The following is a 57,671-nucleotide window of genomic DNA, read 5'->3' as shown; positions in this document are numbered from 1 at the left end:
CCCGGCGCCAGCACCTGCGTTGCCTGCCCTGCCCGACATGCCGCCACTCACCGGCAAGCCCCCGTGGTCGTGCTGCCCGCTCCGTCCCGTGTGCCCGGAGTGCCCGGTGTGCTCCCGCGCCATCTTCGCAGCACCGCCGCCGCCATCGGGGGCGTCGGGCTCGCCGCTTTCCTCCAGCAGGTAACGGGGCAGGTGCGGCAGGTCCACGTGGGTGTCCTGGCACACGTTGACGCAGTACTCCACGATATTTCGCAATTCCCGCACGTTACCGGGGTAGGCATGCTGCAACAGTACCTGTTCGGCCGCCGGAGTGAACCCGGTCAGCCGCTTGCCGAACATGCCCGCGTACACTTTCAGGTAGTGCGCCAGAAACAGGGCAACGTCGTCGCCACGCTCGCGCAGGGGCGGCAAATGAAAGCGCACCACGTTCAGGCGGTACAACAGGTCCTCGCGAAAGCGCCCCTCGCGCACCATGCGGCGCAGGTCGCGATGGGTGGCGGCCATGATGCGCACGTCCACGTGCACCCCACGCGTGGAACCCAGCGGGTGGATGATCTTGTCGTCCAGGAAGGTCAGCAGCTTGACCTGCAACGGCAGGGGCAGGTCGCCCACTTCCGTGAGGAACAGCGTGCCGTTGTGGGCCAACCGGAAGCGACCCGGCTTGTTTTCCGACGCACCGGTAAAGGCGCCCTTCTGGTGGCCGAACAGCTCCGATTCCAGCAGGCTTTCCGGCAGGGCGCCGCAGTTCACCTTGATGAACGGCCCCTTGGCCCGGTTGGAGGCATTGTGCAGCGCCTCGGCCAACAGGTCCTTGCCGGTGCCCGTTTCTCCGGTGACCAGCACCGAGGAATCCGTCTGGGCGATGCCCGGCAGCAGCCGGAACACCCGCTCCATCTCGGGGCTGTGCCCCAGCATGTCGCCAAAGCCCTGCGGCCACTCGGGCCGGGCCTCTGCCGGGCGGAACAGGCGCAGGTCTTCCAGTGTCTCGAAATACCCCACCCTGCCGCCATCGGGGGCGGTCAGGGCACCGCAGGTCACCCGCACGGGAATGCGCGCCCGGTCGGCGTTGACGATATCCGCCTCGCGCGCCACCGGGGCCACGCTGGCCGCTGGCGACTTGTCCACCACGTCCAGCGGGCAGCCCCCGGTGCACAGGCTGCATCGGAACACGTAGCGGCACGGCAGGTTCAGTGCCCGCTCGCGCGACATGGCCGTAAGGGCGCAAGCCGCCTGGTTCAGGAAAACCACCCGCCGTTCGGCGGAAACAAGCGCCAGCGGCAGGGGGATGCGGTCCAGCAGGGTGCGCGCCGCCACCGGCTGGTCAAACAGCCCTTGCAGCAGCGGCCCCAGCGATGCGGCCATGTCCTGTGTCGTCCCTCCGGCCATTCCCCCTCCCCTGCCCTGCCCGTTCACGGCTCGCCCGTCGCACCGTGCAACGGCCTGCACTACGTACGGTGCAAAACGTTGCAAAACTTTTCACAGCGCTATCCCATTCCCCTGCGCGAAGCAAGAAAGACCTTGCGCAGGCAGCACAACAACCTGAAATAAAAACAAAATATTTGCATGTGAATTATGGAACGAAGCTTGCTGCTTCCCTGACCCTGAACCGACGTTACGCGTGCGCACACCGCAGGGGACCGTGTCGCCGCCGTCGCCGTTTCCTAAAGAGGAGCACCTTCATGGGGATCAAGACCAGGCTGTATCTGCTGCTCGCTTCCGTTCTCGTAGCCCTGGCCGCCATCGTGACCGCCAGTTGGGTAGGCTCCGCCAGGGTCGAACGGGCCCTTGCGCTGCGCGCCCTGGCCGTGGACGCCAACACAGAGCTGTTGCAGGCCCGCCGCCAGGAAAAGAACTTTCTCATGCGCAAGGAAATGCAGTGGGCCGACAAGACCCGCAAGCACATCGGCACCGCAGATTCGCTGCTGCAACGCATCGCGACAACGGACCCCGGCAACGCCGCCATGTGCGACAAGGGCCGCTCCACCCTTTCCCGCTACAACGCCTCGCTGGACGAGGTGTTCCGCACGGTGGCCGAAACCGACGCCATGATCCAGGCCGGGCGGGCCGTGGAACCGGCGCTGGCCGACATTCGCAAGGCGTACGAAGACAAGGCCGACGAAATCGGGAACCTGGTCAAGACGGTGAACACGGTCATCGAGGTGGGCATGGGCGTGCTCATCACCCTGTTCGTGCTGGCCGTGATCACGGGCATCACCCGTTCGCTGGCCGCGTTGCAGGCCTTCTCGCGCGAGGTGGCGGCAGGCAGGCTGGACGCCACGGCCAGTGGCAGCATGGCGGGCGAGTTCGGACTGCTGCGTGACGACCTGACGGCCATGGTCGGCAGGCTGAAGGAAACCCTGAACGACTGCTCTGCCAAGGGCGACGAGGCCCGCCACCAGGCCGAGCAGGCCCACGCCGCCATGCAGGCGGCCACTGCGCGTGAGCAGGAAGTGAATGCACTGGTGGATACCATGCGCCGCGTGGCCGCAGAGGCCGCCGCCATCGTGGGCGACCTTACCGACGCCTCGCAGGAACTGGCCGCCCAGACCCAGCAGGTATCCGCCGGGGCCGAGGTGCAGCGCGCCCGCATGGCCGAGACGGCCACCGCCATGGACCAGATGAACGCCACGGTCATGGAGATCGCCCGCAACGCCACCCTGGCCGCGGACGCCTCCAGGTCCACCCGCGAAGAAGCCCAGAAGGGCGAGCAGGTGGTGGAAAACGCCGGGCGGTCCATATCGCGCGTGCACGAAATCGCCACCCGCCTGCGCACCGACATGCAGTCGCTGGGACGCGATGCCGAATCCATCGGCGAGGTCATCAACGTCATCAACGAAATAGCCGACCAGACCAACCTGCTGGCGCTGAACGCCGCCATCGAGGCGGCCCGCGCCGGTGACGCCGGACGCGGCTTTGCCGTTGTCGCCGACGAGGTGCGCAAGCTGGCCGAAAAGACCACCAACGCCACCAAGGAAGTGGAAACTCGCATCTCGGCCATCCAGACGGCGGCCCAGCGCAACGTGAACAACATGGATACGGCCACCCAGGCCGTGGCCGACGCCACCGGGCTGGCCGACGAATCCGGCGGGGCGCTGCGGCGCATCGTGGAATTCGCGGACAACACCGCCGGACAGGTGCAGTCCATCGCCGCCGCCAGCGAAGAGCAGTCCGCCGCGTCGGACCAGATCAGCCGGGCCGTCACCGAGGTCAACGACGTGGCCAGCGAATCGGCACGGGGCATGGAGGCGGCCAGCGAGGCCGTTCGCGCCCTGGCGCAGATGGCCCAGCGGCTGCGGTCGATCATCCAGCAGATGGACGGCGGCAAGCGCTAGCCCTCCACCTTGCGTCTTTGCATGCACACGGGGCATGGCCGGCAACTCCCGGCCATGCCCCGTTCATCTTGCGAAGGATGTTCCGCACAGCACACCCCGTCAGGGCCTGTCTGGGCCTGCCTGGGCCTGCTTGGGCCTGCCTGGGCCTGCCTGGGCGTGTCTGGCGTGTCCGAGCGTGTCTGGCGTGTCCGGTCGCCCCCCTACCCCACGGGCAGGGCCGCATACGGGGCGGGCAGCCAGGAATAGCCGCCATCCCTTGCCCGCACGCGGCCGATGCCCGGAAACGGCAGATGAGCCCCGGCCACCCAGTGCCGCTCGCGGGCAGCGCGAGCCAGGACCTTCTGGCGTGCGGGAAAGGCCTTGGCCTGGTCCGCGTCGAAGTCGATGGTCACCGCCGGGCGGGGAAACTGCACATCCATGCAGTGCACCACGTCGCCCCAGCACAGCAGGCTGGCCCCGCCCGATCCGATGCGGAACCCGTAGTGTCCCGGCGTATGGCCAAGGATGGGTTCCGCCGCCACTCCGGGCACCGTTGGTTCGCCAGCCTTGAAGGGGCGCAGCGACCCGGCGGCGCGGTACGGCTCGACTGCGGCGCGCAGCGCGGGCAACACCACGCGCTGCCCTTCGGTGACGCGATTTTCCGCGCCGGGGCTGAGCCAGTAGGCCACTTCCGCCTCGTGCACGCGCACCTCGGCCCCGGTGAACAGCGGCTTGCCCGCCCCATCCACCAACCCCAGGGCATGGTCGGAATGCAGATGGGTGAGCAGCACGGTGTCCACCTGTTCGGGACGGTACCCGGCCTCGACCAGACTCTGCGGCAGCAGCCCGGCCTTGTCGCCGAAGTAGGTCCCCACCCCGGTATCCACAAGGATCAGGTTGCGCCCGGTGTTGACGAGAAACGCATTGATGGACGCGGGGATACCTGCCTGCGGATCAATATACGCGTCGTCCAGCAGCCTGTTCACCTCGGACTCCGTCGCGCCATGCAGCAGCTTGGAAGAAATGCCCACGCCGCCATCGTACAGTGCGGTAACCTCCACATCGCCCAGCAGCATGCGAAAATAGCCGGGGGCCTGCCGCCCCACCCTGGGCACGGGTGCCGCCACGGCCGGGGGCACCACCTTGCCCAGCACCGTACCCGCCACAGCCAGCATCGCCCCCTGCATGAACCTGCGTCTGCCTATCATTTCGCTGTCTCCTGTTCGCCACGCCACGCCATGCCCGGAACGGGCGTTGCCGGGCCGCCGCGTGGCGACTGTTCGGTCCGGATGGCATGTACATGACGAAATAGCAGCTGACGCGCTTGACACAAGTACGCACCATTCTGTTCCATTGTACCCATAAGGATACCTTGGCACCTGATGCATACCACTACGCATCGCACTGCGACCAGGCAGAAAGGCAGGGCGGGACGAGATGCGGCGGCACGCGGGCCGAATGAAACAGGATACAGGCGGATGGAGACACAGCCCGAAGTCCGGGGAAAAACCGGAGGGGGCGGAAAAGGCAACAGGCCCGGTGCACGGGGCACCGGGCCTGTCCTGCGTCGTCTCGCCTGTTCCGCCGGGGCGGAACCGGGAAGCGGCGGACGCGCACCGCCTGTCGCGTATCGATCCGGGACTGCCGACTCACCGGACCGTGCAAGGGCGGATTCGCCATGTGGAGGCAGGCGATATGGAAATTCGCGCCGTTCACCAAAGGTCACGGCAGGGAGGAGAGGGTGGGGCCAGGGGTGTGGGCGTCCCTGGCCCCGCAGGGCAAGAGGGAGAACCGAACAGGCATGATCGGCGGGGCCGGGAGCATTGGCCCCGTTGTTCTCGTCTCTCAAATCGCCCCCGGCAGGGCGGCGGCCCGCCGTTGGGGGCGTGGGTACTCTCGTCTCTCCATGCATGGGCACCGCCATGACCGTGCCCATGTCGCGGTCGCCTTGACACCACCCGCCCCGGCCCGAAGCCGGACACGGCAGTTGCTGCGGCGCGGGTCCGGCTGGCACACAGACTGTGCAACCAACCAGACACAATTCCTGCTTAGTCGAGTTCCCGGCAGGAGTCCAGCATTTCGCCGCAGGTTTTTGTGATTTTTTTAGCGAATGAAAGCGGCATATTAGAGCATACAATCCACTATCCTTCACGGCAGTGGACACATGCTTTTGCGGCAATTCCTACTCCGCAAGGCGGATGACCACTTCCGCCCCTGGCGAATAGCCCTTCAGTTCCGCAAGCATACCCTTCAGCGCACCGGAGACGATGCGGGCCACGAAGGGGTTCAGCCCCAGTTGATGCCCGTTCACCGTCACCGACAGGGGACCGTCCACGGAACAGCAGTCGCCCGCCACGGCCTGATGGGCCACCACCATGCGGGCAAACCCGGCACAGTCCTGCTGCCCGCAGGCCCCGCAGTCCAGCCCCGGCAGCACGAAGCCCCGCTCCGCCACCAGTTCCGCCAGCGCCTCCACGCTGGCCGCGTCGAACCGGGGCAGCCCTTCCGCGCCCACCCCGCCAAAAGTGGCCAGCGCCAGCCCCCTGTCCAGGGCCTGGGCCTCGCCCGCCTCGCGCAGGCACAGCACGCGCGGCAGCCAGCCAAGGCTCTTGCCCCCCTCCACCAGCAACACGTCGGCACACACCAGCGGCAGCAGGTCGGCCAGATGCCGCCGGGTGGACCAGAACACCGCGCACTCGCCCTCGGCAATGCCGATGACCGTGCGCCCCGGCTTCATCAGCCGGGCGGTGTCGGTTTCCGCCTTGTCCAGGCTGTGGTGGGTATGCTTGGCCACGGCCACGGTCAGGCCGCGCGCCTCCAGCGCGTCGGCCAGCAGCGCGGTGCAGGTGGTCTTGCCCGAATTCTTGAACCCGATGATGCTCACTGCCTTCACGGCGTCCTCCGTATGGCTGCTGCGGTACGCGGACATGCTCCCGCGCGCTGGCCCGCGTGTGGTTCTTTTGGCTTCCATCCTAGCGTTGCCCCGGTTCCGGCACAAGTCGTGCGAAAAAAAGGAGCGCCGTCCGCACGCCCCTTTCCCGGCAGGGGAACGCGGGCGCACGGACGGCGCGGGATGCCACCTTGCGCGCTGCCGCCACCATGCACTTGGCCGTTCGCCACATGCATTGCCGCAGGCACCGCCCGGCGCGAAGCAGGCGGGAAACCGCTCCGCGCCCAAGGAGGCAGGGATGATGGAGAAAACACCGGCCCGCCGCGCGTTGTCGAAAACGCGGTGCGGCGGGCCGGCTTGCATTTCAGTTCTAGGTTACGCGCGCGCCCGGAACAGCCTGGCGAACAGCTGCTTGCGGGTGAGCGGGCCGGATTCCAGTTCCGCCACCGCGTGCTCGAAGTAGCTCTTGGGGTCGCGCTGGAACAGGTACACCACGCGCACGTCGTTGGGGTCGCCCAGGACGGCCTTGGGGTGCTTCTTCTTCACTTCGGCCAGACGCTTGTTGGCCAGTTCCGTCATGTCCGCCTCGTCGCCGAAGTTCATGCACCCGGTGGGGCAGGTCTTCACGCAGGCGGGCAGCAGGCCGTTCTGCACCCGGTCATTGCACATGTCGCACTTGGACAGCAGGCCGGTGGCCGCGTCGCGGCGCGGGATGTCGTAGGGGCAGGCGGAACGCACCATCTCGCCGTCCACCTTGGCGGTGAGTTCGGTGAAGATGACGGCCCCGGTCGCCTCGTCCTTCAGCACGGCGCCTTCCAGGTCCACGTCCGCCTGGCCCTTGCAGGGGGGCTCGACGCAATGGCGGCACTGTTCGGGAAAGAACAGCCAGTCCATCTTCTTGTCGAACACGCCTTCCTCGAAGCGCACCGTCTTCAGGGTGACGTACGAGAGGTCCGGCGGATTCTGGTGCGAACCGGTATTACGGGTTTCCTCGGCGGGCAGGTTCTTCCACTGCTTGCAGGCTATCTGGCAGCCGCGGCAGCCGGTGCAGCGGGTAAGGTCGATGAAGAACATCTTTCCCATGACTACTTACCTCCCACCTTGCGGATATCGACCATGAACGCCTTGGTCTCGGGGATGCCGGTGTTCGGGTCGCCCGCCGACGGCGTGAGCAGGTTGGCCGTATCGCCGCCGTTTCTGGGCACCATCCAGCCGTAGTGCCAGGGCAGGCCCACCATGTGGATTTCCGCGCCCATGACCTTGTAGGGCTTGATGCGCTCGGTGACGATGGCCACCGCTTCCAGCGAACCGCGCAGGCTCGAGACCTTGACGCGGTCGCCGTTCTTGATGCCGCGCAGCTTGGCCAGTTCCTTGCTGATTTCAGCGAAGATCTCGGGTTCCGCTTCCACCAGCCAGGCGCAACGGCGGGTCATCAGGCCGGTCTGCCAGTGTTCGGTGACGCGGTAGGTGGTGCCGATGAAGGGGAACTTCGGATCGCACACCGCCGACTTTTCACCCTCGATCTTGAAGGCCACCGGGTTGTGCAGCTGTTTCGAGAACGGGTTCTTGGAAACCGGGCACTCCAGCGGCTCGTAGTGCTCGGGCAGGGGGCCTTCCTCGCGCCCCGGACCGTACAGCGCGCCGAAGCCGTGCGTCTGCATGATGAACGGGTGCTTGGTGCCGGGGTCGCCGCCGCCGTCCACCACGTCGCCCACCCACTTGCCGTCCTTCCATTCGATGACGGCCTTGTCCGGGTTCCAGGGCTTGCCGGTCTTGTCCACCGAGGCGCGGTTGTAGATGATGCGCCGGTTCACAGGCCAGCAGAACGACCAGTTGGGGAACAGGCCGATGCGCGCCTGCTCCGGCGTCTGCGCGGTGTCGCGGCGGGCCATCATGTTGCCCGCATCGGTGAACGACCCGGCATGCAGCCAGTTGCCGGAACAGGTGGAGCCGTCCGCCGTCAGGAAGGCGAACGAGGGCACCTGCTGCCCGGCCTTGAACTGCTTGCCGCCCACTTCCGTGTCCTTCAGGAAGTAGCCGTTCATCAGCTTGGCCGTCTTGGCCGGGGAGAACTCGTTGTGTTCTTCCCAGTCCTTGATGTTCAGCTTCAGGATGGGGTCGGCGTGCACCCCGCCTTCCTTGGCGTAGATGTCGCGAATCTTGTGCATCATTTCCAGCATGATATCGCCGTCGGGCTTGGTTGCGCCCCAGGGCTTCGGACCGCGATAGCGCCACTGCATCCAGCGGCCGGAGTTGGCAACGGAGCCTTCCTTCTCGATGGACACGGCGCACGGCAGGAAGAACACTTCCGTGCCGATTTCCTCGGGCTTCATGCCCGGTCCCTTCCAGAACGACGAGGTTTCGTTCTCGAAGATGTTGACGTTGACCAGCCAGTCCAGCTTGCCCAGCGCGCGCCGGTTCTTGTTGGCGTTGGCGCCGCCGCAGGCGGGGTTCATGCCCCACGCGAAGCAGCCCTTCACGTCGCCCTTGTCCATCTTGTCGAAGATGTTCAGCCAGAAGTAGTAGGTGGCGGGCTTGGACGCATCAAGCTTGGGCATGATGTCGTAGGCATCCGCCGGGGCCAGGTCGGGATACAGGGCCTTCAGGTAGCTGGCCACGTACTTGGGCCGGTTCTGCCACCAGTTCACGCTCATGGGGTCCTTGGACTGCGGCGTGATGGTGTTGTACAGGTCCAGCGTGGCCTGCTTGGTGGTGGGGGTGGGGTTGTACCCCGGCCAGATGTGGGCCAGCAGGCCCTGGTCGGTGGAACCCTGCACGTTGGATTCGCCGCGCAGCGCGTTGACGCCGCCGCCCGCCACGCCGATGTTGCCCAGCAGAAGCTGGATCATGCACATGGTACGGATGTTCTGCACGCCCACGGAATGCTGCGTCCAGCCCATGGCGTACATGATGGTGCCCGCCTTGTCCGGCTTGCCCGTGGCCGCGTAGGCCTTGTAGACCTTCAGGATGAGGTCCTTGGGCGTGCCGGTGATGTCGGCCACCTTGTCCACGGTGTAACGCTCGTAGTGCTTCTTCAGCAGGTTGAGCACGCACCGGGGGTGCTTCAGCGAGGGGTCGCGCCTGGGCACGCCGTTCTCGTCCAGTTCGAAGGCCCACTGCGACTTGTCGTACTTGCGCTTGTCCGCGTCGTAGCCGCTGAACAGGCCGTCCTTGAACGAGAATTTTTCACCGACAATGAGCGAGGCGTTGGTGTATTCACGCACGTACTCGTCAAAGTACAGCTTGTTTTCGAGGATGTACTTGATGAGGCCGCCAAGGAAGGGAATGTCCGCGCCCGAACGGATGGGGGCGTAGATGTCGCACTTGGCGGACGTGCGCGTGAAGCGCGGGTCCACGTGAATCAGCGTGGCGCCCCTGTCCTGCGCGCGCAGCACCCACTTGAAGGAAATGGGATGGTTTTCGGCAGCGTTGCTGCCCATGATCAACACACAATCACTGTTCGCAAGATCGTTCCAGTGATTCGTCATCGCACCTCGACCGAACGACTCTGCCAGAGCCGGTACAGTGGGGCTGTGTCAGATCCGCGCCTGGTGTTCGATGAACACCAGGCCGAGGCTTCTGAGGATGACCTGGTAGGCCCAGCATTCCTCGTTATCCATGGCGGCGGAGCCGAACGAGGCGATGGCCTCCGTCCGGTTCACCGTTTCACCGGCCGCGTTGGCCAGCTGGAAGGATTCGTCGCGGGTCTTCTTGACGCGCCTGGCGATTTCGGTGAGCGCCCAGTCCCATTCCACTTCCTTCCACTCGCCGCTGTTCGGCGCGCGGTACAGGGGCTTGGGCGGACGGGCGTCGTTTTCGCCCAGCTGGAAGATGGACGCGCCCTTGGGGCACAGGGAACCTTCGTTGATCGGATGGTCCGGGTCGCCTTCCACGTTGACGGCACGGCCCTCGCCGTTCTTGGCGGTGTGAACGATGAGCCCGCAGCCCACCGCACAGTAACAGCAGACCGAGGTGGTCTGCTTTGCCCACTGGAGTTTCTGGAGTTCGGCCCGCGCCACCGAGGGCGCAAGGCTGATCCCCAGCCCGCCGAACGCGCTCGCCAGGGTGGCGCCCGCGCTCAGCTTGAGAAATTGCCTGCGATTGACAGTCATCATGCCTCCTTGCGTACCGGTTGCACCGTTGCCGCAGGGTGCCTGGATGCGCATGCGCCGGTGGCGCCGCGCATTCAGCGCCCCCTGGTTTCCCGTCCCAGTTCCACCAGCAGCGCGTAGCCCGCGCGGCGGGGCGCATGCCCCGCGTGGCGACGCCACACCGCATGTGGCCGGGCATCGCGCATCCGCCGCACGGGAATCCATGCCAGCAGGCGGACGTGCGATGCCACGGGCGCCAGGTCGTGTCCCAGGCCCGAGAACGGCAGCGGGGTTTTCCCCGGCACCTCATGTGTTGCAGGGTATGCGAACATGGTGTCCCCTTTCCCTGTAGAGGCCCGGCGGCATGCCGGTCCCCTGCCCCCTCCGCACCGTTCCCGGCGGCGCAAACGAGGCTTCTTTCCTGTTACAGCAAGGTGTTAGGCGTGACTGTGCGGCGCATCAATGCTCCGTTTCCTGCGCACGGTCCTGCACTGATGCCGGGTTTTTTGTGCCATCATTCGCGCCCGTTACATGATGTCAAAAAACATATAATTGCACTTTGGCACCAAGCCACACCGCCCCCCGAGGCGACACGAATGACGCAACACACCGGAATGCAAAGAATAAGGCCCGCAACCGGAAAACCGGGCACGGGCCAAATAAACACGAGTCAGGTGTAAAACAGTGACGAATTATCCCGCGGGAGGGGGTGTCAGCCTTATGGGGAGAGGGGGGCGGTCATCCTCAGCGAATGCCCCTCAGCACGCGCGTTGCGCACGAAGCCAACGGACAAAAAGACAATCCAGAAACACCCCCTACGGGCGGGATTCATCCAGCTCCGGCACGTCGGGCACCATGTCGCACAGGTAGCGCACCAGCGTGGCGAACAGGTTCTCGCGCCGATGGTTGAAGCGGAATTCCAGTTCCTTGAGGTACAGGGGAAAACGCTGGGGCGACACGCCCTTGAAGGCGCGCAGCCGCCCCCCGGCGAACTTCCAGAACTCGCTCTTCGGTTCCGCCTGGCCGTCGGCCCGCCGCCGGATGTACTCGTAGGGCAGCGAATCGTCACCGCACAGCACCAGCGCGTCGTAATGGCGATAGGGCGCGGTATGCACCAGATTGCCCGAACGTTCGATGCGCAGGTGGAAATTGTGGTTGAAGTGGAACACCGTCTCGGCGGACAGGCCGGAAACAAGGTCGATGAACACCCATCCATTGCGCTCCAGAATGCCGAACACGGGAATGGGCACCTGCCCTCCCTCGCCCTTGGGCTCTCCGGTCAGCTTCTTGCCCTTCAGGTAGCCGCCAAGGCCGGTTTCCGGCCCCAGCAGTTGGCGGGCGTCGGGCGCATGGGCCAGGATGGCGAAGCGCGCCGTGGTCACGGCCTTGTAGGCGGCGTTGTACGAAAGGCCCAGTTCGGCGGCCAGGGTGTGCACGGTGGCCTCGCCCGCGTACAGGTGCAGCAGGCGCAGCCAGGTCAGCGGCGTGAGGTTGCCGTTGTTGATCCAGCGGCCGGAAAAGGGGTGAAAGGTGTACTTGCAGCCCGCACAGCGCCAGCGCCCCGCCGACAGCTCGTACAGCCGCCCCCCGCCGCAGCGGGGGCAGAAACTGCGCCCGCCGGGCCAGCAGTGTTCCATAAGGTGGGCAAGGGCCGCCTCTTCCGAGGCAAGGCACGGCTCTTCGGGCAACGATTCCATATCGTTCTGGTAGCCCAAATCACCCTTGGCGCGCAATGCGTCCCCGTGTCCCCGCCGGACGCACCGCGTCCCAGCGTCCCAAAGGACGCACCGCGTCCCGGACGCCGCCCCGGCCTCCATCCTTGTTTCGGTCGCTGCTCCGGCTCCTGCTCCGGCTTTCGCTTCCCCCGCCGCTCAGTGCAGCGGCCCCGCCGCCGCCAGCACGCGGTCCAGAAACTCCGCCGGAGTGCCGGAAAGCGCCCCGGCATGGGTGAACAGCACCCGAAACCCGTCGGCCTCGCGCCGCAGCACCCAGGTGTACGGCACCGGCAGACCGCCCAGTTGGCCATGCACGGCCAGTTCCGGGTCGGCAAACAGGGGAAAGGCCAGCCCGTGCCGCTGGCGAAAGGCCTGCACCAGATTCCAGTCATCACCGGCGGCAATGCCCACCAGCCGCACCCGCCCGGCCAGTTCGCCGTGGCTGGCGGTCGATATCCGCGCATGCAGGGCGCGCAGGGTCGGGGCTTCTTCCTGGCAGGGCGCGCAGAACCAGCTGTACATGTTCACGATGAACACCTGCCCGCGCAGATCGGAAAGGCGGCCGGGCAGCCCTTCTGGATCGGCGGCCCCGGCAGGACCAGCGGCCCCGGCAGGCCCCGCCACGGGGGCGGGCATGGCCACGTCCGGGCCGCCACTCCAGCCGGTATCCGGCGAGGGGGCGCCAAGGGCGATGTCCGGAAAGCGCACGCCGGACGGCCAGACCGCAGCCGCATCGCCCGCGCCGGGCTGTTCCATCGGCGCGGCGCCCTGCCCCGCCCGAACCACGGGGGGCGGAGATACGGCAATCGCCAGCAGGCACGCCACCGCCAGCACGCCGCACCGGAACAGCCGAAGCAGCGGGGCCAGCCCAGCCATGGGCACGGCGCACCGCCCCGTCACCCCGTGCGGGTGCAGCCCATGCATCCACATGACCCTACGCAGGAAAAACGATGCCATCCGGACTCCCATGTGCCGACGCGGCAGGTGTGCGTGGTGCCGGGCCGCGCCTCGTGGCACCATCAAAAAGTGTAGCCGCGCTCCGCAGTTCTGACAACGGGGTATCGCCCGCCAACCGGCCCTCCGCGCCGTTTTTCAGCCATTCCCGGCGGTTCCGCACCGCATGGGGATACCGCGCGCATTTCTTTCCGGGCCTCGCGCACCCTTGAACTTTCCGCCGTCGTCGGGCTACAGTCCGCACGGCGCGCACCCTTGGCGTGCATCCGCCCCCCGGATTTCACCGGGCAACGCCCCAAGAGCAGGGAGAGCAAGTGTGACCACGCGCACCGCCGCATCGCGCGCCGCCGCCCGGCATCAGGCTCCCTTGGGCCGAGCCGGGGGGATTTGCCGATCCGCTCCGGCACCCGCTCCGGCATCCGCCCCGGCACGCCCCGCCCAACGCCATGCCGCCCGGCACCGCCTGCTGTCCCTGTTTCCCCTGTTTCCCCTGTTGCCCCTGTTGCCATTGTTGCCGCTGTTGCTCCTGCTGGCGTTGCCCCCCCTGCTGGCCGCCTGCAACGCCGACAGCCCGCGCCAGCAGGAAGACGCAACCGCGCCGGGCGTCACCGACGACGCCATCCACCTCGCCTCTTCCCTGGCCCTGACCGGGCATGCCAGCTACCTTGGCGTGCAGACCCTGCGCGGCGCGCTGTCGTACATCCACCACATCAACGACACCGGCGGGGTGCACGGGCGGCGCATCATGGTCACCGCCGCCGACGATGGCTACGACCCGCCCCGCTGCCTGGCCAACACCCAGCGTTTTCTTATCGACGGCGACGTGTTCGCCCTGTTCAGCTACGTGGGCACGCCCACCACCATGCGCGTGCTGCCGCTGGTGGAAGAGGCGCGCATCCCGCTGGTGGGCATGTTCACCGGGGCCAACGGCCTGCGCGAACCGTTCAACCGCTACGTGTTCAACGTGCGCGCCTCGTACTACCAGGAAACCAAGGCCGCCGTGCGCCATCTGGTGCGCGACCTTGGGCTGACGCGCATCGCCGTGTTCTACCAGTACGACGCCTACGGCTTCGACGGGCTGACCGGCACGGAAATAGCCCTGCGCGAACTGGGCCTGGCCCCGGTGACGCGCGGCTCATACGTGCGCGGCACCACCAAGGTGGAGGAAGGGCTGCGCCGCATCCTGGCCGCCGACGCCCAGGCCGTGGTCATGGTGGGCACCTACGAGCCCTCGGCCCGGTTCATCCGCCTGGCGGAACAGGCGGGCCTGCGCGCGGTGTTCCACTGCCTGTCGTTCACCGGGGCGGAAGAACTGGCCCGGCTGCTGGGCAACGCGCCGGTGAACCCGGTGACCATGTCGCAGGTGGTGCCGCCCCCGCGCGCCAAGGAAACCCCCGACCTGCTGGCCGCCGCCGCCGACTACGTGCAACTGCTGCGCCGCTACTTTCCCGACGAGACGCCCAACACCATCGGCCTTGAAGGCTACGTCAACGCGCGCATCCTGGTGGAAGGGCTGCGCCGCGCCGGTCGCAACCTGACCCGCGAAGGCTTCGTGCAGGCCCTGGAATCGTTGCGCGACTACCCGCTGGGCGGCAGCACCTACGTGTCCTTTTCGCCCGAAAGCAGGCAGGGCATGAACCAGGTGTACTTCACCCGGCTGCACGACGGGCAGTTCGATCTGATCCGCGATTTTGGCGAAGTGCGCCCCCTGCCCGCACCGACTCCCGACGAGGCGTCCGGGCAGGCTCCCGATCAGGCTCCCGATCAAGCCCCCGCACTCTCCGGGGCGGAACAGGCCCCCCGGCCCGACGCGCCCCCCGGCACCGCGCCCTCCTCCCCGGTCGGCGACATCACGGTCCGGCCCGGCACTGCGGAGGTCCGGCCCGGCACTGCGGAGGTCCGGCCATGATCCTGCGTCGCTTCCAGCGCCTGGGGCTGCAACAGAAGTTCTTCATCACCATCCTGGTGGTGATCATGGCCATCAGCGGCACCATCGCCCTGCTGGCCCGGTGGATCCTGGTTTCCGGCCTGACGGCGGAACTGGAACTGCGCGGCGCGGCCATCGCCCACAGCGTGGCGGCACGCGGGGCGGGGTACATCCTGGACAACGACGTGCCGCAACTGGTGGGGCTGATCTTCGACGAGGCCCAACTGCGCGAGCGGCACCAGTTCATCGCGTACATCTTCGTCACCGACCCGCAGGGCACCGTGCTGGCCCACACCTTCATCAAGCCATTCCCCGAATACCTGCGCATGGCCAACCCCCTGCCCGACGGGGTGGCCAAAAGCGTGGAGCTGGTGGACGTGCTGGGCATGTCGGCCTACGACATCGCCGTGCCGGTGAAGGAGGGGCTGTACCGCATCGGCGACGTGCACGTGGGCCTCAGCAAGGACCACATGGACAGCCTGGTGGGCAAGCTGCGGGTGACCTTTCTGGGGTTCATCACGGCGGTGGTGGTGATCACCTTCTTCATCAGCCACTACCTCGCCCGGTACATCACCGCGCCGGTAACGCGCCTGACGCGCATTTCCGACGATCTTTCGCGCGGCAACTTCAACACCGCCGTGGACCTCGACGTGCCCGACGCGGGCTGGGACATCCACGACTGCCCCGCCTACAGCAACACCGACCTGCCCTGCTGGCACTTTGACGAGCAGCGCCGTGGCCCGCGCCAGTCGCCGGAGCGGCTGCACAGCTGCCCCACCTGCGTGTTCTACCGCAAGCGCGGCGGCGACGAGGTGATCCAGCTGGCCGACTCGTTCCGCAACATGGTGTGGTCCATCCGGCTGTACCGCAAGCGGTTGCAGGAATCGGAGGGCAAGTACCGCTCGCTGTTCGACAGCGGGCCGGACCCCATCTTCGTGGTGGACTGCACCGACCTTGGCATTCTGGACGCCAACCCGCGCGCCGTGGAAATGTACGGCTATACCCGCGAGGAGATGAAGGGCCTGTCGCTCACCGTGCTGGGCGGCGACACCGTGCGCGAGTGCAGCGCCGTGTTCGACACCGTGTTCGATGGCGGCGACGCGGCTGGCGGCTGTCTGAACATCCCCAAGGCCATGCAGGTACGCAAGGACGGCAGCGTGTTCCACGTCAACCTGCACGCCTGCCCCATCAGCTATCGCGGGCGGCCCGCCATCATCGTGTCCACCACCGACATCACCGAAATGATGGACAAGGACGCCCAGATCATCCAGGCGGCCAAGATGAAGTCGCTGGGTGAAATGTCCGCCGGGGTGGCACACGAACTGAACCAGCCGCTCAACGCCATCCGCATGGGCAGCGACTTTCTGTCGCTGGTCATCGAGCAGGGGCTGCCGGTGCCGCAGTCGCGCCTGCACGAGGTGGCGCGCGACATCTGCACCCAGGTGGACCGCGCCACGGAAATCATCAACACCCTGCGTTCGTTCGGCCGCAAGGCCGATACGGTCATCGAGCCGCTGGATATCAACCGGCCCACCCGCGCCGTGCTGCCGCTGGTGGAGCGCCAGTTCCTGCTCCAGAACGTGGAGGTGAAGCTGGACCTGGCCGAGGGCCTGCCCCCTGTGCGCGCCCACGAAAACCGGTTGCAGCAGGTGTTCTTCAACCTGGTGACCAACGCCCGCGACGCCATCCTGGACCGCGCCCGCACCGACGGCGGCCTGCGCGGGGTCATCACCATCTCCACGCGGGCCGAGGCCGAGGGCGACACCGTGGTGGCCACCGTGGCCGACAACGGCGCGGGCATTCCCGAGGCGCTGCGCGAGCAGATCTTCCAGCCGTTCTTCACCACCAAGGTCACGGGCCAGGGCATGGGCCTTGGGCTGTCCATCGTGTACGGCATCGTGCGCGACTACGGCGGCGACATCCGCATCGAAAGCACGGAGGGCAAGGGCACCGCGTTCCACGTGCGCCTGCCCGCCCACCGCGATACCCCGCCCCACGGCGGACGAAAGGACGACAGTCATGCGCATCCTGGTGATTGACGACGAGGTGCCCACCCTGAAGATGTTCGGCCTGCTGCTGGAGGCGCTGGGGCACGTGCCGCTGGCGGCGGAATCTGGCGAGGAGGGGTTGATCAGCTTTGACCGCGAACGCCCTGACGTGGTGCTGACCGACATCAAGATGCCCGGCATCGACGGCATGGACGTACTGCGCGCCCTGAAGGAGGCCGACCCGCGCAGCGAGGTCATCGTCATCACCGGCCACGGCGACACGGAACTGGCCATCGAGGCGCTGCACCTGGACGCCACCGACTTCATCAACAAGCCGGTGCGGCGCGAGGCGCTGGAACACGCGCTTGCGCGCGCCGCAGAGCGCATCCGTCTGAAGCGCGCCAAGGAAGAGGAAATCCGCCTGGTGGCCGGACCGGGGGTGGCGGATACGGGCGCTGCACGGGACGGCGGGGACGCAGGCGCTGCGGTTCGAGACGACACCGCCGTGGTGCGCATACGCGGCACGGTGAACAGCCCGGCGGAACCGGTGCTGCGCCACGTGTTCGAAGAGGCCCTGCTGACCGGCGCCCCCACCGTGGTACTGGACTTCGAGCCATCCGTTTCGGTGAACGGCGCGGGCATTGCCGTGCTGGCGGAACTGGTGCGCCACGCCCGCACGCTGGGGCGCGCGGTGCGCGTCACCGGGGTGTCGCCCAACCTTTCCACCGTGTTCGACGTGGTGGGCATTGCCCACAACGCCACGGTGGAGGTGGCGGCGACGGCGGAATAGCCAGGCGGTGCGATACCGGCGACGGCGCTGGGTGCGGCGTGGACGCAAGAAAGGGCTGCATGCACACCGCATGCAGCCCTTTCGGCATACCGTTCAGGCCGATTATGATCGTGCGGCACAGCGCGGAAATTCCTTCAGCGCCGCCTCGACCACATCTCCGCTGACATCACCCGCGACGATGGACACGGAAAGCATGACCAGCCCTTCCACGAGACCCGGCGCAGGCCGCTCGACATTCTTGATCCACAACACGGTGCCATGCTGCGCGTCGATCAGGCGTGCCGCCACGGCCCGCACGTCGAAATATTCCTTGCCCTGATTGTAGCCCCGGTAAATGGACGTGGCCTCGATGACGAACATGGCCTGCACGTTCAGCAATTCCGCCAGCTTGACCCGGAAGTCCTTTTCCATGAGCTGATTGTATTGCAGTTTCTGCTCCCGCAAGATCATGTCGATGTCCGATCGGCTGGCCAGCAGGTAGCCCTTGCGCGTGAGATCCTCCAGCGCCATGTTTTCCGCCCGTACCGAATTGAACCCCTTGTCGGGGATGACGATCACCGCCACCCGCTGCAAGGACGCTCCACTGGAGGTCACGATGGGTGGGGGCGGAGGCGGCGGCGCGCCGTTTGGCCCCTGCGCGGAATTGGTCGATTTTGGCGTGCATGCCGCCGCCAGCAGCATGCACACCATGGCCAGCGCCACCGCCCCGCCAGCCACCCCACTACCGAATCTGTTTGAACGCGGATTCAAGAGCATCCGAAAGCGCCTCCTTCTTCATTTGGTCCATGGGTGATTCCTGTCCTTGAAACGCCACCGACCGGCCAATAGCGTTAACCTTGTGCAGAATCCGGTTCGAGTTCGGGGCATATGCGACGATGCTCACCTTGGCGTGAGCACCCGTTGAAGACAGGTCTCCCTTGCCCGGCGCACGCTCGTCCCGCGAGAATAACGATTCGACATCCACTTCGACGAACACATCATGCAGGTAGTGCTGGGTTCCTACCTCGCGCTTCACTATCCGTTCGACATCCTGCCGTAGAGCGGCGTCCATTTTCCGATCACTGACAATGACATCCACGCCCCCACCAGGCCGCGCAGGGCTGACAGGCTTCGGCGCTGATACGCGCTTGGACGTGGGCGTCGGAGCCGGCGTGGGCGTGGGCGTCGGAGTCGGGATCGATGTTGTCGTACGGAAAGGCGTGGGAGCGGGGGCCGACGGGGGAGTGGGGATCGGAGTTGGCGTGGGTTCGCCATTGGAATAGAGCGCCTTAACGGCATCAAGATTCCCGAGTCCCCAAAGCAAAAAAATACCCAGCAGCACATACGGCAACACGGGCCGGAACGGCACGCCCCAACGGTGATGCCACACCACGGCCAATACAATGTAAGCGCCCCCAACCATGCACAACAATTGGAGCATCGGAACTCTCAAGGGAACGAACGAAAATGCCGCAGTACCGGCAACCCCTACCAAGGCGACCAGAAGCATGACCATCGTCACTGGTGAGAACAGGTGGTCGCCAAAGCCGCCCTGCACTCCGTTGGTATTATCCACGCAGCCCCCTCGCCTGAACCGTCCGTGCGCGTCTTGCCCCGCCCTGTGGGCATCCGGGGCGGACTTCTCTAACCGGACGATACGGGATATACGAAAAACGCCGCTCCGGTGTCGGACCAGCCCCCTTGCCGCAGCATGCAAACCCGGCGCACGGTTCGGCCATGGCAGTATATAGCGAAAACAGATATCTGTTTTGCTATATAAAAGTCGGCAGAATGTAAATCGCCAAAGGCTCCGCACTTCCTTTCCGGAAAGGCACGTCCATGACCATCCGCGCCCTCATCGTCGATGACGAACGCCCCGCCAGGGACGAACTGGCCTACCTGCTCTCGGCCTATCCGGACGTGGAGGCCGCAGAGGCGGCATCGGCCAGCGAGGCGTTGCGCAAGCTGGCGGAAGAAAAGTTCGACCTGGTCTTCCAGGACATCCAGATGCCGGGGCACGACGGCTTCCACGTCCTGCGCGAGGCGCAAGCCCAGTCGCAGCCGGGCGAGGCCGCGCCGCTCTTCGTCTTCGTCACCGCCTTTGACGAGCACGCCATCCACGCCTTCGAGGAAAACGCCCTCGACTACCTGCTCAAACCCGTGGCCCCGGCCCGGCTGGCCCGCTGCCTGGACCGGGTGCGCGGGCGACTGGCCACCGACGGTGCACAGCCGCTGCAGAACGCCGTGGCCACCCTGCTGGGCGCGCTGGGCCATTCCAAGCCGGTGGAGCGCCTTGCCGTCGAACACGGTGGGCGCATCAGCCTCATCCCCACGCGCGACGTGGTGATGATAGAGGCCGAGGAAAAGCGCATCGTGGCCGTTACCGACGAAGGGCGCCTGCCCTGCCACAACATGAACACCCTGGCCCGGGCGGAAGAACGCCTGGCCGGGCTGCCGTTCTTTCGGGTGAACCGCGCCGTGCTGGTGAACCTGGAGCGCATTGCCGAATTTTCGCCGTGGATCAACGGCAAGTACCACCTGGTCATGAACGACGCGGACCGCACCGAGGTCACCGTCAGCCGCAACCGCGCGCGCGACTTCCGCGCCCGGCTGGGCGTCTAGCAAGAGGGCCGCATGGACCCGATACTTTCCCCCCACGTTCCGGAACTGTTCATCACCCTTACCCAGCGTTTCGGCCTGCTGCTGGCCGGGGGCTTTGCCATCATGACCTTTGCCCCGCTGGACAAGGTGGGGCCGGGCCGCTCGCGCCCGCTGTGGGCCACGGCGCTTCTGGTGGTCATGTTCGGGATGTTCGGCATTCTCGGCACCTACACCGGCAACTTCGTGTTCCAGTCCTTCGCCAACCTGCGGGCCATGGGCGTGATCACCGCCGGGCTGTTCGGCGGGCCGGTGGTAGGCGCGGGGGCGGGCATCATAGCTGCCGGGCACCGCTACCTCATCGACGTGGGCGGGTTCAGCGCGCTGCCGTGCGGCCTTGCCACGCTAAGCGAGGGGATACTGGCCGGGCTGGTGGCCTGGCGCTTTCCGGAACGGCGGCTGGACTGGGCCACGGCCCTGACCCTGGGGCTGGTGGGCGAAACCTACCACATGGGCCTTGTGCTGTGGCTGGCCGAACCCTTTACCGAGGCCGTGGAACTGGTGCGGGTGATCAGCCTGCCCATGATCCTCATCAACGCCATGGGGGCTGCGCTGTTCGTGCAGGCCTTGCGCCTGCAACTGCACTTCCGCGACCTGCGCGACTCCACCCAGGCCCGGCAGATCCTGTCCATCGCCAACCAGAGCCTGACCCACCTGCGCTCCGGCCTGACCCGCTCGTCCGCCCAAGCCACGGCGGAAATCATCCTGGACGAAACCCATGTGGCCGCCGTGGCCCTGACCGGGGGCGACATGGTGCTGGCCCATGTGGGCGCAGGGGCCGACCACCACCTGGCCGGGTTCCATGTGCGCACGCTGGCCACCCGGCGGGTGGCGGAAACGGGCGAGGCGCTGTTCGTGCGCGACCGTGATTCCATCGGCTGCCGCCAGCCCGGCTGCCCGCTGACCGACGCCATCATCGTGCCGCTGCGCAAGGGCGGCCACATCCTGGGCTGCCTGAAACTGTACGGCACCAAGAACCGCCCGCTGGACCAGACCCGCTTCGAACTGGCCAAGGGGCTGGCGGACCTGTTCTCCACCCAGATCGAGCTGGAAGAGATAGGCATCAAGAACCAGCTCATCGCGCGCGCCGAAATCCGCCGCCTGCAGGCCCAGATCAACCCGCATTTCCTGTTCAACTCGCTGAACACGGTGGCCTCGTTCTGCCGCACAGCGCCCGGCCAGGCCCGCGACCTGATCCTGGACCTTGCCCGGTACATGCGCCGCAACCTCGATTCCAGCCGGGGGGCCATCCGCCTGTCCGAGGAACTGGAGCAGGTGCGCTCGTACCTGGTCATCGAGCAGGCCCGCTTCGGCGACCGCATCCGCGCCGACATCGACCTGGCCCCCGGCACCGCCGACTGGCTGATTCCCCCGCTACTCATCCAGCCGCTGGTGGAAAACAGCGTGCGCCACGGCATTCTGGCCCGCGAGGAAGGCGGGCTGGTGCGCCTTTCGGCCCATGCCGACGGCGACCACCTGCTGGTGACCGTGGAGGACGACGGCGCGGGCATGGACGACGACACCCGCAACGCCATCCTGGCCCCGGACGCCAGCGACCTTTCGCCCCACGTGTACGCAGGCATTCAGGACGAGGTGCAGGCCAGCCACCAGACAGGCGGCGCCCAATCCGGCCCCCGGCCGGGCACGCAGCCGGGCACGGCCTGCATCGGCCCCCCGGGCGAAAGCCTGCACGACGGTATCGGCGCGCGGAACTGCAACCAGCGGCTGATGCAGATGTACGGCCCGTCGTACGCCATGCGCATAGACAGCGAGCCGGGCAAGGGCACGCGCGTCTCGTTCCGCATTCCGCGCCAGCAGTTGCAGTAGCGTCGGCCAGAGGGTGCGGTAGCGCCGGACCAAACGTCCCCGCAACGTTGCCGTCGCGGTCTACGCGTGCCGTACGTCCCCCGGCATTGCGGCCACCGCGCGCGGCATGGCCGTGGCCGGTCGCCGCCCCCCGATACGCGCCGCCCTTTTTGCCGCGCCCGCACTACGCGCCGCCCCACGCCGCGTTGCCATGCGCGACGGTTGCGGGTATTTTCCCCCGGTCGCCGGTCACCACGCCGTCTGCGTCATCCTTCTCAAGGAGCACCCATGCCGCCTGGGGCATACCTTGCCATAAGCCTTGCCGCGCTTGTCTGCGGCTACCTTCTCTACGGCCGCCTGATGGTGCGCCTGATGCGCCCGGACAACGCCCGGCCCACCCCCGCCTGCACCATGGCCGACGGGGTGGACTACGTGAAGATGCCCGCCAAGAGCGTCTTTCTCATCCAGTTGCTGAACATCGCGGGCATCGGGCCGGTGTATGGCCCCATCCTGGGCGCGCTGTACGGGCCGTGGGCGCTGGTGTGGATAGTGCTGGGGTCCATCTTCGCCGGGGGGGTGCACGATTATTTCTCGGGCATGCTTTCCGTGCGGCGGGGCGGCCTTTCGCTGCCCGACGTGGTGGGCGACCATCTGGGCACCTCCATGCGCCGCTTCATGCAGGTCTTCTCGCTGGTGGTGGTGGTGCTGGTGGGGGTGGTGTTCGTCACCGGCCCGGCGCGCCTGCTGTCGGACATGACCACCATACCCGTGATGACGTGGGTGGTGGTCATCTTCGCCTACTACTTCCTGGCCACCATCCTGCCCATCGACGTGGTCATCGGGCGGGTCTATCCCATCTTCGCGGGCTCGCTGCTGGTCATGGCCGTGGGGCTTACCGCCGCGCTGTTCGTGGAAGGGTACGCCACCCGCGCCCCCCTGGCCTGGACGACACCACCAGCGGACCTGCCCATGTGGCCGCTGCTGTTCATCACCATCGCCTGCGGGGCCATTTCCGGCTTCCACGCCACCCAGTCGCCCCTGATGGCCCGCTGCCTGCCCGACGAACGCAGCGGGCTGCCCGTGTTCTACGGGGCCATGATCGCCGAAGGCGCGCTGGCGCTGATCTGGGCCACCCTGGGCATGGCCCTGTACCCCGACCCCGCGACGTTGCAGGCCGCCATAGCCGCCGGGGGGCCCGGCAAGGTGGTCAACGACGTGTCCATGGAACTGATGGGCCCTGCGGGGGGCATCCTGGCCATCCTGGGGGTCATCGTGCTGCCCATCACCTCCGGCGACACGGCCTTCCGTTCCGCCCGCCTGACCATCGCCGACGTGCTCGGCATCGCGCAGCGGGAACGCGGCCGCCGCCTGCTCATCGCGGTGCCGCTGTTCGCGCTGGGGGCCACCCTGTCGCAGGTCAACTTCGAGGTGATCTGGCGCTACTTCGGCTGGGCCAACCAGGTGCTGGCAACGCTGGTGCTGTGGACCGTCGCGGCCTTTCTGGCGCGGGGAGGCATGTTCCACTGGCCCGCCAGCCTGCCCGCCAGCTTCATGACCGCCGTGTGCGCCACCTACATCTGCCACGCCCGCATCGGCCTGAACCTGCCGCTGAGCGTCTCTTCGTGGATGGGTGGTGTTGCCGCCGCGCTGGCGCTGGCCCTGTTCCTGTCCCGCTGCCGCCGCAAGGCCTGATTCCCCTTTCCGCGCGTCTGGCGCGTCTGGCGTACTGTAACAAGGACGGGGCCAAGTATTTTCGGGCGTCCTTCCTGCCTCAGTGCGGTATCTTCCGCCCCCCTCCCCCGCCGTTCCCTGTCCTGCTGATCTGGCAAGGGCTGATCTGACAAGGCCGGGCATGTCCACTCATGCCCGGCCCTGCTCCTTGCAGACGAGGACACTATCAATATCCCACTGACATTATTCCCTATTCCCTCCAGAACCTCACAAAGTACACGCCACCACCACGCACATTTCCATGCCTGAAAAGCGACTCGCCGCACACAGCGGCATTTCAGGAGTGTTTTCCGACATTCCGCACGTGAAAAAGTGCACATCGCAACAGGGTACGTTGCCATGATGCATGCTTTCCTCCGATTATCGGCCCAAGAGCTGGAAACTGCATACAGGGCATCCGCCAGTCTTTCATGAAGACTGGCAAACCGACAGCATCAACGGAGGAACACGATGAACGCATTGACGCTTGTCTTCGCTGCACTATGCGTCTTCGCCATCGCCTATCGCTTCTACGGGCTTTTCCTGACCCGCACGGTTCTGGGGGTAAAACCCGGCAGACCGACCCCGGCGGTACGCATGGCCGATGGCCACGACTACGTGGAAACCAACAAGTACGTGCTCTTCGGACACCATTTCGCCGCCATCGCGGCGGCAGGCCCGCTGCTTGGCCCGGTGCTGGCCGCACAGTTCGGCTATCTGCCGGGCACCCTTTGGATCCTGATCGGCTGCGTGGTGGCGGGCGCGGTGCATGACACCGTGGTGCTGTTCGCCTCCATCCGCCACAAGGGGCAAAGCCTTGCCTACATCGCTGGCAAGGAAATCGACAAGTTCACCGGCTCAGTGGCCTCGTTCGCGGTGCTGTTCATCCTCATCCTGACCCTGGCGGGCCTGTCCATCGCCGTGGTCAACGCCATGCACGACAGCGCGTGGGGCACCTTCACCGTGTTCGCCACCATTCCCATCGCGCTGCTGATGGGCGTGTACCTGCACGTGTGGCGTGACGGCGACGTGAAGGGCGCTTCCATCATCGGCGTGGTGCTGCTGGCCCTGGCCATTCTGGCTGGCCCGTACGTTGTGGAGCACCCGGTGCTGTCCTCGTGGTTCAACATGTCGCGCCACACCATCGCGCTGTCCATCCCGGTGTACGGCTTTGCCGCGTCGGTACTGCCGGTGTGGCTGCTGCTGTGCCCGCGCGACTACCTGTCCACCTACCTGAAGATCGGCACCATCGCGGCGCTGGCCATCGGCATCTTCTGGGTGCATCCCACCTTGCAGATGGAAGCCCTTACCCCGTTCGTGAACGGCGGCGGCCCCATCATCCCCGGTGCGGTGTTCCCGTTCCTGTTCATCACCATCGCCTGCGGAGCGCTGTCAGGCTTCCACGCCATCATCGCCACCGGCACCACCCCCAAGATGATCGGCAGCGAACGTGACCTGCTGTTCGTGGGCTACGGCGCCATGCTTACCGAAGGCTTCGTGGCCATCATGGCCCTGATTGCCGCCTGCGTGCTGGCGCCTGCCGACTACTTTGCCATCAACGCCGCCCCCGCCGTGTTTGCCAAGCTGGGCATGACCACCGTGGACCTGCCGCAGCTTGCCGCCGCCGTGGGCGAAAACATCCAGGGCCGTCCCGGCGGCGCGGTGTCGCTGGCCGTGGGCATGGCGCACATCTTCTCGTCCATCCCGTTCATGGAACACCTGATGTCGTACTGGTACCACTTTGCCATCATGTTCGAAGCGGTGTTCATCCTCACCGCCGTGGACACCGGCACCCGCGTGGGCCGCTTCTTCCTGCAGGAAATGATCGGCACGGTGATTCCCAAGTTCGCCGAAAAGCGCTGGATGCCCGGCATCCTGATCACCAGCGCCCTGTTTACCGCATCGTGGGGGTACCTGGTGTACACTGGCGACATCTCGACCATCTGGCCTCTGTTCGGCATGTCCAACCAATTGCTGGCCGCCGTGGGCCTGCTGATCGGCACCACCATGATCATCCGCATGAACAAGGCCAAGTATGCGTGGATGACCGCCATTCCCGGCCTGTCCATGGTGGGCATCACCTTCTGGGCTGGCTACCTGAACGTGATGAACAACTACCTGCCCAAGGGCCTGTACCTGCTCTCCACGCTGGCCATCATCGTCATGTGCCTGATGGCGGTGGTCATCGTGGGCACGGTGAAGCGCTGGATGCAACTGCTGGCCATCCAGAAGACCGTCACCGACGAGGACGGCGACGACGTGCTGGAAGTAGTGACGGAGTAATTGCACAAACGGAGCGGCGCGCGGGGCCACCCGCGCGCCGTGCCCCGCCCCGGTCCGCACCCGCCGGGACGAAAAGGGACCGGAGACGGTCCGACGACGCAAAGAGGCCGGAACCCTTTCGGGTTCCGGCCTCGCCCATTGTGCGGTCCACGATCATGCCAGGAAAAGACAGGCTCCGCCCCTTCGCCGATCAGGCAGGGGACAAAATGGCCGCGATGGAAACAGACCCTACCCGCCGATGGCGCTCATGCGGCGATTGGCCACGGCGGTGCCGCCCTCGCACGGGGCGTTGGGCAGTTCTTGCCCCGTTCCCCGCAATTCGGCCAGTTGGCCCGCACGCACCCTGGCCAGCAACTGGTACCCCAGCGGCTTGCGGCGGTTGGCTAGGCGCAGCACCCTGCGCACCGCGTCCGGCCCCAGCTTTGGATGGCGCAACAACGGGCGCAGCCGGTATTCGCGGTCGGAGAACAGGCAGGTGCGCAGCCGCCCGTCGGGGGTCACGCGCAGGCGGTTGCAATCGCCGCAGAAATGGTCGGACAGGGGCGTGATGAGCCCGAAGCGGCCCAGCCCCCCGGCGATGCCCCACAGCTTGGCCGGTCCCTTGCGCCGCTCGCCGGGGGCCAGGGGGACAAGGTCCGCCAGCCGCCCCGCCGCCGACAGGATGTCCGGGGCGCCCCAGAACTGGTCTTCCGTCCAACTGGTGCCGCCGCCCATGGGCATGAATTCGATGAAGCGCACGTCAACAGGATGGCGGCGCGCAAAGTCGAGGAAGGCGGCCAGTTCGTCGTCGTTGACGCCCTTCAGGGCCACGGCGTTGATCTTCACGGCCAGCCCCGCGTCCAGCGCGGCGTGGATGCCTTCCAGCACCTGGGCCAGCATGTCGCGCCCGGTGGTGGCGGCAAATCGGTCGCGCCGGAAGGTATCCAGCGAGATGTTCACCGTGCTCACACCAAGGCCGCGCAGCACGCCAGCGTGCGGGGCCAGCAGGGTGCCGTTGGTGGTGATGCGGATGTCCAGCGCCGGATGACGCTGGTGCAGCATGTCCAGAAAGCCGGTCAGCCCCTTGCGCACGAAGGGTTCGCCCCCGGTCAGGCGCACCTTTTCCACGCCCTCTTCCACGGCCACGTCCACGATGCGCACCATTTCCTCGTAGCGCAGCACATCGTCGTGGGGGATGAAGCGCATTTCCGTGCAACCCCAACAGTACGAGCAGCGCAGGTTGCAGCGGTCGGTGACCGACAGGCGCAGGTAACGCACCTTGCGGCCATGCGTGTCGGTCAGGGTGGCGCCGTCGGGCACGGTGCCCGCTGCCATGCCGGGCACCGCACGGGTTTCGGCATCCCCTTCCGGGGCGGCTCCATCTCTGGCAAGGACGACGTTTCTAGTCATGGCATTTCGGGTCATGGCATTTCTGGTCATGGCATTTCCGGTCATGGCGTTTCCGCGAAGCCGATGCGGGGGCTTCTGCCCGTGCGGCGCGCCTGCTACAGCGCGCCGATGATCCGCCGGGCCATCTCGAGGTCGGCGGGGTAGTTGATGTTGAAGAACGGCAGGGCTTCGCTCACCGAGTAGGGAATGTGCTCGCGCAGGTCCGGCGGCACCACCCGGCTCAGCTTGCGTTCTCCGTCCTCCAGTGCCTGCCGGAACAGCGGCAGGGCCTCGAATTCGTATATGGCCACCAGCGATTCGATGAAGCCGGTCTCCACCTGCCGAAAGGTGGTCATCAGCGCTCCCGGTCGCCGCGCTGCCCGCCGGGCCAGCAACCGTTCCAGCACGGCGCGCTCCATGAACGGCAAATCGCACGAGAGTACCAGCACCGGCCCCTGTGCCACGCGCAGGGCGGTGATCACCCCGCCGAACGGCCCCATGCCCTCCACCTCGTCGTTCAGGCGGTAGTAGGGGCCATCGACGCCGGATTCGGACACCGGGCAGGGCCGGTTGCCCCGGCAGGAAATCCACACCTCGCCGGTGACCGCGTGCAGCAGCTCTGCCGTACGGGCCAGCATGCCCGGCGCGGATTCGCCATGCAGGCGCAGCCGGGTCTTGTCCTGCCCGAGCCGGGTGGACAACCCGCCCGCCAGCACCACGCCGACGATGCCGTGCGCTGCGTCCTCAGATGGCGGCGGGGCATCCCTGTCCGGGGTGTCATCCCTGTCCGGCGAATCGTCACGGGGCTGGGCCAAGGCGATGCCGTGGGCGGCGTCCACCCCGTCCCCAGGCGTATTTTCCGCGTGCTCCGTGCCCCGGCGTCTCATTCCTGCACCCTGCCCCCGGCATCGGCAAACACGGTAAAGCGCTCCTCGCGGTCCCGCGCAAAGCCCACCAGGGTCACGCCCTGTTCCGTGGCCATGTCCACCGAGCCGGTGGTCACGGCGGAACGGCTGACGATGAACGAAAAACCCGCCCTGCGCGCCTTGGCGAACAGACTGGCCGTCACCCGCGCGGAAACCAGCAGCAGCCGGGGGGCCAGGTCCACGCCTTCGCGCGCGGCCCATCCGGCCAGGCGGTCGATGCAGTTGTGGCGACCGATGTCCTCGGCCCGGCGCAGCAGGCGGCCCTGCACGGGATCGTACACGCCCGCGCGGTGAAAGCAGCCGGTGCCGTCCCACAGTCCTTCCTCGCCCATGAAGGCGCGCATGGCGTCCAGCAGCACGGCGGCCCGCATGGGCACGGGCGGTTGCGGCGCCGTGACGCGCGGTGCGGCACGCAGGCTTACGGCAAAGCCAAGGCTGCCGCCCTCGCTCACCTCGGCCACCGTGCCCGCGTGGCGGATGCCCCACGCCCCCGGTTCCTGCCCGGTCACGGCGGGGTGCACCCGGTCCAGCAGCACGTGCCCAAGGGCCAGGTCGGCCAGGCCGTGCGGCCAGGCCCACAGCCGGGTGGCTCCGGCGGCGATGCCCGCCTCGCCCGGTTCCGGGCTCCATTCCACGCGCACCGGCACCTCGCGGCTCAGCACGTCGTCCACGTCGCCCCAGGCCGCATCCTTGTAGCGGCGCACGGAAACCGGGCGCGGCATGGCCCCGGCGACCCCGTTTGCACCATCCGGCAGTCGCGTCGCGTCGCCCCCGGTCATCAGAACCCCCAGGCAGACGCCGTGGGCCGCGCGTAGCCCTGCTGGCGCGCCACGATGTCCAGCGCCAGCGACTCCAGGTCGTCCAGCACCGGAATGGACACGCGGTCGAACTCGCGGAAATCCGCCACCTTGATGTACCCCTTGCACGACGTGCAGACATGCACCTGAAAGCCGGGCTCGCCATCGGCGGTGAAGTATTCGAGGTTCTTCGATTCGTTCTCCAGGCAGAACGGACACTGCAACCGCTTGGCGCGGTATTCGTGGCGGCAGAACGAGCAGGTGTGGTGCAACGCCCCTTCCTTGCCCACCAGGCGGCCCACCAGCGGCGCACTGCCGCACACCGGGCAGTGGCCGTGCTGCCAGACCACCGGGGTTGCGCCCGGCTGGTCCGCGCCGGTACGGCGGGCGTGTTCCGCCGCCACTGCCTGAGCCAGCACCTCCACCGAGGGCACCACGCTGCCCATGGCCAGAAAGCGCACCAGGCTGGGGGCGTCGTTCAGGCGCAAGGCCCAGGCGTCGAACCAGGCCACGTCGTCGCGCAGGGCCGCGTCGCAGGCGTCCTCCACGGCAAGTTCGCCCTTTTCCATGGCCTCGCGCACCACTTCTGCGGCGGTGCCAAGGCTGCCCCCGGCGGCGCGCATCATGGCCAGCAGGCGACCGAAGGTGGCCGCCGTGCGCACCCTGTCGTAGGTAAATGCATCGCGCGGGAGCAGCGGCGCGCCCTGGGCGTGGGCCTCCGGCGTGGCCAGTCCGGCAATCAACTCGGGGGACAGCCCGGAGGCTGATCCAGCGGGCTGGTCCGCCTGCGCGGCGGCGCGCGCCTCCAACTGGATGGCGGCGGTGCGCGCCACGATCTCCAGCAGGGCGTCGGGGATGTATTCCTTGCTGCGCAGGGCTTTCAGCTTGCCTTCAAGGCGTTGCAACTCGCGATCGAAATCGAAGGTCATGCGTTCTCCTGAGTGGAACGTGGTTGGAGCGCGACCCCGGCAGGCAGCGTCAGGCGTGCGGCACCCCTGAAGGGTACCCTACAGCCCTTGACGGCTCCGTTCAATGGCAGGGGCTCCTGCGCAAGGTCTTGCACCGGACAGGCTCCGCATCGGGCGGTCCGTCTCCGGTCCGGGATGTTACGGTAACCATGTTCCGCGCTTCTGTGAACCATCCCGGTGCATTTCCCGTCCGGCCCGCCCTGATCCGCCCTGATCCGCCCCGATCCGCCGCCCGTTCTGCCCGCCGGCAGCGCGCCCGCCTTGACACTGCCCCCACAGGCTCTACCTGTGTAGAAGCGGCCAGCCCCGCCGGAAATGCCCCGGCACAACGCACGAGACTACGCATTAAACCGGACAGGGGCCAAGGCAAGGCGGTGCAAGAACGCCGCCGGGAGGCATCCATGTTCGCTGCATACGCCACGCTACGTTCCACCCGCCGCTCCCCAGGCGCCAAGCCGCGCCTGCTCTCGCGCGTTGCCGCCCGCCTGATGCGCACCCCCCGCCATCGCCCCGGCCAGGATGCGGCAGACGCCGCCGCATCTCGCCCCGCCCACCGCCGCATCCGCACGCGCGAAGGCCTGCCCGACCTGCTCTGGCTGTTGCTGGCCGTACTGCTGTTCGCCCTGCTGGCCGGGCAACCGGGCATGGCGGCGCCGCAGTCCCCATCGGCGGCCGGCGCACCCACATCCGGCGCGGCACCATCCGATGCCGCCCCCCTTCCGACACACACCCCGAACGCCGCGCATGGCACATCCGGGGACAAGGGAGACATTCCCATGACCGCATCCGCACCATGGCAAGGCTTTTCCAAACCAACCGACAAGGAACTGCGCGACCGCCTCACGCCCCAGCAATACGAGGTCACCCAGAAGGAAGGCACCGAACGTGCCTTCCACAACGAATACTGGGACGAGAAGCGACAGGGCATATACGTGGACGTGGTATCGGGCGAACCGCTGTTCCTTTCGTCCGACAAGTACGATTCGGGCACCGGCTGGCCCAGCTTCACCCGGCCCGTGACACCCGAGGCGGTGACCGAGCACGTGGACCGCACCCTGTGGATGGTGCGCACGGAGGTGCGCAGCCGCCTTGCCGGGTCGCACCTGGGGCACGTGTTTCCCGACGGACCGGCCCCCACGGGCCTGCGCTATTGCATGAACTCGGCCGCGATGCGCTTCGTCCCGCGAGAGGCCATGCAGGCCGAGGGGTACGGGGAATTCCTCAAGATGCTGCCGTAACCACCCGGTAGAATACGCACTTGCCGCACCGTTCCGGCTCTGCTAAACGGGCCGGATGAAGCACACCATCCGCCCGCTCGTCCGCCCGTTCGCCTTGGCCGCGCTGCTGTCCCTGACCCTGCCCTGCGCCGCCATGGCGTGGGACGGCTTTGACACCGAATCGGGCCATCTCGTGGAAGTCGATGTGGATGCCGTGCCCATGCGCGGCGAGATCGTCGACGTGTTCGACTGCGACACCAAGGAGACGGCCACACTGATGGTGGACGCCGTGAAGAACAACGCCCGCACCGTGGAACTCACCGTGCGCGAGTCCGACACCGGGCGCACGCGCATCCTGGTGATGGAAGCCCGCTAGGGCACGCCATCCCGACGGGGCGTTTCCGCGTAACGCACCGCCGGGGGCCTGCAACCACGGCCAACCGCAAACGCCAAAAGGGCCGGGCATTTCCATGCCCGGCCCTTTTCTTGCCTTGCTTCCGCCGCTTGCGGCTACTGCCCCGGCAGTTTCAGGCCGGGCGGCAGGCCCATGCCTTCCAGCGCCTTCATGTCCTTCATGCTTGGCATATCCGGCATATCCTTCATATCCGGCATTCCCGTCATATCGGGCATGCCGGGCATGCCCTTGCTGCGGGTGTACCCCGTGGGCACCTCGAACAGTGCGGCGGGCTGCGCCCCCACCCTGATGTTGCGGAACTCCTCGGTTTCACCGGTTTCATCGCGCTCCCGCAGGGGCACGTCGAACTCGTCGGCCGTCCACACCGTGGATACCGTGGTCTGGGCCTGCCCCATGATCCTGGAGGTGACGGTGACCCGCTTCTTCTGCGTGGCGTAGCCGTTCACCTTTTCCATGCCCAGCGGCTCTTCCTTCACGGCATGTTCGCCCATGGGCATGACAGGTCCACCGCCCCGGCTCATGTCGGCGATGGCCTTCTCGTCCAGCGGCTGCTCGAACCAAGTCCTGGCCGACTCGTCGATCATCCACTGCACCTTGCGGTCGGGCCGCAGGATGAGCACCATGGGCCCCATGCCCTCCTGCGCGGGCACCTCCACGCGCACCTTGCCGTCGGAGAAGAACAGGCGGCTGGTGTTCTCCACCTTGCCCGCTGCGTCCAGCGACACCATGTCCCCGGCGTAGTCACTGACGCTGCCCGCCCGCGCCGCCACGGCCCACCAAAGCACCGTCACGGCAAGGCATGCCACGGCAAGAACCATCCTGTGCGCGGCCCGCATTCCGTACGTATCCTGCATCCGGCGACCTCCGTGCCCGTGCGCGCGGCATCGGGCGTGCTTCGACCATCCCCGCCCCGCAGCATAGCGCACCCGCCGCGATGTGGGCAAACCCCTGATTCTTGCGCGGGGACAGGCAGACATTGGTAGCACAAAGGCCCGCCGCGATTGCGACGGGCCTTGCTGTTACGTCAGGCGGAAAGACGGGAAAACCGAAAGACGGCCTGAAACCGTCCACGGCCCGTCTACTGGCGCACCGGCACCGTGGACACGGAATTGTAGGGCGAGCCCTCGATGACCCGGCGGCTTACCGCAAGGTACACTAGCGTGTTGCGCTGCTTGTCCCACAGCCGGGTCACCCGGGTGGCCTTGAAGAACACCGAGGTCGATTCCTTGAACACGTTTTCCTTGGCGGGCAGCTTGTCCGGAATGGTGATGGGGCCGGTCTGGCTGCACGAGACGGAGAAGTTGGAGGGATCTTCCGCCAGTCCCAGGCTGCCGCTGATGCCGCCGGTCTTGGCCTGGCTGATGAAGCAGGACACCCCGGGAATGCGCGGATCCTGGAAGGCGAAGACGCACACCTGATGGTTGGCGCCCAGCAGCTTCCATTCGGTGGTCACGCAACCCACCTCGCTGTCGTCGGCGCGCGCGGGAGCGGCCAGGGCCAGCATGCCCAGCAGCAGAAGCAGCACGGCGGAGGCCAGCAGGACAGCGGAAAAGGTATCTTCGCGGGTGGCGGCAAGGGCCACGGCGCGGGGGCGGGCGGTGCGGGTACGCAGATGCATGGTGAGGCTCCTTGGGCTTCGTGACGTCGGCTGAACGCAACCAGCTTTCAGGATAACGCATTGCGCGGGCGATGCAAGGCCGGAATGGCGATGGGGAAGCACCCCGAACCCTCAGCGCCGTTCCGGCCCGGCCCGCAAACTCGCGTAACGGGCACGGTTGGCACCCTTCGGGGCGGCCCGCCAACGGGCGAAAGGACAAGTTAGAGACAGCCCCTACCGCCAGCGCACCAACCCCAGCGCATACCGCTCCACCGGGGCGTATTCGTCGGTCAGCGGGGGCACGTCGTCGCGCGCCACGCCCGCTCCTGCCGTGGGCAATTCCAGCCGACGGGTAAGCATCTCGCGCAGGTCCGGCGACAGGGCGGCGGCGGGCGTTTCCGGCAGCCCCGTCACGGGCCGGGCCACCAGCATCAGGTTCTGCACGTAGTCCACGGAATCTGCGGTGGCCACGGCATACACCCGCACGTCCGCGAACGAGGCGGCAAAGGCCGCGCGGATGGCCCGGAACAGTCGCCCGTCCTCGCCCCCGGCGGCGGAGATGATGTTCATGACCACGGCCCCGTCGTCGGCCAGCAGCGCGCGCATGCGCCGGGCCGCCTCCACCGTGCCCACGTGGAAGGGCACGGAATAGTACGAGTTGAATATGTCGGTGAAGATCAGGTCATAGCGGTCCGCCTCGCCCCCTCCCACGGTGGCGCCGACATCGCTGGCGGCGACGGCACCGGCACCCCCGTCTCCCTGCCCGGCCCGTGCCTGCGCCCGCCGGTTCAGGAAGGCCCGCGCGTCCTCGTGAAAGATGCGCAACCGCGCGTCGTCCGCCAGGCCGAAGTGACGGCGGGCAACCCCGGTCATGTCGGGGTCCAGTTCCACCACGTCCACCCGCAGCGCATCCGCGTTTAGCCCGGCCCGCCCGGAAAGCAGCCACTTGGGCACGGAATACCCGCCGCCGCCTAGCATCAGCACCCGGCGTGCGCCGGGCACCAGCGCCGGGCCCAGCGCGTAGAAGCGGGTGTACGGCAGGGCCAGTTCGGCCATGTCGTCCGGGTAGGCGGCGGACTGGTAGCGGCCCGGATCGGTGGCCAGCAGGCGCAGGGGGCGCCCGGCCAGAGTGGCGTCGTAGACCCGGATGTGGTTGTACGGCGTTTCGGTCACCCGCACCCCGTAATAGCGTTCCGCAAAGGCGGCGTAAGCGTGCGAGGCCCAGGCCAGCGCGCCCACCCCGGCCAGCAGGGCCAGCCGGGCCAGCGGCGCGCGGGGGTGCGCCAGCAGCGAGGCCCCCAGCAGGCAGGCCGCCACCCCGTGCAGGATCAGCGTGCTGCCGAACCACGAAACCAGCACCATGCCGCCCAGAAAGGTGCCCAGAATGCTGCCAGCCGTGGACACGGCGTACAGCCGCCCCACCACCGCGCCGGAGGTGTCCATGTCCGACAGGGCCAGGCGCACCACGTAGGGCGATACCATGCCGCACAGCACGCCCGGCACCGCGAACAGCAGCACGGCGGCCACCACGGCGGCGAGGTACAGCGAATCAAGCCCCCCGGCCACCCAGCCCACCACCCGGCCATGCGACAGGGCCACGGCCAGCACGGACAGCGCGGCCCCGGCCAGGATGCGTGACAGGGTGCGCCGCGACAAGGTGCGGTCGGCCAGACGGCCCCCCAGCCAGTAGCCCGCGCTCAGGCTGGCCAGCACCACGCCAATCAGGCTGGTCCAGACGATGACCGAGGTGCCCAGATGCGGGGCCAGCAGGCGCGCCCCCACCATTTCGAGCACCATGACCATGGTGCCGGACAAGAACATGATCGCGTCGAGCATGGGGCCTCCTGCGGTGAACGGGCAACGGGAAAAAGGAAGAAGCGCGGGGATTGCGTGTTTTCGCTGTACCAGCGGTCGGGGCGGCGAGGCAACGGTACGGAGGGGGAAAAGGACGGGGATGGGACGGCTGGCGAGACCGCGTTACCGGCACGCAAAAGGGCTCCGCAATGCGGAGCCCCCTTGTCAGAACACCATGGGCCGGGCCTGCACCCCGCGCTCTTCGCGCTCGGACATGCAGTGCACGCAGCGGGTGGTGGTGGGCACGGCCAGCAGCCGCGCGGCGGGAATCTCGTTGCCGCAATCGTCGCAGTAGCCGAAATCCTCGTCGTCCAGCCGTTCCAGCGTGGCACGCAGCACCTGCAAGCGGGCCTCGGTACGTTGCTTCCACGAACGATAGGTCATGCCGTCCACGTCGGGCAGCCGTTCGGGGTCGCCCGCGTCCTCCACGCCCTGCACGCCGCGCCAGCGGTCCAGGGCCTCGCGCAGGTCTCGGATTTCCTGCTTCAGTCTGCGCCGTACCACGGCAATGGTTTCTTCACGCATGTCGATCCTCCTTCGGCGCGGCGCGGCCCGGCCCGCACAGTGCGCGGGGGGCGGCCTTGCGCCGGATGCCCCTGGGGGCACATTGGGCCCGGCGATCAGCCGGGCCAGTTGGGTACTGTTGAGTACTGTTGGGAAAAACCGGGTAAAATTGGGTACGCAGGTGACGCAAGGAACGCAGGATGAAAAGAAAAGGCCCCGCCTACCAGAGTGGTGGACGGGGCCGCGTGTTGCGTGTGCGTGCGGAATGCCGCTATGCGCCCCCTCCCGTTCCGGTGACGCGTTCACCACGGGCAAAGAACCGGTCGGAACCGGTAAATGCGGTAGTGCGTGCGGAAAGGGAAATGAAACGCATGGGAGATTCCTCGCAGTTCTTTTACGGACAAATCCGGCGTACTTCACGAAAGATCGGTTTCGGACGCACCGGCCTCACTATACATCATTGCACGGCCAATGCAAGCCCCGGTGCGTCACCTTTCGCGCGCATCGCACCACGCGGCACCCGCACTGGACAACATCATGAATTATCTTGCGTTCGGCGCGGGCAGCACGCCGCCCGTCATGTACCGCCCGGCGCGGCGTGGCGGAGTGCGGCCACCGCCCCTTGCCGTCTCCTGCACGTTCAGGAACCGGCGCGCACCCTCCCAGAAAACGAAACGCGCCGACCAGCCCAGAGGCTGGTCGGCGCGCTCGCCCGGCGTGAAACGCCGGATCGGCTCAGCGGTCCTGCGTTGCTTCAAGGGGGGCGGATGCCGCGGCACCGCGCGCCACCTCGTTCTGCGCATGGACGAACGTGAACAGGGCCGAAGTGAGAATGATGATGGCCAGCAACAAGTACCTCATCGAACGGACATCCTTCTGCGACGGTTGAAGGTGGCGAGGTGCGGCGCACTGGGCGCCTGACTGCGCAATGCGGTCCCCGTTGCATGCGCTATAGTCCGGGATGGTCCGTCACGCAAGCCAAAATGCGTTTCTTTTCCGCACGGTGCAAAACATTGCGCAACGGCGTGACGGCCACACGTCAATTCGTTGCCGAACGCCTTTCCCCATGCAATGGCGGGCACTCCATGCGGCAAGGCTGCCGACGCCCCCCTCCGGGTGCCGCGTTGCTTCCGTGCCACCATCCTGCTAGATTGCAAACATCGAAAAGCGTACCCGCCCGGCAGCAACGGCCACCGTGCGGCCCGGTGCGCGGTTTCGCACCGCTTCACCGCCATGCGATCCCGGCGACCCCGTGCGGTTCAGGACCACTTCACATGACAGGGAGAACGTTCATGTCCGGCTACATGCTTTGGGGCGGCTTCAACCTCTTCGTGCTCGTCCTGCTTGCCTTCGACCTTGGCGTGCTGCACCGCAAGGACAAGGAGATGTCCCTGTCCGGCGCGTTGTGGATGAGCCTTGCCTACTTCGCGCTGGCACTGGCCTTCGGCGGCGGCGTATTCGTGTTCATGGGCGAGCAGAAGGGGCTGGAATACATCACCGGCTACCTCATCGAAAAAAGCCTCAGCGTGGACAACATTTTCGTGTTCGTGCTGGTGTTCACCCATTTCGCGGTGCCTGCCGCGTTGCAGTACCGGGTGCTGTTCTGGGGCATCCTGGGCGCGCTGGCCATGCGCGCCGGGCTGATCCTGGCCGGGGCGGCCATCCTGAACGCCTTCCACTGGGTCATCTACGTGTTCGGCGGGTTTCTGGTCATCACCGGCATCAAGATGCTGCTGGCCGCCGACAGCGAACCAGACCTTTCGGGCAACCGGGTGGTGCGGCTGTTCCGCCGCCACTTCCGGCTGACGGAAGGCTACGAGGGCGGGCACTTCGTGGTGCGCAAGAACGGCCTGCTGCACGCCACCCCGTTGCTGGTGGTGCTGGTGATCATTGAATTCTCCGACCTGGTCTTTGCGCTGGACTCCATCCCCGCCATCTTCGCCGTGTCCACCGACCCGTTCATCGTGTACACCTCCAACGTGTTCGCCATCCTGGGCCTGCGGGCGCTGTACTTTGCGCTGGCGGGGGTCATCCACCGCTTCCGCTACCTCAAGTACGGCCTGTCGCTGGTGCTGGTATTCATTGGCGGCAAGATGATCGTCAACGCCGCCTTCGACGCCAAGGTCATATCCACCAGCGTGGCCCTGCTGGTGACGTTTGCCATCATCGCCGGGTCCATGCTGATCTCGGTGCTGAAGACGCGCGGCGCAGGCGCCGAGGCACAGGCCGCCCCGCCCCTGGGTTGGGTGCCGGGCACCCCCAGCAAGAGCGAAGTGCCGGGGGACGACACCAGCAAGGCCCCGCGTTGACAGTCCTTCCGCCCCGGAATATCTTTTATCCGCAAACAACCGTTCTTGCGGCTGGCGCGCCTTTGGCCCGCCAGTGGGCCGACATTCACCCCCATTCGTCTTGACAGCCCGCAACCGGCCCCGATTGACGGGGTCGGCCACGCCTGGCACCATTCTTCCCCCACCACAACCGCCCCGGCTCCGGAACGCACCGGCACTCCATGGATACCCGCACCCGCCTCGCCACCCTGCTGGACAGCCTGCGTGACAAAGGACACCGGCTCACCCCCCAGCGGGTGGCCATCATCCGCACCCTGGTGGAACACGACGGCCACCCCACGGTGGAGCAACTGCACCAGGCCATCCTGCCGGACTTTCCCACCACCAGCCTGGCCACGGTGTACAAGACCATCGCCATGCTGAAGGAAGACGGCGAGGTGCTGGAACTGGGCTTTGGCGAACTGGGCAGCCGCTATGACGGCAAACACCCGGAACCGCACCCCCACCTCATCTGCACCCGCTGCGGGGCCATTGCCGACTATTCGTTGCAGGGCCTGGACGAACTGGTGGCGCGCATGGCCGCCGAAACAGGCTTTGCCGTGGCCAGCCACAGGTTCGACATGTTCGGCCTGTGCCCTGCCTGCCGCGCTACGGCCCCAAAGCCCAATACCGTGGCGCAGAGCGACGCCGACCACGCCACAGGGCAACTCCCCGGCTAGCCGCCCCCTGCCGAAGCAGGTCATTACACCCCGGTTTTCATGACTTTTCTGCAAACCACAGGCCCGGTCCGCCGGGCCTGTTCATTTGCATTGACAGTTTTTGTTCTTTGTGGATAATAATTATTACAAAGGTATTTTTATCGCCACCTGCCCGACCATCAGATCCACAGGCCACCCCAACAGGAGGAACCCATGACAAAGCACAAGCTCACCACCAACGCAGGCGCCCCGGTACCCGACAACCAGAACGCCATGACCGCCGGGCCGCGCGGCCCCATGCTGCTGCAAGACGTGTGGTTTCTTGAAAAGCTGGCCCACTTCGACCGGGAAGTGATTCCCGAGCGGCGCATGCACGCCAAGGGGTCCGGCGCGTACGGCACGTTCACCGTCACCCACGACATTTCCAAATACACCAAGGCGGCCCTGTTCTCGAAAATCGGCAAGAAGACCGAACTGTTCGTGCGCTTTTCCACCGTGGCGGGCGAACGCGGCGCGGCCGACGCGGAACGCGACATCCGGGGGTTCGCCATCAAGTTCTACACCAAACAGGGCAACTGGGATCTGGTGGGCAACAACACCCCGGTCTTCTTCCTGCGCGACCCGCTGAAGTTCCCCGACCTGAACCACGCCGTGAAGCGCGACCCGCGCACCAACATGCGCAGCGCGAAGAACAACTGGGACTTCTGGACATCCCTGCCGGAGGCGCTGCACCAGGTCACCGTGGTCATGAGCGACCGGGGCATTCCCGCCAGCTACCGGCACATGCACGGTTTCGGCAGCCACACCTTCAGCTTCATCAGCCCGGACAACCAGCGCTACTGGGTGAAGTTCCACTTCCGTACCCAGCAGGGCATCAAGAACCTGACCGACGCCGAGGCCGAGGCCCTTGTGGGCACCTGCCGCGAAAGCCACCAGCGCGACCTGTACGAAAGCATCGAACGCGGCGAATACCCCAGGTGGACCATGTTCGTGCAGGTGGTGGCGGAACGGGACGTGGAAAAGTTCCCCTACCACCCCTTCGACCTGACCAAGGTGTGGTTTCACAAGGACGCCCCGCTCATCGAGGTGGGGGTGCTGGAACTGAACCGCAACCCCGAAAACTATTTCGCCGAGGTGGAGCAGGCAGCCTTCAACCCCGCCAACGTGGTGCCGGGCATCAGCTTTTCGCCCGACAAGATGTTGCAGGGGCGGCTGTTTTCATACGGCGACGCACAGCGCTACCGGCTGGGCGTGAACCATCACCTCATCCCGGTCAACGCGGCGCGCTGCCCCATGCACAGCTACCACCGCGACGGGGCCATGCGGGTTGACGGCAACCACGGCAGCACGCTGGCCTACGAACCCAACAGCTACGGCGAGTGGCAGGAACAACCGGACTTCGCCGAACCGCCCCTGGCCATCAAGGGCGATGCGGCGCACTGGAACTTCCGCGAGGACGACGCCGACTACTACGATCAGCCGGGCCGGCTGTTCCGCCTGATGACCCCGCAGCAGCAGGAGGCCCTGTTCCAGAACACCGCCCGCGCCATGGGCGACGCACCCGAAGAAATCAAGCGGCGCCACGTGGGCAACTGCGCCAAGGCCGACCCGGCCTACGGCGCGGGCGTGGCCAAGGCCCTGGGACTCAAGATGTGACATGTACCGCGCGCCCGGCCCCACCGGCCGGGCGCGCACCGTGGCTCCGAAGGTCGGCCCCGCTGCCGCCCTTCCCCGCTCCGGCGGTCCGGCGTTCCGGCGGCGCGGCTGCATCCCGCGCCCTGCGGAACGCCGGGCGGAGCATCCGTGATGCATCGGCTCCTTGATGCATCCTCCTGTCCGCGGGCCACCCTGCACGGCCACGCGGAAAGGCCCCCGGCGTCACGCGTGACGTGCCGGGGGCCTTGTGCGTCATGTCTGGACGTGTAAAGCAAACCCGCCCTCTCAGGACGGGGCACCACCATCCGGGGGGACAGCCCCGCCGTCTTCACGCCGGGTAGGTACGGAACGGGACGGCCCGCCCACGGGCAGGTCGACGCGGAACACGCTGCCCTCGCCGGGGTGCGACTCCACGGCCATGCGACCCTCGTGCCCCTTGGTGACGATGAAGTACGACACCGAAAGGCCAAGGCCCGTGCCCACTCCCGGCGGCTTGGTGGTGTAGAACGGCTCGAAGATGCGGCGCTGCACCTCGGGCGACATGCCGGGGCCGTTGTCCTCCACCTCCAGGCGCAGCCAGCCATCCTGCGCAAAGGCACGCAGCACGATGCGCGGATCGTCGCGGGGCGGGTTCATGCCGGACAAAGCTTGCGCCGCGTTGCGCAGCAGGTTCAGCAGCACCTGTTCCACCTCGGTCTCCACGCAGGGCACCGGGGGCAGGTTGTCCGCCATGCGGATATCGATGCTGATCTTTCTGAAATCGTAGTTCTTCTTCAGGTCGTAGTCGCTGGCGGCCAGGTTCACGGCGCGGGCCACCAGCCCCCGAAGGTCGCTGACGGTGCTGCGCGCGGCGCTGCTGCGGCTGAAGTCCAGCATGTGCCGGATGATGCCGGAAGCACGGATGGCCGCCGCCCGAATGTCCTCGATGAACCGGTCCACCTTGCGTATCCGCAGGTACCGTTGCAGGGCGTCAAGGTCCAGCCCCGCCTCCTGTGCAGCGACGATGTTGGCGGGCAGCACGGTGTTCATGCGCTGCTGCATGTTCTGCGAGGCCTGCATGATGGCCCCCAGGGGGTTGTTGATCTCGTGGGCGATGCCCGCCGCGATGCCCCCCACCGAAATCATCTTTTCGGTCTGGATCATCACCTCCTGCATCTTCTTCAGCTCTGTCACGTCGCGCAGCACCAGCATGAACAGGGGCCTGCCGCCGATATCCATGGCCTGGCCGGACAGGGAATGGAACACCTCCCGTCCGTCCCCCATGTCCGGGGCGCGCCCCGCCACCTCCACGTTACGGATGGTGCCTTCGCCCTCCAACTGCGCCCACACGGCTTGCCGCGCATCCTCGTCGGACAGGATGCCCAGGTCGTATACCGTGCGGCCCACCATGGCCCGGCGTGCCAGGCCGAACGCGCTGGCAGCGGCATCGTTGACGTCCTCCACCATGCCGTTCTCCGGCGCCACCAGCAGCACGCTGTCCGGAGAAAGGCGGAACAGACTGGAAAAACGGTCCTCCGATTGGCGCAGCCGGGCCATGGCCCGCTGCAACGCACCCAGCGCCAGGGCCACGCAGGCCAGCGTGACCAGCGATATGCCCCCGCTGGCGGCGGCCAGGCGGCGCGCCGGGGCCAGGATGTCCTCTTCATCCGCCTCGACAACCAGCAGCCAGTTGGTGGCCGCATTGCGCCGGAATATGATCAGCTGTTGTCCGCCCGCCCGCTGTATCACCTGGGCTGCCGGGTTGGCGCCCCGCGCCGCGCTGCCGCCCGCGCGAAGCATTTCCAGCAGTTCCGCGTCGGGCGCAAAATCGTCCGGTCCGGCCCATGCGGGCTGTGCCAGCAGTACCCCCGTGCCGCTCAGGATATACGCACCGCCCGCCGCGCCCAGGTGCACGCTGTCCAGGATATCCCGCGCAAAGACGTCCATGGCGGTGATGGCAGCCACCATGCCCAGCACCTCGCCATCGGGGCCACGCACCGGTTCGACGGTGACCAGCACCGGCCCGCCGGTAAGCCGCGACCGCTCCACCAGTTCCAGGGCGGGGACGCCCCGCATGGCCGCCCGGAACGTCTCGCGGTCGGAAACATCTCGCCGGGTCTCGTCCAGTGGCAGGGTGGGCGGCAGGGTGGACAGCACCACGCCGCCTGCCCGATCCACCAGCAGCAGATGGCTGAACCCGCCCGCCTGCACGAAGGCGTCCAGCCTGCGCTGGGCCGACACACGGGCGGAGCGCCCCAGGTACGAATCCTCCAGCGCCAGCGGCAGCACCTCTTCCTGGCTGACCAGAACGGTGCGCCGCGCGATGTCGCGCACCCGCCCGGATACGTCGCGGTCCAGCAGTTCCAGCGCCTGCACCATCTGCGCACCGGCCATTTCTTCTGCCGCGCCACGGGTATAGCGATAGGCAACGCCGGAAATGACCAGCACGCCGATGAACACCGCCGTAAGCGCCGTGGCGATGAACCCTTCGGGCATGGCCCATATCCGGGTGTTGCCCGGCGCACGTGGTTCTGGAGGGGCTGGCGTATCGGGAAAACTCATTGGATGACCAACTCCGCCGCCTTGATGATCTCGTAGGGAATGACCAGCCCCAGACGTTCCGCCGTCTTCAGGTTGACGAATACCAAGCCTTGTTGGTTGACGGCCACGGGCAGGTCGCCCGCCGATCCCCCGCGCAGTACCAGGTGACGCGCCATGCGCCCCGCCAGCAGCCCCTGTTCGTGGGCCGATTCCAGAATGCCGCACAGGTGGCCATGGTCGCGCGTGGCATCGCTGAAGCCCAGCGTGGGCTTGCGCAGTACGGAAAGATTCCAGTCGCGCACGGATTCGACGGGCACCACCTTGCCGGTGGCGGCGTCCACCAGCGAATGGTACAGGCCCAGCGCCAGGGCGTCGGCATGGTCCTGCGCGGAAAGCACCGCGCGCTTCCAGTCCTGAAAGGTGTGCAGCATGGCCACGTCGGACAGTGGCAGGGCAAAGGGGCCGTTGCGGGCAAGGTCGTCGCGCATGTCCGCCAGCACGAATCCGGCGGATTCCGAGTCATCCAGCAGCACCGCCACGTTCCTGATGCGGGGTGCGATCTTTCGCAACAGGTCGAACCCTTCGCGGAAGTGCCAGCGTTCGCGCACGCCGGTAACGTCGGGCGCGGGGTAGCCGTAGTTCCCGAGCGGGGCATTGACCCCGCAGAACACCACCTGCGGCCCGCCTCCGGCACCGCCCTTGCCCATCAGGTACGGTACGGCCAGGTACAATTGCGCCGCATCGTCCACGGTTATCACCACCTGCGGTTCCAGTTCCGCAATGCGGGCGGCAATGCCCCGTGCGGCGGCGCGCAGGCTGTCCGGCGAGGGGGAACGCTTGGCATCCAGGTAGAACACGTCAATGACGGCTCCCGCGCCCCGCAGCGCGGCACGGATGCCCTCGTTGATGTTCTGGCACCAGACGTATTCGGAGTGATAACTCTGCACCACGCACACCCGCGTCAACGTGGTGCGCGCCGGGGCGGCCTGCGGAAACGCCGTGCCCCATGCAAGCACGGTCAGCAGCGCCGACAACGGCAGGATGAAACAGGAACGGCTAGCCATGGCACCCCCGTGGCGTGACAACGACCGAATGCCGAAATCGCATCCGGGCCTGCGCCAGTTTGCACCATGAAACAAAGAGGTCGGCATGTCCATTATTGCCGCCGGGCAGGGGCCAGACCGCCGGATAGCCGTTGCCGCATGCCGCCGACACACGAAAAACCCCGGCGCGGGGCCGGGGTTTCGCCGTGCGTACGCACGGCATGAATACCATGCGCGGACAGTACGTCCGGGGGGCGGGATGTCAGGGGGCACAGGACGTCTGGACGCGGGCCGGGGACACGCGGGAGGGGTACGCGGAGGGTTCAGCCCCCCTGCCGCCGGGCAAGTCTCAGCCACGCCGCCGCCACCTTGCGGCAGAACGCCCCGGAGGCTTCCACCAGCAGGGGCATGTCGCGGGCCAGGTCGTCGAAATACACGTCGTCGAATGTCTCGCGGTAGGTTGCGTATTCGCTCATGCGCCCCTTGCGGAATATGTCCACCCAGTCCTGCACGATGGCGGCATCAACCTCCAGGTGAAACTGGAACCCGTACGAGGCGTTGCCCACGCGGAAGCACTGGTTGCGGCACTGGGTGCCCTGCACCAGCAGGGTGGCGCCTGGCGGCAGGTCGAAGGTGTCTTCGTGGAAGGACATCAGGCGCGGCAGGGGCAACGCGCCAGACAGTACCGGATCGGCCAGGCCCGCGTCGGTGGGGATGCAGGACACGAAGCCGAACTCCAGCGCGTCCATGGTCCACGGCCTGCCGCCATGTGCCCGCGCCAACAATTGCGCCCCCAGGCAAATGCCCGCCACCGGCCTGCCCGCCGCGTCGAAGGCGCGCAGCAGGTCCATCAGGTGCGGAAAATGGGGCGAGCCTGCATCGTCCCAGCAGTGTTGCTGCCCGCCCAGAGCCACCAGCGCGTCGTACCCGGTCAGGGCCTCGTCGAGGGATGGCAGCGCATCTCCGTGCCCGGGCCGCAGGGTGGTCAACGCAGCGCCGCAGCGTTCCAGTTCCTTGCAGAAGTTGCCGCCGGGGGCATCGTTGCTGTGCTGCACCACCAGCACGCGCAAGCCCGTGACGCCGTCGTCGGGCCACGGGGTTACCCGCACGCAGGTTTCGTAGTACGGCGTGCCGCGCCCCACCTGGCTGGACAGGGCGCGGGTGAGCAGGTTCAGCCCGTGCCCGGCCTTGTTCCAGCCGCCTCGCTCGGCCACCAGGATGTCCGCCCGCTGGCCGTCCTCGGTGCGCAGGATGGCCTTCACCGCGCCCACGCTGCTTTCCACCCGCACCACCGCACCGTCGGCCAAGCCCAGTCGGGCGGCTTCTTGCGTGGCCAGCACCACCTCGGTCAGGGCGTCGTGCTCGGCCATGGTGCGCTCCGAGCAGATGTACCCGTGCGGGGCGATGGTCAGCAGGCGGTAGGGATAGTCCGGTTCCACCGCGCCCAGCCCTGCGGGATCGAACTCGGTCATGAACCGGAACTTGCCGGACGGCGTGGGAAAGGTCTTGTCCGCGTAGGGCACCATGGGCGCGTCCAGCCGGTAGGCCCCGGCGCGCAGCCGCTCCAGGGTGCAGCCCTGTTCCCACATGGGCGTGCACAGGTCGCGCAGCCACTCGTCCACGCCGCGCCGGAAGCGCCCGGCAAAGGGAAAGCGCGCCGCAAGACCGTGGAACATCATGAATTCCGAACGACACTCGCCCACCGGCTCGATGGCCTTGTTCACCGGCCCCACGTAGTTGTGGCCGTAGCTGGCCATGGCGTCATCTTCTTCCAGGAATGTGGTGGCAGGCAGGAAGACGTGGGCCAGATCCGCCGTGTCATCCATGAAGTGGCCGGAATAGACCACGAACTCCGCCTTGCGGAAGGCGCGGGCAACGGCCCCGGCATCCGCCGCCATGCAGGCCGGGTTGCCCGCCGTGACCATGATCATGCGGATTTCCGGATCGCGCGCGGCCAGTATCTCGCGGCCAATTTCCGGCAGCAGCAGGGTACGCCGGGGCGGGTTCAGCCCGTCGCCCCAGTACTGCTGGTCGTAGGGGCCGTATTCCTCGAAGCCCTGGCTCACGCCGCCGCCCGGCACGCCGATGTTGCCGCTGATGGCCCCCAGCGCGTCCACGGCGCGGATGGACAGGTGCGCCGCCTCGTGCCGGTGCATGCCCCAGCCCAGCAGGATGGACGTGGGCCGCTGGCGCAGCATCATGTCCGCCAGAAATTCCGCGTCAGCCACGGGTACGCCGCAGCGGGCGCACAGGTCGTCCACCGTGTACCGGTCAAGGATGCGCAGGTATTCCGCCGCGCCCTCGGCGTGGCGCTGCATGAATGCGCGGTCCTCGCCCCCGGCGCGCAGGATGAGCCTGGTCACGGCCATGGCCAGAAAGGCGTCCGTGCCCGCACGCGGCGCGATGTGCCGGTCCGCCAGCGGGGCCGAACGGTTGCGGGCCGGGTCCACCAGCACCACCGTGGCCCCCCGCTTGCGAATCTCGCGCAGGATGGGCACCAGGCTGATCTGGGTGGACGCCGGGTTGCGGCCCCACAGGATGAGCGAGTTGCTGTTGCAGTGGTCCAGCGGGTCGTGCGAGACGCGCTCGCCAAAGTCGAGGTTCTGCGAACCCTGCCCCGCCCCGCCGCACAACGAGCCGCGCAGGGTGGTCACCCCGCCGAACAGGTTGAAGAAATAGCGGTTCAGCAGTTTCAGCGCGGTGCGTTCGCCATAGCCCTGGTAGTACAGGATGGCTTCCGTGCCGGATTCGTCGCGGATGGCGGCCATGCGCGCGGCGATGCGGTCCAGCGCCTCGTCCCAGGTGGCGCGGCGCCACGGCTGGGTGCGGTGGTCGCGCAGCAGCGGATGCGTGATGCGCTCCGGGCTGTACACCCGCTTCACGTAGCGCTGCGCCTTGACGCAGGCCTTGCCGCGCGTCAGGGGGTGGTCCGGGTCGCCCGCCAGCTTCACCAGGCGGCCATCGCGCACGGTGGCCACAAGGCCGCAGCTGTTGGGGCAGTCGCGTGTGCAACTGGTGATGATGCGTTGTTCGGCCACGTCGGTGTCCCCCATGTCTTTCGCGCTCATGAACAGTCCGGAGGGCATTCCGGGGGGCATTGCGTGGCACGGGACGTAGCGTCCCGCCCGTTCGTCATGTCGTCTGCCGACGCGGGTGCACCCGCAGAGACATCCGCTGACACATCTTGCATCGCGCGGGCCGCGCCCTGCCGCAGGGCAAGGCACCCCCCCTGGCAGCGACGCATGAAGTCCTTGCAATCCAGGCACGCTGCGGAAACGTTCTCCTGCCGCAGGGGCCGCACCGCCTGCGCGAAGTGCCAGCGCAACGCATCCTGATCGGCAAAGCGCGTCACGTCGGGCACCCGCAGCCCGCTCAGGGGCAGGCAGTATGAGGCCGACAGGTCCGGGTGCACGTCGATGGACGGGTGGCACACCCCGGTGAACTTGGTGGAAACGCGTTCCAGATACCGCCTGTCGTCATCCCTGAGGTCGCACAGCCGGACGCTGCAATCAAGCCCCGTGCGCACCCCCCGCCGCTCGCACGCCTTCACGAAGCCCACCACGTGGGCCATCATGGCGCCGGTATCGTCGAAGGTGCAGTGGTCGTTGCCGCCCCTGCCGCTGGGCCGCGAGATGTCGTAACGCACCGAGGTCACGCCGTAGCGGTCGATGCCTTGCAGCAGGTAGCCGTAGTCGGCGTGGCCGGGGGCGAAGTTTTTCGAAAAGGTGATCCGCGCCGAAAGGTCGTGCAGCCGGTCCAGGTTTTCGTGCAGCAGGGTCCACTGCGCCGGGGTATACACCTCCGGCGCGTTGTAGTTGATGACGAAGTTGGACACCCGCCCCGCCAACTGGCCAGCCAGTTCGCGCGGGAACAGGCCGTTGGTGAACAGCACGGCGGCCACGCCCGCATCGGTGGTGCGTTCCACCATGTCTGCCAGGCGCGGGTGCAGGGTGGGCTCGCCCCCGATGAACGCCGCCACCGGCACCCCGGCCCGTACCAGCCAGTCCAGCAGGATGCCGAAGCGGTCGTCCGCCATGTCCTGCGGGAATTCGCCGTGCAACTCGCGCGCGAAACAGTAGGAACAGGCCAGGTTGCACCGGTAGGTCACGAAGATGTTGATCATGCGCGTCTCTGGAATAGGCGGACAAACGGATGGGCGGACAGGCGAATGGCCGGACAGGCGAATGGCCGGACAGGCTGACGGGTGGGCGGAAACGCCTCAGCCGTGCAGCAGGCTGCGGCCGCCGTCCGGGTCGAAGGCCAGCATGCGCGGCGTGTTCACCGCCTCCAGCCCCACCTGTTGGCCCAGGCGCAACGTCCGGACCTCCGCGCTGTCCACCAGCACGCGCAGCCGCGCCGCCGGATTGGTCACCGTGAGCACGGACTTCAGCCCCAGTGCCTCGATGTCCGTCAGCTCGCCGGTAATGGAGCCCGATGCCAAACCCGATGCCAAACCGGACGCCAAACCGGACGCCGGTTCTGTCACGCGCAGGTTTTCGGGCCGGATGCCCAGTTCGAAGCGTTGCGCGCCCCCGCCGAACGCCTTCGCCAGGTGCGCGGGTGCGGCCAGTCGCGTGCCCGCCGCCACCATGTGCCCGTCGCCCTCGCCGGGCACATACGCCGCCTCCAGCAGGTTGATCTGCGGCGAACCCACGAACAGGGCCGCCTCGCGGTCCACCGGGGCGTCGTACAGCCGCTGCGGCGCGTCTACCTGCACCACCCGGCCCTGCCGCAGCAGCACCACGGTATCGCCGATGGCCATGGCTTCGTTGAAGTCGGGGGTGGCCATCAGGAAGGTGCAGCCCCGTTCGCGCTGCAAGCGCTTCAGCTCCGCCCGCAGTTCGATGCGCAGCTTGGCGTCCAGGCTGGAGAGCGGCTCGTCCAGCAGGAACAACGCGGGGGTACGCACCAGCGCACGGCCCAGGGCCACGCGCTGGCGCTCGCCGCCGCTCATGGTCTTGGGCAGGCGGTGCAGCACGTGGGTAATCTGCAACGTGGCGGCCACTTCGGCCACCCGCGTCTCTATCTCGTCCTTGGCCATCCTGCGGATGACCAGCGGATTGGCGATGTTCTGGAACCCGGTCTTGTCCGGGTACAAGGCCAGGTTGTCAAAGATCATGGCGATGTCGCGCTCGCGCGGCTCCAGCCCGGCGGCATCGCGCCCGGCCAGGGCCACCGTGCCCGCGTCGGGCGTGTCCAGCCCGGCCACCATGCGCAGGGTGGTGGTCTTGCCCGCGCCCGCAGGGCCAAGGATGACCGTCAGCGCGCCCTGCGGCACGCTGAAGCCCACCCCGTCAAGGGCAGCTTTGGCAAGGGCAGCATTGGCACCGAAGCGCTTGCACAGCCCGTCCACCGTCAGCGCCGGGGACAACCCCGCGCCGGGCATGGCGCATTCCGCGCCCATGGCCGCATCCGCCGCAGCGTGTGCCGCCGTCATGTGTGCCGCCGTCATGGTCATGGCTTAGGCCCTTTCCCTTGGGCAGAACGCGGTTCTGCGGTTGGTGTCGCCGTCAAACAGGCACAGCGCCTCGGCGGGCACGCAAAGCCCCACTTCCTGCCCTTCGCAAGGCGCCTCGGTGGCGGGGGTCACCACCTTCAGCACCTCGCTGCCCACCACCACGGACAGCACGCTGTCCGCGCCGCGCGGCTCCACCAGGGCCACACGCCCGGTGACGCCCGCGTCACCCACCCGCGTCAGGCGCAGGGTTTCGGCGCGAATACCCAGGGTATAGGTGCCCTCGGGCAGGCCCTGCCCCGCCGTTTCCGGCATGGGCAGCACGAAGCCGGGCGCGCGGAAGCACATGCCCCCGCCCCCCTCGGCCTCGCCATGCCCGGTGCCGCGCAGGCTGCCGCGCACCAGGTTCATGGGGGGCGACCCCAGAAAACCCGCCACCAGCACGTGGCCGGGCTGCTCGCAGATCACCTGGGTGCGTTCCGCCTGCAAGATGCGCCCGGCGTGCATCACCGCGATGCGGTCCGCCAGCGACAACGCCTCCACCTGGTCGTGGGTCACGTAGATGATGGTCAGGCCGATCTCGTGCTGCAACCGCCGCAATTCCTGGCGCATGGCCAAGCGGGCCGCCGTCTCCAGGTTGGAGAGCGGCTCGTCCAGCAGCAGGATGGAGGGCCGGGTGACCAGGGTGCGCCCGATGGCCACCCGTTGCAACTCGGACCCGCCAAGGTCGCGGGCGCGGGCGTCCAGCCTGTCGGACATGCCCAGCAGTTCGGCCACCTCGGCCACGGCCCGGTCGATTGCGGCCCGGGGCGTCTTGCGCACTTCCAGCCCGAAGGCCAGGTTGCCGCGCACGGTCATGGAGGTGAACACCGCGTAGTCCTGAAACACCAGGCCCACGTTGCGCCGCCCGGCGGGCACGCCGACCACGGATTGCCCGTCGATGCGGATGTCGCCGGAGCTCGGATCCTCCAGCCCCACGATCATGTTCAGGGTGGTGGACTTGCCGCAGCCCGAGGGGCCCAGCAGCGCGATGGTTTCGCCGGGGGCCACGGTCAGGTCGATGCCGTCCACGGCTACCACGTCGCCGCCGTCGTATTCCTTGCACAGGGAAACCAGTTCCAGCTTGGGGGTAGTCATTGCTTGATCGCTCCAAAGGTCATGCCCCGCGCGAGGTGGGACTGAATGCGGTACCCCACGATGACCAGCGGCACCATGGCCAGCACGGCCAGGGCGGCCTGCACGCCGTACAGGGTGCCCGCGGTGGCCGTGACGTACTTGGCGAGTTGGACGGGGATGGTGCTCACGTTGCTGTAGGACAATACCAGGGCGAACATGAATTCCGACCAGTTCAGGATGAACACGAACATGGTGGTGGCGAACAGCCCGCCCTTGATGAGCGGAATGGTCACGGTAAGGTGGGCCATCATGCGCGAGCGGCCATCGATCATGGCGGCCTCTTCGATCTCGCGCGGCAGATCCTCGACGAAGCTCTTCAGCATCCAGGTGGAGAACGGCAGGGTCACCGCCGCGTAGATCGCGATGAGGCCGGGGTAGCTGTCGATGAGCCCGATGGTCGAGAACATGATGACGAAGGGCACGGCGATGGCCGCCGGGGGAAACATGCGCCCCGAAAGAATGACCAGCGGCGTGGACTTGCCGCCGTTGCCGTAGCGCGAGATGCCGATGGCCGAAAACAGCCCGATGACCACCGAGATGGCCGTGGCCGATACCGAGGCCAGCAGGGAGCCGATCACCGAATCCGTGGCTGCCTGGCTGACCCCGCCCACGCCGTATTCGCGGATGGCGTCGGGGTTGAACAGGGTCTGGAAGTTGATCAGCGTGGGCTTGGACGGCACCCAGATGGCGGGCGAGGCATTCCAGTCCGTGGGCGGCTTGATGGCCGTCATGACGATCCAGAACACCGGAAACAGCACCACGATCAACGCCAGGCCCATCACCAGTGCCTGCAACGGGGTTAGCTTGCGGGGCATCATTTGCGACCTCCTTCCAGAAGCTGGTCGCGCACGGGGGCCAGCAGCAGGTGCACCAGCACCAGCGAACCGATCAGCACGATGAACGCGGCGGCCGCGCCGTAGGCCAGCTGAAAGTCGTTGAAGGCCAGCTTGTAGATGTACAGGCTGATGGTTTCCGTGGACGAGCCGGGCCCGCCGCGCGTCAGCATGAACACCTCGTCGAACAGCTTGATGATCTCCATGGAGCGGATGACGAAGGCCACGATGATCACCGGCTTCAGCATGGGCATGACCACCCGCCAGAATACCTGGCGAGGGGATGCGCCAAGGATCACCGCCGCGCGCACCGGATTTTCCGGCACCGAGTTGAGGCCAGAGAGCAGGATGAGGAAGAACAGCGGCGTCCAGTGCCACACCTCGGTGATGATCACCGCCAGCACGGCAAAGGACGCGCTGCGGAACCACTCCACCCCGGCCCCGGCACCAAAGGCCAGTTCCAGCACCTGATTCACCGGCCCGTTGGACTGAAAGAGCATCCAGAAGATGTAGCCCACCACCACGGGCAGGATCATCATGGGGGTGAGAAAGGCGGAAAAGAGCAGCGACTTGCCGCGGAACTCACGCATGAACAGCACCGCAAGGCCGAGCCCGAAGGTGAATTCCAGCGAAAGGCAGACCACCGAGATGCACAGGGTGCGCAGCACGGCGTAGGTGAACCGGGTATCGTAGATCAACAATTCGCCGTAGTTCTCGAAACCCACGAATTCGGCGTCGAACAACGAGCCGCGCGTGGGCGACCAGTCGGTGAAGCTCATGTACAGGGCCACCAGCAGCGGCAGCACCAGCACCAGCAGCGACACCACCTGGCCCGGCACCGTCAGGGCCAGGGCAACCGCGCGTGCACCGTTGCGCGGGCGCGGGGTGCCGTTGCCTGGGCGGGGTGCCAGAGCCCCTGGGACATCGGATGCGCCCGTTGTATCGGATGCGCCCGTTGGACCGGACGCGCCAGAGGCGGCTGCCCGTAGGGACGGAGGAGCGGACGACCGTGCGGCCACGCCCGTTCCGGAATCCGTCCCGGCCTCAGCCGGGGTATGCAGCAGTGCGGAATGATTCAAGACAGTCACCTCTCCGGCGGCCGCCCGCCCGGCATAAACATGGGCGGGCGGCCATCGGTGATTGATCAATGCGAGGACGGGGCTAGCTCCACTTGTCCGCGCCGCTGGCCTTTCTGATGGGCTCGGCGAGGTTCTTGGTCAGGGCCAGCCACGACTTCTTCACCTTGTCGCGGCCAATGCGGCGGGTGATGCGCTCGAAGGCGCGGGCCGCGTCGTCCAGGGCTTCCTTGGGCTTCTTGGCGCCGGTCATGCAGGCGTGCACCTGCTTGTCCAGGGCGTCCTGGTACTCGAAACCGCCGGGCACGCAGAAGTCGGGCACGGTGTTCACCATGTTGTCGTACAGCGTCTTCAGGTATTCGGGCGAATACGTGTCGATCAGGCGCTGGGTGGGCGACAGCATGTGGTTGACGCGGTACGGGTCGGAGTAGCCGCCAAGGTACGGAATGGCATCGGACGAGATGGTGGGCGAGGTCATCCACTGGGCATAGGCGTAGGCCAGTTCCGGGTTGGCCGAGTACCTGGACACGGCGTAGCCGTAGCCCCAGCAGAACATGCCCGCGTACAGCAGGGTGCCGTCCTTCAGCTTGTCGGCGGGCATGACCGTGGCGGCGATCTTGCCGGTGGTGGCCGGGCCGGTGGAGGGGGCCTTGGAATACTTGAAGCCCGAGGGCCACACGATGTTCATGAAGCCTTCGCCACGGCCGAACGCGTTGTAGTTGGACGACCAGGTGAAGCTGAAGGCGTCGGGGTGCAGGTAGGCGTTCATGGCCAGCATGTCTTCCAACGCGGCCACGCCTTCTTCGGAGTTGAAGGTGGGGTTCACTTCGCCGTCGAAGTACAGGCGGCCCTTGGAGACAAGGCGCTGCATGAACATCCACTTCACATAGTAGGGCGAACGGTATTCAAGGCTGCCGTAGAAGCCCTTGGCCGGGTCGTGCATGAACTTGGCCAGGGTAAGGTATTCGGCCCAGGTCTTGGGCACGCCCAGCTTGTAGCCGAACTTGTCCTCGAAGGCCTTGGCCTTGGCCGGGTCTGTCAGATGATCCGACCGGCACAGCAGGGTGATCTGGTCGCCGTCGTTCAGCAGGCCCGCCACGCGGCCATTGTACAACTGGGCATGGTGGCTGGCCGGAAAGACCACGCCCCATTCCTTGTTGAACAGTTCAGGGTCGTACTTTTCCACCCAGTCGGTCAGGTCGTAGATGACGCCGGAATCGATCCAGTCGGGGTAGGACATGGCCGTGGGCATCATCACGTCGTAGCGGCCCGTCTTGGCCACGGCTTCCTGCATGCCCTTGGTGTGCACCACCTCGTCCGGTTCCTCGATGAATTCAAGGGTGATGCCGAGTTCCTTCTTCCACTTTTCCTCGTAGGGCTTCATGTTGCCGATGGAGCCGGTGGGAATGAGCAGGGTGAGGGTTTTCTTGGTGGCCTTGGCGGCGGCCACCTTGGCCAGTTCCCAGGCACGCTGCTCCGCGCCCTGGATGGCGGCGAAAGCCTTCACCGCGCCCAGCGGCGAAATGCTGACCGCGTTGGCCACAAGGGTGGTCACGCCCAGTGCCGCAAGGCTCTTGAGGAATCCGCGGCGGTTCATCTTGCCCGCATCGTACGTGGCGAGCACCTTGTCGATCTTCCGTTCCCTGGTGTTCATGGTGCACCTCTGCGCGTTGAGTTGTCCTGCGGCCCTGTGCGGGGAACGCTGCCCCGCCGCTGGCCGTGCCTGTGCTGCCTGTTTCCGCCCGTATCCCTGTATCTGGAGCTGCCCGGCACCGCCGGGCCATTTCCTTCCGGTGTTCCGGCGGGCGTGGTCTCCATTCGACCCGCCATGCCGGTCGCCTTGCGGCGCGATGCTCAGTGCCCCTTCAGCATGTTGTGCAGCAACCGTTGCAGCAGCCCTTCCAGTACGCCGAAGTGCACGGTGATTTCGCGCATCTGCTCCGGCGTCTGCACGTAGGGCGCGGGCACGAGGTCGATGGGTTCGGCGTTCTCGATGAGCGCGTGCATGCTGACGGGGGTGGTTTCGAGGTGAAATTGCAACCCCACCAACCGCGCGCCCACGGCAAAGGCCTGATTGGCGCAAGCCGTGCTGCAAGCCGCGCGGACAGCCCCCGGCGGAGTGGAAAAGGTTTCGCCGTGCCAGTGAAAGGCGGGGAACCGCGCGGGAAACCCCGCGAACGCCGGGGAAACCTCGCCAAGCGCGGTCAGTTCCACCGGGCGCCAGCCGATCTCGCGATCGGGATTGGCGGTCACCTGGCCGCCCAGCACCGTGGACAGCAGTTGCGCGCCCAGACACACGCCCAGCACGCGCACGCCCGCGCCCACTGCGGCGGCGATGTAGCGCTTCTCCACGGCCAGCCAGGGGTGGCCTGCCTCGTCGTGCACACTCATGGGGCCGCCCATCACCGCCAACAAGTCCACCTTGCCCGGTGCGGGCAACGGTTCGCCCGCATGCATGCGGGTGCGGGTAAGGGTGTGCCCGTGCGCCTCGGCATAGTCGGCTATGGCCGCCGGGCCTTCGAAGGGCACATGTTCGATGGTGTGGATGCGCATGGGTGTGTCCCGTTCCGCCGTGTTGTCCCGCTAGAGGGTGATGCGCCGGTACTCACCCGTGCAGGGATTGCCCCCGCACAGGTCCAGCCACCCGGCGTCCGGGTCCATGACCACGGCGAAGCAGGTGTGGAAGGCCGTCTCGTCCGCCTCGCCCGGAAAGCCGTGCGCGCAGATGCACCGGGGGTGGTTGGTGTGGTCGCGGGTCAGTTCCTTGAGCAGGTCGGGGGTCAGCGCCCCGCGATGGGCCTTCAGGAAACGGTCGGCCACCTGCTTGCGCACCATGGAACCGCCGTGGCTCAGCCAGTTGGGCGTCTCGTAGCGGCGCATGGTGGAACCGACGAAATGATTGGTGTGGGCGATGGCCCCGTCGATTTCCAGCAGTTCGTAGCTGGCCGCCGACGTTTCCGCGCAGAAGGCCACGCCCGCCCCGGCCAGCTGGTAGTTGATGCCCGTGGCACGGGGCGAAAAGATCACCGCGCCCAGGGCGTCGCCGATGCGCTCCGCCGCCAGGGCCTTGCGCATGATGAACGGATAGATGACGCCGGGGCGGGCGTCGGTGGCGGCCACCTTGTTGATGACGGCCCCAACTCCGGCCCCGTTCAGCCCGTTGAGGCCCAGCACCCCGGCAAAGCTCACCACCAGCATGGCCGGGCCCTGGCACGGCGTGATGCGCAGCACGCACAGGAACCGCTCGTAGCAGCGCTCCATGTCGTAGGTCTGGCCGATGCAGGCCCGGCCATCGGCGCTGGCCTCGGGCAGCACGTTGAAGGTGGTGCAGCCCCACAGACCATCGGGAAGGACGCGCGCGCCAAGGCCGGGTGCGCGCAGGTCTTCCAGTTCCAGAAACATGTTCAGGTGGACGATTTCGGCAAAATCCACGCCCGCGCCATCGGCGATGCCGCGCATTTCCTGCACCAGATCGGGCGAGAACTTTTCCAGAAAGCCCACGTTGCGCATGCAGAAATCCAGCAACTGCCCATGCCCGGCGCACAGCCACGGGTTGTTCAACTGGTGCACCCGCGCGATGGAGCCGATGAACTCGCGGATGGTTTCGCGCAGGGCGCTGCCGTGGGCGTGGCCGATCTCGTAGGGTGTACCTGACAGATCCAGGACAGGGATGGCGGGGGTGGTTTCGAATGTCATGCTGTCTCCGTGTGCGGTGAACGGCCCGGGCCGGATAGTCTGGGGATGATCCGGCGATGGTCCTGTACTGTCCCGGCACCGTGGCGAGGGGGTCGGTCACCCCCTCGCCGGCAGGGAAGGGAAGCGGAAGCATTTCGGGTGGTGCGTGCTACGCCGCGCAGGCAGATTCCGTCATTTGGCGGATGGGCGTCGGGAGCAGGCGAAGTTTGACCGCGTTGCGCACGATGCCCGTAAACCTCGCAAGCTCGCTTAACGGGCACGCTCCGCGCCCTTCGGGTCGGACGCCAACGGGCGAAAGGACAATTTGGAGACTGCCCCTAAAGGAGTTCCATGAAATAGTCCCACTCCCACGGGTCCACCCGGTTGTTGAATTCGGTGGTGCCGTAATCGGCGAACTTCTCGCGGGCCATGTTTGCCTCGAACTTCTTCACCGCAATGACCAGCTTGACGAATTCGGGGTGCAGCACCGCGTGCAGGTCGGTGTCCTGCTCGAAGGCCGCGATGGCTTCGTCCAGGCTGAAGGGCAGGCGCGGCACGTCGTCCATTTCGTAGGCAATGCCGTTGATGGGGTCGGGCAGTGCGGGCTTGGAGCGGATGCCCTCCAGCCCGGCGGCCAGGGTGCTCAGCGCCAGCAGGTAGGGGTTGGCGCCGCCGCAGGCCAGACGGTTTTCGAAATGGGTGCTTTCGCCCCGGCAGCCCTTAAGGCGCACGCCGATGGTGCGGTTTTCCATGCCCCAGGTGGCGCTGTGCGGGGCAAAGGAATTCACGCGGTAGCGCTTGTAGCAGTTGATGGTGGGCGCGGTGAACAGCGTGTTGGCGCGGGCGTGCTTCAGCACCCCGGCCAGAAAGTTGCGGGCAAGTTCCGTCAGGCCGTACTGCCCGTCGGGATCGTTGAAGACGTTCTTGCCGGTTTTCTTGTCGATGAGACTGACGTGGAAGTGCGAGCCGGAGGCGCTGGATTCGATGAACGGCTTGGTCATCCACGAGGCGATGTAGCCGTGCTGCAACGCGATTTCCTTGGTGCCCGTCTTGTAGAGAAAGGCGGTGTCGGCGGCGGCCAGGCCGTCCTTGTAGTACAGGTTCAGTTCCTGCTGGCCGGGGCCGTGTTCGGAATTCTGGGTGATGATGCGCACCCCGGCCTGATCCATCTTGCGCATCAGGTCGTAGGTAAAGTCGATGTCGAAGTTGTTCTTCAGGGTAACGAAGATGGGCTGGCCGGTGTAGGCGGGCTTTCGCGTTTCCTTGTCCAGCACGTAGAATTCGAATTCGTAGCCAAGGCGGCAGATGTAGCCCATGGCGTCGAAGTCATCGATGATCTTCTTCAGCAGCAACCGGGGTGACGCCATGGCCGGGGAGCCGTCGTACCAGTAGGGGTCCACGGTGATGTTGGCGGTGTTGGGCACCCATGGCAGCACCTTGAAGGTGGACAGGTCGGGCACGGTGCAGTGGTCGGCGTAGGCCACTTCTTCCGCGTAGCCGGTG

44 protein-coding genes (2 of these 44 cut by a window edge) are annotated in these 57,671 nt (G+C 66.9%); 13 read left to right on the top strand and 31 right to left on the bottom strand.

The genetic code is table 11. The annotated features are described in order from the left end of the window. Positions 1-1,386, bottom strand: partial view of a sigma-54 interaction domain-containing protein gene (locus ABWO17_RS02220; RefSeq protein WP_353115619.1) — the 5' portion only. 198 nt of this gene lie to the left of the window's left edge; only the first 1,386 of its 1,584 coding nucleotides appear in the window; its start codon is at positions 1,384-1,386; the stop codon falls past the left edge of the window. A gap of 293 nt (positions 1,387-1,679) precedes the next feature. On the opposite strand from ABWO17_RS02220, the gene ABWO17_RS02215 reads away from it, so the two are divergent. Then, on the top strand, positions 1,680-3,332 hold the full coding sequence (locus ABWO17_RS02215; RefSeq protein WP_353115617.1) for a methyl-accepting chemotaxis protein: 1,653 nt from the start codon (positions 1,680-1,682) through the stop codon (positions 3,330-3,332). Between the two features lie 200 nt (positions 3,333-3,532). Here ABWO17_RS02215 and ABWO17_RS02210 read toward each other — a convergent pair whose 3' ends face one another. From ABWO17_RS02210 to ABWO17_RS02180, 7 genes are all read right to left on the bottom strand, one after another. Then, the gene (locus tag ABWO17_RS02210; protein WP_353115615.1) at positions 3,533-4,519 is read right to left on the bottom strand and encodes an MBL fold metallo-hydrolase; all 987 of its coding nucleotides are present in this window, start codon (positions 4,517-4,519) and stop codon (positions 3,533-3,535) included. A 974-nt stretch (positions 4,520-5,493) separates the two neighbouring features. Then, complete coding sequence (locus ABWO17_RS02205; protein WP_353115613.1) at positions 5,494-6,240, bottom strand: molybdopterin-guanine dinucleotide biosynthesis protein MobB; 747 nt, start codon at positions 6,238-6,240, stop codon at positions 5,494-5,496. A gap of 336 nt (positions 6,241-6,576) precedes the next feature. Next, complete coding sequence (locus tag ABWO17_RS02200; RefSeq protein WP_353115611.1) at positions 6,577-7,284, bottom strand: 4Fe-4S dicluster domain-containing protein; 708 nt, start codon at positions 7,282-7,284, stop codon at positions 6,577-6,579. A gap of 2 nt (positions 7,285-7,286) precedes the next feature. Continuing rightward, positions 7,287-10,313 carry a formate dehydrogenase-N subunit alpha gene (gene fdnG, locus ABWO17_RS02195; protein WP_353115609.1) on the bottom strand — a complete coding sequence of 1,009 codons (3,027 nt, stop codon included), beginning with the start codon at positions 10,311-10,313 and terminating at the stop codon, positions 7,287-7,289. Positions 10,314-10,387: 74 nt separating this feature from the next. Next, positions 10,388-10,624: a hypothetical protein gene (locus ABWO17_RS02190; RefSeq protein ID WP_353115607.1), complete on the bottom strand. Its 237-nt coding sequence runs from the start codon at positions 10,622-10,624 to the stop codon at positions 10,388-10,390. A 483-nt stretch (positions 10,625-11,107) separates the two neighbouring features. Next, positions 11,108-11,989, bottom strand: a complete 882-nt coding sequence (locus ABWO17_RS02185) for a transposase (protein WP_353115605.1) — start codon at positions 11,987-11,989, stop codon at positions 11,108-11,110. A gap of 174 nt (positions 11,990-12,163) precedes the next feature. Then, positions 12,164-12,964 carry a TlpA family protein disulfide reductase gene (locus ABWO17_RS02180; protein ID WP_353115603.1) on the bottom strand — a complete coding sequence of 267 codons (801 nt, stop codon included), beginning with the start codon at positions 12,962-12,964 and terminating at the stop codon, positions 12,164-12,166. 490 nt (positions 12,965-13,454) lie between these two features. On the opposite strand from ABWO17_RS02180, the gene ABWO17_RS02175 reads away from it, so the two are divergent. From ABWO17_RS02175 to ABWO17_RS02165, 3 genes are read left to right on the top strand one after another with little or no spacing between them, the layout of a single operon-like run. Further along, positions 13,455-14,870 carry an ABC transporter substrate-binding protein gene (locus tag ABWO17_RS02175; RefSeq protein WP_502914863.1) on the top strand — a complete coding sequence of 472 codons (1,416 nt, stop codon included), beginning with the start codon at positions 13,455-13,457 and terminating at the stop codon, positions 14,868-14,870. Continuing rightward, entirely contained in the window at positions 14,867-16,927 is a 2,061-nt protein-coding gene (locus tag ABWO17_RS02170; RefSeq protein ID WP_353115601.1) for an ATP-binding protein, read from the top strand. Before ABWO17_RS02175 ends, ABWO17_RS02170 begins: the two co-directional genes overlap by 4 nt. Beyond that, positions 16,908-17,666 (top strand): response regulator, encoded by a 759-nt coding sequence (locus ABWO17_RS02165; protein ID WP_353115599.1) that lies wholly within the window; start codon positions 16,908-16,910, stop codon positions 17,664-17,666. Before ABWO17_RS02170 ends, ABWO17_RS02165 begins: the two co-directional genes overlap by 20 nt. Before the next feature lie 102 nt (positions 17,667-17,768). Here ABWO17_RS02165 and ABWO17_RS02160 read toward each other — a convergent pair whose 3' ends face one another. Beyond that, the gene (locus tag ABWO17_RS02160) at positions 17,769-18,422 is read right to left on the bottom strand and encodes a hypothetical protein (RefSeq protein ID WP_353115597.1); all 654 of its coding nucleotides are present in this window, start codon (positions 18,420-18,422) and stop codon (positions 17,769-17,771) included. Beyond that, positions 18,388-19,221, bottom strand: coding sequence for a hypothetical protein (locus ABWO17_RS02155; protein WP_353115595.1), 834 nt, complete (start codon positions 19,219-19,221; stop codon positions 18,388-18,390). Before ABWO17_RS02155 ends, ABWO17_RS02160 begins: the two co-directional genes overlap by 35 nt. 263 nt (positions 19,222-19,484) lie before the next feature. Between ABWO17_RS02155 and ABWO17_RS02150 the strand changes: the two genes are divergently transcribed. The 4 genes from ABWO17_RS02150 (at position 19,485) to ABWO17_RS02135 (ending at position 26,102) form a co-directional block, all read left to right on the top strand. Next, positions 19,485-20,267 (top strand): LytR/AlgR family response regulator transcription factor, encoded by a 783-nt coding sequence (locus tag ABWO17_RS02150; protein ID WP_353115593.1) that lies wholly within the window; start codon positions 19,485-19,487, stop codon positions 20,265-20,267. A 12-nt stretch (positions 20,268-20,279) separates the two neighbouring features. Beyond that, positions 20,280-22,130: a LytS/YhcK type 5TM receptor domain-containing protein gene (locus tag ABWO17_RS02145; RefSeq protein ID WP_353115591.1), complete on the top strand. Its 1,851-nt coding sequence runs from the start codon at positions 20,280-20,282 to the stop codon at positions 22,128-22,130. Positions 22,131-22,397: 267 nt separating this feature from the next. Then, on the top strand, positions 22,398-23,801 hold the full coding sequence (locus ABWO17_RS02140) for a carbon starvation CstA family protein (RefSeq protein ID WP_353115589.1): 1,404 nt from the start codon (positions 22,398-22,400) through the stop codon (positions 23,799-23,801). A gap of 489 nt (positions 23,802-24,290) precedes the next feature. Beyond that, positions 24,291-26,102 (top strand): carbon starvation CstA family protein, encoded by a 1,812-nt coding sequence (locus ABWO17_RS02135; protein WP_353115587.1) that lies wholly within the window; start codon positions 24,291-24,293, stop codon positions 26,100-26,102. Between the two features lie 228 nt (positions 26,103-26,330). Here the strand turns inward: ABWO17_RS02135 and moaA are convergent, their stop codons facing one another. The 4 genes from moaA to ABWO17_RS02115 form a co-directional block, all read right to left on the bottom strand. Continuing rightward, on the bottom strand, positions 26,331-27,416 hold the full coding sequence (gene moaA, locus ABWO17_RS02130; protein WP_353115948.1) for a GTP 3',8-cyclase MoaA: 1,086 nt from the start codon (positions 27,414-27,416) through the stop codon (positions 26,331-26,333). A gap of 170 nt (positions 27,417-27,586) precedes the next feature. Next, positions 27,587-28,357, bottom strand: a complete 771-nt coding sequence (mobA, locus tag ABWO17_RS02125) for a molybdenum cofactor guanylyltransferase (protein WP_353115585.1) — start codon at positions 28,355-28,357, stop codon at positions 27,587-27,589. Continuing rightward, positions 28,354-29,175 carry a formate dehydrogenase accessory sulfurtransferase FdhD gene (locus tag ABWO17_RS02120; protein ID WP_353115583.1) on the bottom strand — a complete coding sequence of 274 codons (822 nt, stop codon included), beginning with the start codon at positions 29,173-29,175 and terminating at the stop codon, positions 28,354-28,356. Before ABWO17_RS02120 ends, mobA begins: the two co-directional genes overlap by 4 nt. Next, positions 29,175-30,122 carry a formate dehydrogenase accessory protein FdhE gene (locus tag ABWO17_RS02115; RefSeq protein ID WP_353115581.1) on the bottom strand — a complete coding sequence of 316 codons (948 nt, stop codon included), beginning with the start codon at positions 30,120-30,122 and terminating at the stop codon, positions 29,175-29,177. Before ABWO17_RS02115 ends, ABWO17_RS02120 begins: the two co-directional genes overlap by 1 nt. A gap of 440 nt (positions 30,123-30,562) precedes the next feature. Between ABWO17_RS02115 and msrB the strand changes: the two genes are divergently transcribed. Further along, complete coding sequence (gene msrB / locus ABWO17_RS02110; RefSeq protein WP_353115579.1) at positions 30,563-31,399, top strand: peptide-methionine (R)-S-oxide reductase MsrB; 837 nt, start codon at positions 30,563-30,565, stop codon at positions 31,397-31,399. 55 nt (positions 31,400-31,454) lie between these two features. Beyond that, complete coding sequence (locus tag ABWO17_RS02105; protein WP_012612373.1) at positions 31,455-31,754, top strand: DUF5334 family protein; 300 nt, start codon at positions 31,455-31,457, stop codon at positions 31,752-31,754. 134 nt (positions 31,755-31,888) lie between these two features. On the opposite strand, the gene ABWO17_RS02100 is transcribed toward ABWO17_RS02105, so the two are convergent. The 5 genes from ABWO17_RS02100 to ABWO17_RS02080 form a co-directional block, all read right to left on the bottom strand. Beyond that, positions 31,889-32,647, bottom strand: coding sequence for a hypothetical protein (locus ABWO17_RS02100; protein WP_353115577.1), 759 nt, complete (start codon positions 32,645-32,647; stop codon positions 31,889-31,891). Between the two features lie 224 nt (positions 32,648-32,871). Then, the gene (locus ABWO17_RS02095) at positions 32,872-33,411 is read right to left on the bottom strand and encodes a CreA family protein (RefSeq protein ID WP_502914857.1); all 540 of its coding nucleotides are present in this window, start codon (positions 33,409-33,411) and stop codon (positions 32,872-32,874) included. Between the two features lie 213 nt (positions 33,412-33,624). Beyond that, positions 33,625-35,226, bottom strand: a complete 1,602-nt coding sequence (locus tag ABWO17_RS02090) for a fused MFS/spermidine synthase (protein WP_353115575.1) — start codon at positions 35,224-35,226, stop codon at positions 33,625-33,627. Positions 35,227-35,409: 183 nt separating this feature from the next. Continuing rightward, on the bottom strand, positions 35,410-35,769 hold the full coding sequence (locus ABWO17_RS02085; protein WP_353115573.1) for a TraR/DksA family transcriptional regulator: 360 nt from the start codon (positions 35,767-35,769) through the stop codon (positions 35,410-35,412). Positions 35,770-36,483: 714 nt separating this feature from the next. Continuing rightward, positions 36,484-36,609: a hypothetical protein gene (locus tag ABWO17_RS02080; protein ID WP_353115571.1), complete on the bottom strand. Its 126-nt coding sequence runs from the start codon at positions 36,607-36,609 to the stop codon at positions 36,484-36,486. A 431-nt stretch (positions 36,610-37,040) separates the two neighbouring features. Here ABWO17_RS02080 and ABWO17_RS02075 point away from each other — a divergent pair, with 431 nt between their 5' ends. The 3 genes from ABWO17_RS02075 to ABWO17_RS02065 all read left to right on the top strand — a co-directional run bounded on the left by ABWO17_RS02075 (position 37,041) and on the right by ABWO17_RS02065 (position 40,390). Further along, positions 37,041-38,057 (top strand): TerC family protein, encoded by a 1,017-nt coding sequence (locus ABWO17_RS02075; RefSeq protein WP_353115569.1) that lies wholly within the window; start codon positions 37,041-37,043, stop codon positions 38,055-38,057. 200 nt (positions 38,058-38,257) lie between these two features. Continuing rightward, positions 38,258-38,755 (top strand): Fur family transcriptional regulator, encoded by a 498-nt coding sequence (locus ABWO17_RS02070; protein WP_353115567.1) that lies wholly within the window; start codon positions 38,258-38,260, stop codon positions 38,753-38,755. A gap of 192 nt (positions 38,756-38,947) precedes the next feature. Then, on the top strand, positions 38,948-40,390 hold the full coding sequence (locus tag ABWO17_RS02065; protein WP_353115565.1) for a catalase: 1,443 nt from the start codon (positions 38,948-38,950) through the stop codon (positions 40,388-40,390). Between the two features lie 285 nt (positions 40,391-40,675). Here ABWO17_RS02065 and ABWO17_RS02060 read toward each other — a convergent pair whose 3' ends face one another. The 12 genes from ABWO17_RS02060 to ABWO17_RS02005 all read right to left on the bottom strand — a co-directional run. Then, positions 40,676-42,865, bottom strand: coding sequence for a sensor histidine kinase (locus ABWO17_RS02060; protein ID WP_353115563.1), 2,190 nt, complete (start codon positions 42,863-42,865; stop codon positions 40,676-40,678). 62 nt (positions 42,866-42,927) lie between these two features. After that, positions 42,928-43,974: an ABC transporter substrate-binding protein gene (locus tag ABWO17_RS02055; RefSeq protein WP_353115561.1), complete on the bottom strand. Its 1,047-nt coding sequence runs from the start codon at positions 43,972-43,974 to the stop codon at positions 42,928-42,930. Positions 43,975-44,276: 302 nt separating this feature from the next. Then, entirely contained in the window at positions 44,277-47,021 is a 2,745-nt protein-coding gene (locus ABWO17_RS02050; protein ID WP_353115559.1) for a molybdopterin-dependent oxidoreductase, read from the bottom strand. After that, positions 47,018-48,076, bottom strand: coding sequence for a radical SAM protein (locus tag ABWO17_RS02045; RefSeq protein ID WP_353115557.1), 1,059 nt, complete (start codon positions 48,074-48,076; stop codon positions 47,018-47,020). Before ABWO17_RS02045 ends, ABWO17_RS02050 begins: the two co-directional genes overlap by 4 nt. A gap of 96 nt (positions 48,077-48,172) precedes the next feature. Further along, positions 48,173-49,390 carry an ABC transporter ATP-binding protein gene (locus tag ABWO17_RS02040; protein ID WP_353115555.1) on the bottom strand — a complete coding sequence of 406 codons (1,218 nt, stop codon included), beginning with the start codon at positions 49,388-49,390 and terminating at the stop codon, positions 48,173-48,175. Between the two features lie 24 nt (positions 49,391-49,414). Next, positions 49,415-50,545 (bottom strand): ABC transporter ATP-binding protein, encoded by a 1,131-nt coding sequence (locus ABWO17_RS02035; protein WP_353115553.1) that lies wholly within the window; start codon positions 50,543-50,545, stop codon positions 49,415-49,417. After that, entirely contained in the window at positions 50,542-51,399 is an 858-nt protein-coding gene (locus ABWO17_RS02030) for a carbohydrate ABC transporter permease (protein ID WP_353115551.1), read from the bottom strand. Before ABWO17_RS02030 ends, ABWO17_RS02035 begins: the two co-directional genes overlap by 4 nt. Beyond that, positions 51,399-52,496 (bottom strand): carbohydrate ABC transporter permease, encoded by a 1,098-nt coding sequence (locus ABWO17_RS02025; protein ID WP_353115549.1) that lies wholly within the window; start codon positions 52,494-52,496, stop codon positions 51,399-51,401. Before ABWO17_RS02025 ends, ABWO17_RS02030 begins: the two co-directional genes overlap by 1 nt. An 82-nt stretch (positions 52,497-52,578) precedes the next feature. Further along, positions 52,579-54,147, bottom strand: coding sequence for an extracellular solute-binding protein (locus ABWO17_RS02020; RefSeq protein WP_353115547.1), 1,569 nt, complete (start codon positions 54,145-54,147; stop codon positions 52,579-52,581). Positions 54,148-54,347: 200 nt separating this feature from the next. Next, positions 54,348-55,046, bottom strand: coding sequence for a type 1 glutamine amidotransferase (locus tag ABWO17_RS02015; protein ID WP_353115545.1), 699 nt, complete (start codon positions 55,044-55,046; stop codon positions 54,348-54,350). A gap of 30 nt (positions 55,047-55,076) precedes the next feature. Further along, positions 55,077-56,189 (bottom strand): C45 family autoproteolytic acyltransferase/hydrolase, encoded by a 1,113-nt coding sequence (locus ABWO17_RS02010; protein WP_353115543.1) that lies wholly within the window; start codon positions 56,187-56,189, stop codon positions 55,077-55,079. Between the two features lie 317 nt (positions 56,190-56,506). After that, positions 56,507-57,671, bottom strand: partial view of a glutamine synthetase family protein gene (locus ABWO17_RS02005; protein WP_353115541.1) — the 3' portion only. It continues 218 nt past the right edge of the window; only the last 1,165 of its 1,383 coding nucleotides appear in the window; the start codon falls outside the window, past its right edge; its stop codon occupies positions 56,507-56,509.

Origin of the sequence: Nitratidesulfovibrio sp. (assembly GCF_040373385.1) — a bacterium.
GTDB lineage: Bacteria > Desulfobacterota > Desulfovibrionia > Desulfovibrionales > Desulfovibrionaceae > Cupidesulfovibrio.
The sequence above is the reverse complement of the archived record's forward strand: the minus strand, read 5'-3'. Positions and strand labels throughout refer to the sequence as shown.

Bases quoted from the DNA above. Each gene is read 5' to 3' on its own strand.
- ABWO17_RS02095 (WP_502914857.1), bottom strand. From the start codon at position 33,411: ATGCATCTGCGTACCCGCACCGCCCGCCCCCGCGCCGTGGCCCTTGCC.
- ABWO17_RS02055 (WP_353115561.1), bottom strand. From the start codon at position 43,974: ATGGCTAGCCGTTCCTGTTTCATCCTGCCGTTGTCGGCGCTGCTGACC.
- ABWO17_RS02030 (WP_353115551.1), bottom strand. From the start codon at position 51,399: ATGCCCCGCAAGCTAACCCCGTTGCAGGCACTGGTGATGGGCCTGGCG.
- ABWO17_RS02070 (WP_353115567.1), top strand. From the start codon at position 38,258: ATGGATACCCGCACCCGCCTCGCCACCCTGCTGGACAGCCTGCGTGAC.
- ABWO17_RS02170 (WP_353115601.1), top strand. From the start codon at position 14,867: ATGATCCTGCGTCGCTTCCAGCGCCTGGGGCTGCAACAGAAGTTCTTC.
- ABWO17_RS02185 (WP_353115605.1), bottom strand. From the start codon at position 11,989: ATGGAATCGTTGCCCGAAGAGCCGTGCCTTGCCTCGGAAGAGGCGGCC.
- ABWO17_RS02190 (WP_353115607.1), bottom strand. From the start codon at position 10,624: ATGTTCGCATACCCTGCAACACATGAGGTGCCGGGGAAAACCCCGCTG.
- ABWO17_RS02045 (WP_353115557.1), bottom strand. From the start codon at position 48,076: ATGATCAACATCTTCGTGACCTACCGGTGCAACCTGGCCTGTTCCTAC.
- ABWO17_RS02105 (WP_012612373.1), top strand. From the start codon at position 31,455: ATGAAGCACACCATCCGCCCGCTCGTCCGCCCGTTCGCCTTGGCCGCG.
- ABWO17_RS02215 (WP_353115617.1), top strand. From the start codon at position 1,680: ATGGGGATCAAGACCAGGCTGTATCTGCTGCTCGCTTCCGTTCTCGTA.
- ABWO17_RS02050 (WP_353115559.1), bottom strand. From the start codon at position 47,021: ATGAGCGCGAAAGACATGGGGGACACCGACGTGGCCGAACAACGCATC.
- ABWO17_RS02145 (WP_353115591.1), top strand. From the start codon at position 20,280: ATGGACCCGATACTTTCCCCCCACGTTCCGGAACTGTTCATCACCCTT.
- msrB (WP_353115579.1), top strand. From the start codon at position 30,563: ATGTTCGCTGCATACGCCACGCTACGTTCCACCCGCCGCTCCCCAGGC.
- ABWO17_RS02035 (WP_353115553.1), bottom strand. From the start codon at position 50,545: ATGACTACCCCCAAGCTGGAACTGGTTTCCCTGTGCAAGGAATACGAC.
- ABWO17_RS02015 (WP_353115545.1), bottom strand. From the start codon at position 55,046: ATGCGCATCCACACCATCGAACATGTGCCCTTCGAAGGCCCGGCGGCC.
- ABWO17_RS02210 (WP_353115615.1), bottom strand. From the start codon at position 4,519: ATGATAGGCAGACGCAGGTTCATGCAGGGGGCGATGCTGGCTGTGGCG.
- ABWO17_RS02135 (WP_353115587.1), top strand. From the start codon at position 24,291: ATGAACGCATTGACGCTTGTCTTCGCTGCACTATGCGTCTTCGCCATC.
- ABWO17_RS02065 (WP_353115565.1), top strand. From the start codon at position 38,948: ATGACAAAGCACAAGCTCACCACCAACGCAGGCGCCCCGGTACCCGAC.
- ABWO17_RS02085 (WP_353115573.1), bottom strand. From the start codon at position 35,769: ATGCGTGAAGAAACCATTGCCGTGGTACGGCGCAGACTGAAGCAGGAA.
- ABWO17_RS02180 (WP_353115603.1), bottom strand. From the start codon at position 12,964: ATGGCATCGTTTTTCCTGCGTAGGGTCATGTGGATGCATGGGCTGCAC.
- moaA (WP_353115948.1), bottom strand. From the start codon at position 27,416: ATGGCAGCGGGCACCGTGCCCGACGGCGCCACCCTGACCGACACGCAT.
- ABWO17_RS02120 (WP_353115583.1), bottom strand. From the start codon at position 29,175: ATGACCGGGGGCGACGCGACGCGACTGCCGGATGGTGCAAACGGGGTC.
- ABWO17_RS02100 (WP_353115577.1), bottom strand. From the start codon at position 32,647: ATGCAGGATACGTACGGAATGCGGGCCGCGCACAGGATGGTTCTTGCC.
- ABWO17_RS02020 (WP_353115547.1), bottom strand. From the start codon at position 54,147: ATGAACACCAGGGAACGGAAGATCGACAAGGTGCTCGCCACGTACGAT.
- ABWO17_RS02090 (WP_353115575.1), bottom strand. From the start codon at position 35,226: ATGCTCGACGCGATCATGTTCTTGTCCGGCACCATGGTCATGGTGCTC.
- ABWO17_RS02040 (WP_353115555.1), bottom strand. From the start codon at position 49,390: ATGACGGCGGCACACGCTGCGGCGGATGCGGCCATGGGCGCGGAATGC.
- ABWO17_RS02010 (WP_353115543.1), bottom strand. From the start codon at position 56,189: ATGACATTCGAAACCACCCCCGCCATCCCTGTCCTGGATCTGTCAGGT.
- ABWO17_RS02060 (WP_353115563.1), bottom strand. From the start codon at position 42,865: ATGCCCGAAGGGTTCATCGCCACGGCGCTTACGGCGGTGTTCATCGGC.
- ABWO17_RS02165 (WP_353115599.1), top strand. From the start codon at position 16,908: ATGCGCATCCTGGTGATTGACGACGAGGTGCCCACCCTGAAGATGTTC.
- ABWO17_RS02150 (WP_353115593.1), top strand. From the start codon at position 19,485: ATGACCATCCGCGCCCTCATCGTCGATGACGAACGCCCCGCCAGGGAC.
- mobA (WP_353115585.1), bottom strand. From the start codon at position 28,357: ATGAGACGCCGGGGCACGGAGCACGCGGAAAATACGCCTGGGGACGGG.
- ABWO17_RS02140 (WP_353115589.1), top strand. From the start codon at position 22,398: ATGCCGCCTGGGGCATACCTTGCCATAAGCCTTGCCGCGCTTGTCTGC.
- ABWO17_RS02160 (WP_353115597.1), bottom strand. From the start codon at position 18,422: ATGCTCTTGAATCCGCGTTCAAACAGATTCGGTAGTGGGGTGGCTGGC.
- ABWO17_RS02080 (WP_353115571.1), bottom strand. From the start codon at position 36,609: ATGAGGTACTTGTTGCTGGCCATCATCATTCTCACTTCGGCCCTGTTC.
- ABWO17_RS02200 (WP_353115611.1), bottom strand. From the start codon at position 7,284: ATGGGAAAGATGTTCTTCATCGACCTTACCCGCTGCACCGGCTGCCGC.
- ABWO17_RS02075 (WP_353115569.1), top strand. From the start codon at position 37,041: ATGTCCGGCTACATGCTTTGGGGCGGCTTCAACCTCTTCGTGCTCGTC.
- ABWO17_RS02115 (WP_353115581.1), bottom strand. From the start codon at position 30,122: ATGACCTTCGATTTCGATCGCGAGTTGCAACGCCTTGAAGGCAAGCTG.
- ABWO17_RS02205 (WP_353115613.1), bottom strand. From the start codon at position 6,240: ATGTCCGCGTACCGCAGCAGCCATACGGAGGACGCCGTGAAGGCAGTG.